The organism is Sinorhizobium sp. FG01 (assembly GCF_002531875.1).
Classification (GTDB): domain Bacteria; phylum Pseudomonadota; class Alphaproteobacteria; order Rhizobiales; family Rhizobiaceae; genus Sinorhizobium; species Sinorhizobium fredii_C.
In genome coordinates this window covers 57,672-113,379 of record NZ_NWTB01000014.1, presented here as the reverse complement: position 1 = coordinate 113,379, position 55,708 = coordinate 57,672, and the positions used below count along the sequence as shown (strand labels likewise).

Here is a 55,708-nt window from a genome sequence, read left to right as displayed (position 1 = left end):
CATAGTTATTGTGCGCGGATCATTCACTGGAACCTGCCGCGTAATCCCGTCGACATTGAACAGCGCGAAGGCAGAGTCCATCGCTTTAAGAATCATGCTGTCCGTCGCAACATTGCTTTCAAGTTCGGCGAGTTCGCACTGAGCGAGGATGGTCGTGTCGCCCCTTGGGAGAACATGTTCGAGGCCGCCCGGCAGCAAGAGATCGCACAGGGTCGCGCCGGCGATATCGTGCCGTTCTGGGTATATCCCGGCGACGAAAAAATTGAGCGCGTTGTGCTCCTCCCCCCGTTTAGTAGAGAGGTCGAGCGCTACGAGAATTTGAAGAAGTCTCTGGCGACCTATCGATTGGCGTTCGGTCAGCCCCGCCAAGATGAGTTGATCAACCTGTTTTCCGCGTTCGGAAACGACGTGATAGCGGAGCTGTCCTACCTGCAAATATCGCTCAAACCACAGCCGAAAAGCGAACGCTCGCCTTATGGCAGACCTATTTCACCCGTCGAATTGCACCATTGAAAGGCACATCATTTTCTTTATTTGTGCAGTCCGATGGGTGCTCCCATTAGACCACTCCCCACGCCCGAAACCTCCCCCTCCCCGTCATCTCGCGCAGGCCGAGCTCCAAAACGATCCGCCGCGCCGCCTGCGGCGTCACCTCCAGCGTCTTTGCCACCGTCCCGGCCGACACCAATGGCTTGGCCATTACCAGTTCGACCAGCTCCGGCAATTTCGAAGACGTCCGCCGCCCCTCCAGTTTTCGCTCGAACATCGTCTTCGCCAATGTCAGCCGGTCATGCTCCTTCATTCCGATCTCGGCCGCCGCGATCAATCCGTGAGCGATGGCGAGCAGTCTTGTCTCGCGGTCGCGGTGCCGGCGCCGATCGACAGGAATGGTTTTCAGACCGAGATTGATGGCGGCGAGATGGGCGCCTGTGGTGATGCCGCAGTCCCGAAGGATTGACGCGGCCAACAGCCGGCCGAGCCATGGCGCGTGCTGAAGGACGGCAAGCTCATTCCAGGCATCGAGAGCAATGATCGCCCGCAGCACCGCCGGCAGGTTTTCGGCCTGGCGCAACACGCCGCGCCATTCGTCGAGCCGGGCATCCTCGTCCCAGTCGAGATCGTAGATCATCGGATCTTTTTCCGCACGGCTATCCGCTGCGCGGTTGCCGTCGGCTCGGCCGGGACGTTTCGCGTTCTCGATGGCTGCCTCCGATCGTGCCAGCACCGCATCAATGGCGGCATAGTCGACGCCGGGCAGATTTTCCGCGTCGTCATCGTACCCTTCCCCTTCCGGATCCACCGGGACCGCGCGCGGGGTGGTGATAGCCGCCTCCGCCGCGTCAGTGCTGGCGGCTGTGATCTCCGAAGTCTGTCGCAGGGTGCGAACGCCGTCGGGCGATAAGGCCCATTCGGGCGAATGACCAGCAATGCGCCGGCGGGTGCGCAGAACGTCGCGGGCGATTGTCAATTCGTGGGTGGGCGTGCGAACGTCGCGCGTGGCGTCGTGAAGGACGAGGTCTTCGAGATGGACAAGTTCGCCGTCGATCCACAGCGAGGCGCAGGCCTCGGCGAAATTTTGCCGTTCGAGGAAGCCCGAACCGACCGGCGAGCGGGCGATGCGTTCGTCAAGACGCGTGAGGGCGATACCGGCGTCAAAAGCCGGCCGCATCAAGGCACTCATACTGATTTTCGCGAGATCGTAAGCCATTGAAATCATGGTAAATGATTTCTTACAGGAACTCTATCTGAATATTAGGGTTCCTCACATGGTATGATTTCCGGTTGGAGGTCTCACCTTCGATAAGTCATGCTTATCGGAAGTGTTACGTACATGCTTGTTGTACGCACTCGGAAGCCATGATATAAGCTGGTCGTGAGCCAATATCGGAGGGTTCGATGCCGCAGACCAGCTACAAGATCAGCGAAGCCCGGAAAAATTTCGCCGAGGTGCTCGAACGCGCCAACCACGGCGAGGAAATCGTCATCATGCGCGGCAACGAAGTGTATGCCCGCATTGGCCCGGCCGACGGCGGCAAGCGCCCGTTCGGCCTGCTGCGCCAGCGTGGCCTGCCCGACGACCTGTTCGGCGCGGTCGATACCGAACAGGCCGCCATCGATGCCGGCGATTGGAATGACGACGTCGGCGTCTGGCAGGGCAAGCCTTCGGATAAAGACAGCCGCTCGTGAAAATTCTGCTCGACAGCCACGCCGTCTACTGGTGGACAATCGGCAGCGACCGGCTTTCCTTGAAGGCTCGGTCGCTGATCGAAGACAAGGCCAACACCATCCTGGTCAGCGCCGTCTCCTTCTATGAACTCGACAACAAGATGCGCCTCAAGAAGCTCGACCTGAAGCCGCAGGAATTGCGGGCCGCCGTCACAGCCAGCGGTTTACAGACGCTGGCGATCAGTGATCTGCATGCCGAACTGGCGGCCAGCTTCGACTGGGACCATCGCGATCCGTGGGACCGTATTCTTGCTGCGCAGGTGCGGCTCGAACATTGCACCTTTGTGTCGCTCGACAGCGCCTTCGACGCGGTGTTGCATGAACGGATCTGGTAAAGGGCAACAGCGGTGAAGATTTGCGTCGAAATTGCCGAGGCAGCGGAGCGACTTGACGAATTGATCGACCTTGCCCTGCGCGATGATGAGGTTGTCATCTGTCGGGACGGGAATCCCTTTGCCGTCATCGTGGCAATTCCAAGAGCGGGCCACGGCACGATCGATGACTTTCTGGCGCTGGCAGCCGCGGGTCGCCCGACGATCTGTGACCAGACCTCAAACCACGACGAATTCTATGACGAGACCGGACTGCCAAAATGAGCAAGCCGTCGTCACCTTCGATCGAAAAACGCGCCGAGGGACTCGACACGATCGCCGCGGTGCTGCCGATCGGACGGCGCAATAAACTAGCCGAACTGCTGACCGACCAGGATGTCGAAACGCTCCGCCATCTGGTCAATGCGGGCATGGGCGAGAATACGTTGCGGGCACTGACCTCCGACCTCGCCTATCTCGAAGCCTGGTCGCTGGCGGCCGTCGGCAGCCCCCTCCCCTGGCCGGCGCCGGAGGCGCTGCTGCTGAAATTCGTCGCCCATCATCTATGGGATCCGGCGAAGCGGGAGGGTGATCCCGATCACGGCATGCCGGATGATGTCGACCGGGCCTTGCGGGACGGCGGCTTTCTCCGGTCGACCGGACCGCACGCCCCGGACACCGTACGGCGACGGCTAGCCAACTGGTCGACACTGACCAAGTGGCGCGGTCTCGATGGCGCTTTCGCCTCCCCTGCCCTCAGGTCGGCCATCCGACTCGCGGTGCGCGCCGTGCCGCGGCCACGCCGCCGCAAGAGCGCCAAGGCGGTGACCGGCGATGTGCTGGCCAAACTGCTGACGACCTGCGGCTCGGAAAGTCTGCGCGACATTCGGGATCGGGCTATCCTGATGGTCGCCTTCGCGTCGGGCGGTCGCCGGCGCAGTGAAGTCGCTGGCCTGCGCAAGGCGCAACTGACGACGGAGGCGCCGGTAAAGGGCGAGGATGAAGTCCCCCTGCCCTCGCTGTCCATCCATCTCGGGCGCACCAAGAATTCCGGCGCAGGCCAGGATGAGGTCGTCTATCTCACCGGCCGGCCCGTGGAAGCGTTGACCGCCTGGCTCGCGGCCGCGAAGATCGACGGCGGCAGTGTGTTTCGGGCGATCGATCGCTGGGGCAATGTTTCCAAGCGGGCGCTCGATCCGAAGGCGGTCAACGATATCGTCAAGCAACGGGCGGAACTGGCTGGGCTGGACCCGGCGGAATTTTCCGCCCACGGACTGCGATCCGGATATCTGACGGAGGCCGCCAATCGCGGAGTCTCCCTCCCCGAAGCCATGGAACAGTCAAGGCATCGGTCGGTCCAGCAGGCATCGAGCTACTACAACAACGCGGACCGCCGAAGCGGCCGCGCTGCTCGTCTTATCTAGCTTACTCGGAAATCCGCCGATCGGCCCAGATTAACGCCATTGCCGAGTCAACATCAACGATGGCTGCGAGAACGAACGTCCCCATACCCTCTAAAGGCCTTTCATATCTCGCACGTTGGCCAGTCCCGTTCCTGCGAGCCCCCTCATCGTGTCGGCTTTCAAAAGCAACTGGTCGAACTTCAGGCCCGTCTCCTTTGCGATCTCCTCGAGCGATACTTGGTATTTCTTGAAGCGGCCTGGCCGTGGATAATGGCAAGATAACTCCCCGCCGCGAAACAATGCGATCGATCAGGTTCCACCTTGATATTATACGTGGACGTCACGCAGCACCTTTCGCTTGGCGCCCGATCCACTCTTATGAAATCAGCCACTTAGCCTGTTGTCTGCAGACAACAAGGCTTTTTGAAAGGCTTCGTCGCGGTGACATGTCAGCAAGGTTCGTTCGCTCGGTCATGCACTCCTCGCCTGCCCCCCACGACTGCGTAGCGAGGCCATCAACATCGACCCCAAGGCAAATTCCCCCCTTTTCGCACGGGATGTCAGGTCGCGAAGGTAGCCACCCGCCGAATTGATATGCCCTGCCCGTTCGAGGATACACGCCATCGTCGCAGCCGCGTTTTCGGGTCCCATCGTGTCGCAAGCATCCTGGTAAGCGGAGGGACTGACCCCAAGCATTGATCGCACCACGACGGCCGCGGTCATCAGCTCCCGCCAGGTACTAATTGAGCCGCCTGGCCCATATGCGTCGATTTCCGGGCACGCTCGAAGTACCAATCCCAACGGGAAAGTTTTCAGCTCCTCGCTCCGTCGTTCGTTGTTCTGGCTCGGTGGTGCCCCCTGCTCTTTTCCAGAGCTAGGTTCAAGTTCACAGATGGATTCGGTTTTTGAATTCTGTTTGTGACGCTCATTGTGAGCATCATTGGTGCTAATATCTTGGTGATTCTTCTGCAGTTCCAATCGGTTGACGATTTCCTCCCGAAGCAGGACGAGTTCCTCAAGGATCGACTCGAGATCCACCATTGTCGGAGACCGCGGAATGCGTCCGACGCAGGCCACATACATTTCCTCGATGGCTTCCCAGTCACCCCAAACGCCCTCCTCAATCGCCGCCGTGATGATCTTTCGGACATCCCGGCGGCAGATGGTAAGATCCTCCTTGGCCCTGCGGAACGCAGCACGGTCTGCCACAACCTGCTGTGCCAGGCCGGCGAGCTCTTCTGACCGCATTAGAAGGGGCGAAAGATCAAAGCCAAACGCAGCTTCGATCTCCCCAGCCCGGTCTTTACGGGCGTAACGCTTTCCATTGGCGCTGTCTTTGCGGATGATTAGCCCCGCCTCTACCAGAAGCGCTATGTGCCGGCGCAAAGTAGCTCCAGCGATTCCATGGGCCCGAAGCGTTAGTTGGGCGTTTGACGGAAAGACGATCAACGACGAGCCTTGCCGAAGTTCATTCTCGGGAAAGAAGCTCAACAATGCGTCAAGCACCGCAAGGCTTCTGTCCTGGAGCCCCAAGGGCTCGCGTGCCTCGGATACGTCTCGAAACACTTTCCATTTCTCGACCGACTTTTCAGCCTTGATTTCAGTGACAGCAATCTGTCTCCTCACCAAGGCAAGCGTCATCGGTCGCCGCCCGAAAGGCGCCGTCACATGTCCACTCTGCATTTTCCTTCACCTATCCAATAGGCAAAAGAAATCCGCTCACCGAAACGGCGCCAAAGACTCTTGACTGCGATTCATGGAAATGCGATTCTCAGGCTGCTTAGACCAATGAGAGAGGCTTCCACGACGGCGTCGTTCGGGGGCCTTTTTCTTTTGCTACTTCCTTCCTCAATTATCCTTCAGACGATGGATTAACTTTCTTAAAGCTCTCATAGAGACCAGGAAGCTGCTCCATCACGAAGACGGCGAATGCCTCATCACGATCCCTGCTGATTTGAATCTTGCAATGCTTCGCCGAGACCGAAAGCTTCGCGATTTCTGCGCCAGCGGTAGACCTTGCGACCGCGGGAGTAACACGTGGCACCGACTCGCTTTTGTCCGCCTTTTTCAGGGCGCGAACCACAGCCGTAAAGCGATCATCCGAATCCTTGTGGCCGAATGACTTCTCTTCGGTTGCTTTGCGCGCCTTCGATTCAGACCGGGAGACCTTCAGGAGGTCTGCGAGCTCCTGCCACCGCCCGCGGCCGATCTTCGGTGCGCGTCCGATCGCCGTGACAATCCACTCTGGTATTGCCTGAGCCACTGCGATGAGCTTTGAAACTTCTGCCCTATCCACCGATAATGCAGATTGGATCAAGGGGCGTTGAAATCCGGCCGCTTCAAGTTTGTTCGCAAACGTCGCGCGCTCGATAAAGCTAAGATCCTCGCGCGCGGAGTTCTCGATCCCTTGTGCTACGACAAGTCGGTCGTCGTCCAGGTTACGAACATATGCCTTGACCGAAATACCAAGCTCTGTCGCAACACGCAGCCGGCGATGCCCATAGGCAACCTGATATCGAGATGGTTCAGTGGGGTGCTGGCGGACAAGGATCGGCATCTCTTGTCCATGTTCTTTAATTGATGCCTTGAGCGCCTCGATTGCCGCCACATCCTGATCCCAGAAGCGATCGGCGAATGGCGACGGGTCGACGGAGAGCGGATCCAGGTCGAGGGGGAGGGCGCCTTCCGCGATGCGCTGCTTGAGCTCCTCGTAGTCGCGCTCGACTTCCGAAAAAGTATCCTTCAACGATCGGACTGCTCCCGATGCTACGCGCTGAACAGGCACACGGGTTTCGCTCGACTGGACCTCATCATTCCCTGCGGCAAAGAGAGATCGGATCGATTGGGTGCGCTTGCTCATAGCCTGCTCCTATCCATCGGTTCAACGTCGGGACCTGCGGTCGGCCGCTTGTTGTCTGCAGACAACAAGCTAAGATGTTGATTTCTCTTGACAGACCCCATCATTGCCTGCCCCAGACTCCGTTGACGAGTTCGATGGCCTCCAGATTCACTGCGTTAATGGATTCCATTGCCCGGTCATAAGTCGAACGCCCAACTGCGCCGCGCGAGAGCTCAAAAAGCGACTGCTTAGTGAGACCCGCGTTGGCAATTGCAGTGGACTTCCAGGCCGATGCGTTCATCACATCTGTCCCGAAAACGTCGCGTAGCAACGCAACGATCTCTTGCTCCGGGACATCGCGCGGGTCGTGCCTGGTGATGAGGAACCGGAGAAAATCGTAATCGAGTCGTCCGCCCGCTTCTTCGATGACGGCTACCAGATCTGACGTCATCAGAAGGAACTGACTCATGGAGGCGACATCCACCATCTGCGGATGGACCGTCACAATCATGCCGGTGGCTGCGTTGAGAGCGCCCATAGTCAAGAAACCGAGCTGGGGAGGGCAGTCTATGATGACGACGTCGAAATCCCGCTCGACCTGATCAATTGCCCCGGCGACTCGTCTAAAGAAGAGATCTTCCGGACGTCCGCGGTTCTGGAGCATGTGCCTCGGGGTCTGGTGCTCGAACTCCATCAGCTCGAGATTTCCTGGAACGATGCTGATCCCGGTAAAATATGTCGGCCGAACGACCTCCTTCATGGTCACTCGTTGGTCGTCGTAACGGATCGCACCGTAGAGCGTGGTGTTTTCGGCAACGTCGAATTCCGGCTGGTAACCGAACATTGCAGAAAGCGACGCCTGGGGATCAAGGTCGATCGCAAGAACGCGATAGCCTTGCAAAGCAAGCCCTTGCGCTAAATAAACCGCGGTCGTTGTCTTGGCAGAACCGCCCTTAAAATTGGCGACGCTTATAATCTGAAGCTTTTCACCATCGCGCCGGCGCGGCCAAAATCTGCTCGCCTCTTTCGGTCTTGCTCCGGCTAGATATTGGCGAAGCTCGTTGATCTGTTCCAACGTGTAGGATCGCCGCCCGGCGTTTCCAAGATCTGGCGACGGGCCCAGGCCATCGAGGGATAGCTGTCGCAAATAGCCATCCGAAACACCAACGATATCGGCGACCTCACCGGAGGTAAAGGAACGTAGGGATTTTTGAGCCATGGGAGGAAAGGCTCGTTCCCCTACAGCCCGCAACCTGGCAGACAGTGCTTCCGCGCGCTGTGTGATGTGCGCGGAAGTCGATGCTAGATTGATTTGTCTGTCAATCACGTTCACTTTGGCCCCAGTTTCAGACGGTTTCTTGGCGTAAGACGCGCTATTTCCGTCTCATGATAACGCACGATTCTGCGAGTCTCGCAAGAGAAATAGGGTTAACAAAACCTTAACGAGACTACTTCCCTTCGCAACGCATTACGGTCACTCGCCGGCTTTCTCCTGCAAATTCAGATCTTTGGCGCGTTGGACGAAAACTCTGATCACGATGCGTTCTACTGTGAATCCTACAAGGTGGCACTGTCTACGCCACTCGGAATTCAAGCCGTTTCATCCCCCTTGAGGATGATTTCGTCCTACGACTCACCTCAAACGACCTTGTAGGATCCTACAACTACCGCTCGATTCTGATCCGTGCTGATTTCCCCGCCGACCAACATCGACGGAGAAATTCATGCAGATTCTCGCGATTTCCCAACCGCGAAATGTCCACGAAGCTCAGCTTCTCCACCGCCACCATCAGCTACGTGCACGCGTTTTCTCCGAGCGCCTGGGCTGGGAGGTCAACGTTGTCGACGGTCAAGAGGCGGACGCGTTCGACGCTCTTAAGCCGACCTACATCCTCGCAGTCTCCGACCGCGGCCAAGTGGCGGGATGCGCAAGGCTGCTTCCGGCCATTGGCCCGACAATGGTGGCTGACGTCTTTGACTCGCTGCTTCCGAATGGACATCTGAACGCGCACTCCGCGATGATCGAGAGTTCCCGCTTCTGCGTCGACACGATCCTCGGGGAGGGCAGGGGAGACGGCACGATGCACGAGGCAACGCTGACCATGTTTGCGGGCATCATCGAGTGGTGCTTGGTGAATGGCATCACCGAAATCGTCACCGTTACTGACCTGCGATTCGAGCGGATCCTCGCGCGCGTCGGCTGGCCCCTACAGCGGCTGGCGGAGCCGAAGAGGATCGGAGTGACGATGGCCGTGGCCGGCATCCTGCCGGCGAATATCGACACATTCCTGCGGCTTCGGCCTGCCGACTACCGTTCCGAACTCAGCACCGTCAGCCAAGCAGCGTAAGGAAGAAAAGCCGTGAACCAGCTTCGCTCTCATCCTCGACTTGTCCGCAAACTCCAGGAGGCGCTCGGCGATCAGCTTTGCGTCGCGCTGGACGACTCAACGGTCGTCGAAATCATGCTCAATCCTGATGGAAAGCTTTTCATCGAACGGCTCGGCCACGGCGTGGCGCCTGCTGGCGAAATGTCTCCCGCGGCTGCGGAAATGGTGATCGGAACAGTGGCGCATGCTCTGCAATCCGAAGTCGACACCGAACAGCCTATCATCTCCGGAGAGCTGCCGATCGGCGGCCACCGCTTCGAAGGGCTGCTCCCGCCGGTCGTCGCCAAGCCGGCCTTCACCATTCGGCGTCGCGCCTCACGTCTGATCCCGCTCGATGACTATGTGCGCTCCGGCGTGATGACCGCAAACCAGGCCTCGACGATCCGCAGTGCGATTTCAGCGCGGCTCAACATCATCATTTCCGGAGGCACCGGTTCCGGAAAGACGACGCTTGCGAACGCGGTCATCGACGAAATCGTTAAGTCTTCCCCGGAAGACCGTCTCGTCATCCTGGAAGATACCGCCGAGATCCAGTGCGCCGCCGACAACGCCGTTCTTCTTCACACTAGCGATACCGTAGACATAGCGCGGCTGTTGAAGAGCACCATGCGGCTACGTCCAGACCGGATCGTCGTGGGCGAGGTCCGCGACGGCGCCGCACTGACGCTGCTCAAGGCGTGGAACACAGGTCATCCGGGGGGCGTAGCCACCATCCATTCCAATACCGCCATGTCGGCACTTCACCGCCTCGAACAACTGACCGCCGAAGCCAGCCAGCAGCCGATGCACGAGGTGATCGGGGAAGCAGTCGATCTCATCGTCTCGATCGAGCGGACGCCGCGCGGGCGGCGCGTCCGCGACGTCATTCAGGTCGAGCGCTTCGCGGGTGGCCAATACGAAATCGAATCCGACAAGCTTACGGAAGAACAGGAGGCGCGCCATGTGGCGTAGAAACGCAGTCATCGCCGCGACTTTCCTTGCGGCGCCTATCGTTCTCGCTTCGGTCGCGCCGGCGCTTGCAAGCTCTGGCGGCAGTCTTCCCTGGGAAGGACCGCTGCAGCAAATCCAGGAGTCGATCACCGGACCGGTCGCCGGCGCCATTGCTCTTGCAGCGGTCGCGATCGCCGGCGGCATGCTGATCTTCGGGGGCGAGCTGAACGATTTCGCGCGTCGGCTCGTCTATATCGTGCTCGTCGCAGGCATCCTACTTGGCGCCACCAACATCGTCGGCCTGTTTGGAGCCACCGGCGCCTCGATCGGACTGGCGAACGAGCAGGCGACCTCCATCGGGCAAGCTGAGGAAGGGGAGGGGGCTCATGGCTGAGTCCCTGTCCCGGCTGCAGCGCAACCGCATCCATCGCGCGCTGTCGCGTCCGAACCTTCTGATGGGCGCGGACCGGGAACTGGTGCTGATCACCGGTCTTGCCGCCGTCATCCTCATCTTCGTCGTTCTCACGATCTATTCAGCGCTCTTCGGCGTGGCCGTCTGGATCGTCATCGTCGGGCTTCTGAGAATGATGGCAAAGGCGGACCCCCTGATGCGACAGGTCTATATCCGCCATATCTCCTACAAGCATTACTACAAGGCGACCTCCTCGCCGTGGCGCCGGTATTGAGGGGCAGGCATGGTCGCTCTCAAACGCTTCCGGGCCACCGGCCCATCCTTTGCGGATCTCGTCCCCTATGCCGGCCTCGTCGACAATGGCGTGCTCCTGTTGAAAGACGGAAGCTTGATGGCCGGCTGGTATTTTGCCGGCCCGGACTCCGAAAGCGCTACCGACCTGGAGCGCAACGACCTGTCGCGGCAGATCAATACGATCCTGTCGCGGCTTGGATCCGGCTGGATGATCCAGGTCGAGGCGGTTCGTATCCCGACATTCGATTACCCGACCGATGATCGCTGCCACTTCCCTGATCCCGTCACACGCGCGATCGATGCCGAGCGGCGCGCGCATTTCGCGCGCGAGCAGGGACACTTCGAGAGCAAACACGCGCTCGTCCTCAGCTATCGGCCGCTCGAGTCCAAGAAAACCGCTCTCAGCAAATACATTTACTCGGACGAGGAGAGCCGCAAGAAGACCTATGCCGACACGGTCCTCTTCATCTTCACAAACGCTGTGCGCGAGATCGAGCAGTATTTTGCCAACACCCTTTCGATCCGGCGCATGGAGACGCGCGAGGTCGCCGAGAGGGGAGGGGAGCGGGTCGCCCGCTATGACGAGCTGCTGCAGTTCGTCCGCTTCTGCATCACCGGCGAGAACCACCCGATCCGGATGCCGGATGCGCCGATGTATCTCGACTGGATCGCCACGGCCGAACTCGAGCACGGGCTGACGCCGAAGGTCGAGAACCGCTTTCTCGCTGTTGTGGCGATCGATGGATTACCGGCAGAGAGCTGGCCGGGGATCCTCAACAGCCTGGACCTGATGCCACTCACCTATCGTTGGTCTTCGCGCTTCATCTTTCTCGATGCGGAAGAGGCGCGACAGAAACTCGAACGCACCCGAAAGAAGTGGCAGCAAAAGGTGCGCCCGTTCTTCGATCAATTGTTCCAGACGCAGAGTCGGTCGGTCGACCAGGATGCCATGACCATGGTCGCCGAGACCGAAGACGCCATTGCGCAAGCCTCCTCGCAACTTGTCGCATACGGTTACTATACCCCGGTCATCGTCCTGTTTGATCATGACCGGGAGGCACTGCAGGAGAAGGCAGAGGCCATCCGCCGGCTGATCCAGGCGGAAGGTTTCGGAGCGCGGATTGAAACGCTCAACGCCACCGATGCCTATCTCGGCAGCCTTCCGGGTAACTGGTACTGCAATATCCGCGAACCGCTGATCAACACCAGCAATCTTGCCGATCTCGTCCCTTTGAATTCCGTATGGTCAGGGAGCCCGGTGGCGCCGTGCCCGTTCTACCCGCCGAACTCGCCACCACTGATGCAGGTGGCGAGCGGCTCGACGCCATTCCGACTGAACCTCCATGTCGACGATGTTGGCCATACGCTGATTTTCGGCCCAACCGGTTCGGGCAAGTCGACGCTGCTGGCGCTGATTGCAGCGCAATTCCGGCGCTACGAACGCGCCCAGATCTTCGCCTTCGACAAGGGGAACTCGCTCCTTCCCCTGACGCTCGCCGCCCGCGGCGATCACTATGAGATCGGTGGCGACGCTCAAGACGAGGCAAAGGTGCTGGCCTTCTGCCCGCTATCGGACCTTGCGAGCGATGCAGATCGCGCATGGGCAACCGAATGGATCGAAATGCTGGTCGTCCTGCAGGGTGTTACCATCACCCCCGATCATCGCAACGCGATCTCGCGCCAGATCGGATTGATGGCCAGCGCAGCCGGACGGTCGCTGTCGGACTTCGTCAGTGGCGTGCAAATGCGCGAGATCAAGGACGCGCTTCATCACTACACGGTCGACGGCCCGATGGGTCAGCTTCTCGACGCGGAACAGGACGGCCTTTCACTCGGTGCGCTCCAGACCTTCGAGATCGAGCACCTGATGAACATGGGCGAGCGCAATCTCGTGCCCGTGCTGACCTATCTGTTCAGGCGGATCGAGAAGAGGCTTGATGGCTCACCGAGCCTGATCGTCCTCGACGAAGCTTGGCTGATGCTGGGCCATCCGGTTTTCCGAAACAAAATCAGAGAATGGCTGAAGGTCTTACGCAAGGCGAATTGCGCGGTCGTTCTCGCGACACAGTCGATATCGGACGCGGAGCGCTCGGGCATCATCGATGTCCTGAAGGAGTCCTGCCCCACCAAGATTTGCCTCCCCAACGGCGCCGCTCGCGAGCCGGGGACCCGGGAGTTCTACCAGCGGATCGGCTTCAACGAGCGGCAGATCGAGATTGTTTCGAATGCAATCCCCAAGCGGGAATATTACGTCGTCACGCCTGAGGGCCGGAGGCTGTTCGATATGGCACTCGGCCCCGTGGCGCTCAGCTTCGTCGGCGCCTCCGGCAAGGAAGATTTGAAGCGTATCCGCACGCTCAGTTCCGAACACGGCCGCGACTGGCCGATCCACTGGCTTCAAACGAGAGGAGTTCACGATGCCGCATCGCTGCTCAACTTCGAATAGATTGGTCGCTGGTATGGCGGCGGTCGTCATGACGATCGGCGCTGTCATGCCTGCGGACGCCGGCACGGCCACAGGTGCTGCGACCGAATGGACACAGGTCCTCAACAATGGCGAGCTCGTATCGCTTGTTGGCCAATCCGGCGAGCAAATCCAGAACCAACTCACCCAGATCAGCCAGCTCGCGCAACAGATCGAAACGCAGCTGAACATCTACCAGAACCTGCTGCAGAACACCGCTACCCTTCCCTCGCACATGTGGGGGCAGGTTGAGAGCGACCTTAATCAGCTGCGCAGCATCGTTGACCAGGGCCAGAGCATCTCGTTTTCCATGGGCAATGCCGATGACGTGCTGCAGCAGCGCTTCCAAAGCTACTCAAGCCTCAAAACCAACCTGCCAGACAATGCTTCTTTTTCGACGACATATCAGTCCTGGTCGGACACCAACCGGGACACGATCGCCAGCACACTCAAGGCGGCGAGCCTGACCTCCGAGCAGTTCGATAGCGAGGAGGGCACGATGTCCTCACTGCGGTCGATGTCCGAGACCGCCGACGGGCAGATGAAAGCTCTGCAGGTCGGACACGAGATCGCCGCGCAACAAGTCGCGCAGATGCAGAAGCTTCGCGGCCTTGTCTCGCAGCAGATGACGATGATGGGAACCTGGCTGCAGACCGAGCAGACCGACAAGGACCTGGCGCAGGCGCGGCGGGAGAAATTCTTCAACGCCGAGGTCAAGAGCATTCCGGAAGGTCAGAAGATGGAGCCCCGCTGGTGAATCGCGCAGTCGTCATTGCCTTGCTCGTACTTGTTGCCGGTCTCTCGTCTGCTGCAACGGTGCTGGTCATCAACATCAGAGAAAATGGCAAACCTACGCTCACTGAGGAGCAGCGTGCCGTTCGCGAAAAGTTTTTTGGCTCCGACAAGGAGTTGCCGCCGATCAAGGATGGCCAGGAGATGCGTCCAAGATGGTGAAATCTAATCTTGAACGATCATTTCTGATCGCGGGCTTCCTTTGCCTCGTCTTTGCAGCTCCGGCCTTCGCTCAACAGGGACAAGTCCTGACCGAACTGGAAAATCAGGTCTCGACGGCAGCGAAGGGGTGGGAAACCACCATCATGGATGCCGCAAAATCTCTTTTCTGGATCCTGGCGACCATTGAGGTGGGCATTGCAGCCGTCTGGCTGGCGCTTCAGGCCGCATCGCTTGATAGCTGGTTCGCGGAGCTTGTCCGGCGGATCATGTTCATTGGCTTTTTCGCCTTCGTTCTTACTCAAGGGCCGACCTTTGCCCGAGCGGTCGTCGACAGCCTCTTTCAGATTGGCGCCGGCGGCGGGTCGGCGTCGCCTGCCGAAGTGTTCGACGCCGGCATTCGGGTGGCCTCGCAAATGTCGCAGCAAGCGCAATTCGGCGTATTCGAGGATAATGCGCTGGCGATCGCGGCCGTGCTGGCGATGGGTGTCGTCGTCATCTGCTTCTCGCTCGTCGCAGCAATTTTCGTGTCGGTCATGGTGGAGATGTATGTCGGTCTGCTCGCGGGGATGATCATGCTCGGGCTCGGTGGCTCCTCCTTCACGAAGGACTTCGCTGTCCGCTACCTCGTCTACGCTTTCGGCGTCGGCATGAAGCTGATGGCGTTGGTCATGATCGCGAAGATCGGATCCGAGGTCCTCATGGGTCTGGCAAATGCGCCAACCGCCTCCTCGGACCAGTTCGTGACGACGCTCGCCATCGCCGGGATCTCGGTCGTGGTCTTCATCATCGCCATGTACGTGCCGAACATCATTCAGGGTGTCGTTCAGGGCGCTTCCGTCTCAGGCGGCATGGAAGCAATCCGTCACGGTGGGCAGGCGGCATCCTTCGCGACCGGCGCGGGTTTCCTTGCAGCCGGTGCGGCGGGCGCAGGGTTCACGGCTGGTCAAAGCGCGCGGGCCGCAGGGTCATCCGTTGCAGGTGCCATGCTTCGAGGTTTCGGTGTTGGGATCGGGTCTGCCGGGATCGCCGCAGGCTCGGCCGCCAAGGAGAAGGCCATCGGCTCTCCCGGCGCCTATGCCGGGTCAATCCTCGGTCTTGCCAATTCCAAGCTCGATCAGGCGCGCAGCGGGCACAGCGGACCAAAGCCGCCTCCTGAACGCAAAGACTAACAGCAATCAGAAAGTGATCGATCGATGGCAGCGAACCGCGCCCCCGAAAACCCGTATCTTGCCGCGCGCCAGGAATGGAGCGAGCGATATGGCTCCTATGTCCAGGCAGCCGCCGCATGGCGTATCGTCGGCATTCTCGGTCTGACCATGGCCGTCATCGGCTTTGGCTATTCGATGTATCTCAGCACTCAGGTCAAGCTGGTGCCCTATATCGTCCAGGTCGATAAGCTGGGCACGGCGGTGACCGCGGGCTTCCCCGAACAAATCGAATATGCGGATGTCCGGGTGGTGCGTGCCACACTCGGCAACTTCGTCACCAGCTTCCGTTCGATCACACCGGATGCCGTGGTGCAGAAGCAATATATCGACCGGACCTACGCACTCCTTCGAACATCCGATCCGTCGACCGAGAAGATCAACGCCTGGTTCCGCGGCAATTCCCCCTTCGAGAAGGCGAAATCGTCGACGGTCGCCATCGAGGTCAACAACATCGTGGCGCTGTCGAACCAGACCTATCAGATCGACTGGACTGAATACGAACGGGACCGGAAGGGCAAGGAAACCGGCACCCGCCGCTTCCGCGGGATCGCGACGGTGACACTCACCGCGCCGCAGGACGAGGCGACCATCCGCCTCAATCCGATCGGTCTCTACGTCCGGGATTTCGACTGGACGGCACAGCTTTAAGGGCAGGGGATTTTCAATGCACAGAACAGGATTGATCGCAGCGGCCGGCTGCCTGGCCGGACTCGTCTTTGTCGGCGGCGCTGAGGCGCAAAGCATGACGAACAACGAGGTGAAAGGGACGAACATCTCCAGGAAGTGGCGTGGGACGTCAGGACTGGTGACGACCGGCCCCGATGGCAAGGTCATCTTCCTCTTTGGCGAAACGCAGCCGTCCGTCGTCTGCTCGCCCCTGCAGGTCTGCGATATCGAATTGCAAGGCGGCGAGATTGTCCGCGATGTGCTTGTCGGTGACACGGTACGTTGGAAGGTGGAACCGGCGACCTCGGGCGCCACCGGCGGGCAGGCGATCCACCTCATCGTCAAGCCCTCGGAACCCGGGCTCGTCACCTCGATGGTGGTCACGACATCGCGCCGCACCTATCACATCCAGCTCAAGTCACATCCGAGCCAGTATATGGCCCGCGTCGGCTTCGAATATCCGGAGGACGTCTCGACCAAACTCGCTGATATCAACTCCCGGCTGGAAACCGGCGGCATTCCCGGGACGGCACCTGACAAACTGAACTTCTCCTACTCGGTGAGCGGGAGCGCGTCGTGGAAGCCGAAGCGTGTCTATTCCGACGGTGTGAAAACATACATTCAATTCTCGAAATCAGTCTCGAGCCAGGATGCGCCGGTGCTCTTCGTCGTCTCTGGCGGCCAGAACCGCATCGTCAATTACCGGATGAAGAACGACATGATGATCGTCGACTATGCGGTCGACAAGGCGATCCTCGTCTCCGGTGTCGGATGGCGCCAGCAGAAAATCACCATCCGGCGGGGAGGCTGAACCAATGAGCAAGCTTCTCGTTATCATCATCACCGCCACGCTGCTTTCAGGCTGCCAAACGGCCGAGGACGGATTGACCACCAGTTCCACCCCGGTCGCCGTCACCGGCCCCGCCGCAAGCGCCATTGCCGGCGACATGGCGAGCCGGCTCGCCGAGCAGATCGGTCCGGCAGGCACGACGACGCTCAAAATGGAAAAGGATGCGTCCGAATTTGGAACCGCACTCGAGGCGGCGCTGAGGGGTTGGGGCTATACGGTCATTACCGACGGCAAGGTTGGCAAGGACATCAAACCGGTCGAGCTCGCTTACTCGATCGATGCCGCCGACGGGCAGGTGCTCGCACGGCTTTCGACGCCGTCGATCGCCCTTGGCCGGGCCTACACCGCGACCTCCGCCGGCGCCACGCCGGCAAGCCCGCTCTCGATCATGCAGCGCAACTGAGGGGAAGCGGGTATGGTCCAATCTCTCCAGCTCGGCGCCTCCAACCAGGCCGACGATCAGAAGGGCATGCGCCGTCTCAATCGGTTGCCGATCATCATCGCCATCGTCATCATCGCGCTGTTCGTCGGCGTGGTCGTGATCGGACTGTCGTGGCGCGGGCTGCCGTTCAATCGCGGCAATGACATCGATAGTGCTTCGAATACACCGGCAACCAATTTCGGTGACCAGCTCAAGCGCGGCGTCACCGACGGCATTATCGGCGAGCCGGTTGAGCGCGAAGCGTTTCAGCCGACGCCTGCCGTCGAACAGAAGGTCGAGAAGGAAACTCCTGTTGTCGACCGCCGGCCGACCGAAAGGGAAGAACGGCGGCCGCGGCTCGAATCGGAAGAGGAATGGAAGGCCCGCCTGAAGCGGGAGCAGGATGAGCAATATATCCGCGAGGCCCAACGCCAGCGTATGGCCCGGCTGCAGGCGCGCGCCACGGCTTTGGACTCGCCGTTGAAGGTGGATATTTCCGATGTCGAGAAAGCCGACAACAACTCCACGGACGCGGGCCGGCAGACGACGACTGCGGCAGCCAACAATGCGTCGGACCTCTACGCCGCCGCCATGAAATCAGGCCTCATGGGGCAGAACGTCGATCCCAACGCCCAGACCTCGAAGGAGGACTTCTTCAACCAGGACATCAAGGACCTCGGCTATCTACCGAACAAGGTCGTGCCGCAGATGTCGCCCTACGAGCTGAAGCGCGGCTCGGTCATACCGGCCACGTTGATCACCGGTCTCAATTCCGACCTTCCGGGACGGATCACCGCGCAAGTCAGCCAGAACGTCTATGACAGCGCCACCGGCTATCGGTTGCTGATCCCGCAGGGCTCAAAGCTGTTTGGCCGCTACGACTCCAAGGTGTCGTTCGGCCAAGAGCGCGTCCTCGTCGTCTGGACCGACCTCATCTTTCCGAACGGATCGACCCTGCAGATCGGCGGCATGGCCGGCACGGATGCCGAAGGCTATGGCGGTTTCAAGGACAAGGTCGATCGCCATCTCTGGCGCACCTGGAGTTCGGCGGCGCTCGTCGCGCTGATCGGAACCGGCATCGACATGTCGATGCCGGAGAGTTCGACGCTTGCGACGCAGGACACGGCGTCCGATGCGGCCAGACGGAATTTCGCGGAAAGCTTCGGCCGCGTCGCCGAGGAGACGATCTCGAAGAACCTGAATGTGCAGCCGACAATCCAGATCCGCCCCGGCTACAAGTTCAATGTGCTCGTCGACCAGGACATCATTTTTCCGTCGGCTTACCGCAAAAACTAAAGGAAACGCCAAGTCCGCAGGAGGTGCAAATCTGCGAGTTGCGATGGTTGAAGAAATGGGGCCTGATGGTCCTGCTCAACGCCAGATAAGGATAGACAATGACAGAAATGGATTTTGGCGATTTGCCGGATGACGACCCGGACCTTCTCGAAAACACCGCCTTGCCGAAGCAGTTCGTCTCGCGCCTTCGAAAGGCGTTTTTCACCCGGCTTTCGGATTTCGACGACATGGACGATATCCAGATGCTACGCGAACCGGGAATAAACTGGCGTATCATCAAAGCCGTCAGATCCGAGCGGGCGCGTATCGACGCCAGGTGATCTTGCACCTTGAAAGGCGCTCGCGGTTAGGATTTGGGGCTCCGCGTGTGCAACCGGGCCAGGCCTTTTGTCGCGTTCCTTTCGGTAAATAGCGCTCGCGTCAGAACAGGGTTTCCATGGCCAATCGTTCCTTGGCCCGCAAAAACTTTTCTTGATTTGTCATCTTTTTCAGGCAGTGAGCCTTGAAAGCTTCCCCTTTATGGGTAGTGCTATCGTACACGGCACGAGGGATTGCTTTGCATCAACCCAGCACTCTCGGTTGCGTCGCTATCGGCAGTTGGCAATCACCGGGCCTTTCCGGTGCCAAACTGCGATGCCCATCATCCAGCGTCTCGGCTGGCAAATAAAGGACCGCGTTACGGGTCAATAACATAGGAGAAGCGTTCGTGGACGGAGAATTTCGCTCGCTCGTTGATATGCTGGAAGTCGCGCAAGACGAGGCCATGATCAAGGGAGCCCTCAGGCAGTTCACGCGTTCCTGCGGATACGAACGATTTGCCTACTTCGAAAAAGAAGGCGCCCAGATCAGGACATTCAACTCCTATCCCAAACCATGGGAGGGTGTTTACCTCTCGGCCGATTATTCCAGCATCGATCCCGTGGTGACGGAAGCGAAGCGCAAACGGGACGTTTTCTTCTGGACCGCGGAGGATTGGCCGGCCCGCGGTTTTTCACCGCTCAGAAAGTTTCGCGACGAGGCGATCGACCACGGGATCCGCTGCGGAATGACAATCCCCGTGGAAGGGGGTTACGGTTCGTCGATGATGCTGACCTTTGCGTCCTCCGAAAGAGAAGTGGACGTCCCGGCCGCCTTCGACGCGAGGAGAGCAATCCAATTGGTGATGATGGTCCATTATCGATTGAAGATGATTGCTGCCAAACCCGCCATCAATCCAAACCAGGCGCTGTCGCCACGCGAGATGCAATGCCTGACATGGGCGATGAAAGGAAAAAACACACTCGAAACTGCCGCTGTGACTGGCATCAATTCGAGAACGGTGCAGCACTATCTTGATAAGGCCCGTGCCAAACTGGGTGCTGAATCAGTGCCGCAGCTTGTGGGAATCGCGAAGGATCGCGGGTTGCTAAGCTCTAATTAGCATCGTCCGATGGCACGTCGGGGATGTAGCCAAGGGCGTCGATGATCTGGGACAGCTCTTCCTGCTGCGCCTCGGATTTCTTCTGACGGGCAATGTATTCGTCCTGCAGGGTTGCCAGCACGTCGCTGGAAACCGAGGGATCGCCGCTCGCACGAGTCCACTCCTCGTAGACAGCCTCATCCGCGGCGAGCAGCCGGCGGTGTTCGTGTATTGCCGACACCGCCAATTCCTCCAACGCTTCCTTCGGCATCGAAGAGAACTGCGGATCCCGCTCGCTCCTTTCGGTCCTAGAGGACTCTGCATCGTTCGTCCGTTTTTCCTCGAAACTCATTCCTTCACCACTCGAACGATGCTTTGGTGCCGCATCAGGCGGCCCGCGCTACACACTATCATACGACCAACATTGAAAGTCAGTCGAAGAACGATTGCCGTCAATATCATAGGTCATGTCGAATCGGAACTATAGTTCCTAGAACAATAGTTCCGATTCAGGTTCCGCTCACGTCATGGATCTCAACGAGGTCATGGCGGTCAACTTGCGTCGAATACGTCATGGCAAGAAACTGACGCAGGAGGAACTGGCGCATCGCACGGGCCTGAGTACGCGCCATATCAGTGCCATCGAGCGCGCCGAGATGTCGGCAACCCTTACTGTCCTCGGCCAGATTTCCGACGCGCTGGGTGTCGAGCCTGCCGAGCTTGTGACCAAATCGAACTGATCTGCAAAGTGCGCGCCGACTGGAATTTTAGGGTTTGAAGGCGGTTTCCGATTCGAAGGAACGCGTATCGACCAGTTGGGCAGCTTGACCACTGAGATCACTGGTCAAAGCTTTACATGAGCGTCCGGCCGCATTATATATTCTCCTCAAGGAGAATGATTATGACCAGCACATCACACGCATACACGCCCGCCGAGGCGGCGGCTGTCAGCGAGATCGCTGTGAAGTCGGTGCACAATGCGATTGACAAGCGCATCATCGAGACTCATCTCGTTGGTAGCAGGGGTCGAGCGCTCACCGATGAGGATCTGCTTCGGTTGAAGCTCTGGTACGGCGTCGGATCGATCTTGTCTGCCGAGCGCCGCAAACGCCTATTCGATACGATCGACCAGAACCCTGATGCCGAAACCGTGAGAGCAGACGACTATCTTATTATCGACGTTGCGCGGGCACGAGAACAACTGGCCGCGCGGGCCGAGGCGCTTCGAGAAGCCGAACGAATGATTGAAAGCGTGAAAGGGGTCGTGGGTGGCGAGCCGGTTTTCAAGCGAACCCGTGTTCCCGTGCGAACCATTGCCGCGATGAAGAGCCAAGGCGCAAGTACAGGGGAAATCGTCGAGGGCTATCCTGCGGTCACCGAGCGCATGGTGGAACTTGCCGAGATCTGGGCTGCAGCCCATCCCGCCAGGGGACGTCCACGGAAGCTTTCGGAGCAGGGCCTGAAGGTGAAATCCGTGAAGCGCCTGCGACTTCGGAACGAGAACGTCTCCAAACCCTCTGGCTCGACCTCGTGAAGTTTCTTATCGATGAATGCCTTCACACGTCCCTCGTGGCCGTGGCGCAAGCGCACGGCCACGACTGTTTCCATGTGAATTGGTTGGGACTGAGCGGCGAAACCGACTGGGATCTGATGCCTCGGATCGTCGAGGAGGATTTCACGTTCGTAACGAACAATGCCCGAGATTTTCGGAAGCTCTACGCAAAAGAGGAATTGCATGCGGGCCTGGTGATCATCGTCCCGCAGGTGCTTCCTGCGCTGCAGCGAGAACTGTTTGCCCTCATCCTGCAGGATTTGGCCGAGGCACGGGATATGGTCAACGAAGTCATCGAAGTGACCCTCGATGGAGAGGAAGCGGTTCTCACGCGCTATTCGCTTCCGGAGGCTTAGCAACCTTCATTTGGCATCATTTGCCCCCAATCCTCGACAGGTCGATCCGCATTTCCGCTGACCCGACGCTTTCGCCTTTCTCGATGCTTTCAGCGTCTGTATCCGGAGGCGGTACGTCGACGGTGGCCTTGTCCTGGTGTGCAGGCAACACGTTGTCGATCGTGACGCTTTTCCCAGGATCTTCCGCCTGGAAAACGCTCACCCCCTCGAACTCTCCGGTCTTCCAGGCATAGACCGCATCGTCGAAGATCTGCGGGAAGACATCGTCGCTCTTCGGATTGCCGTACCACTTGGCGACAATCCGCAAGACCTGGGCAAACATGGACGTTCCCTTGCGAAGGTTTTCGCAGGGGTCGACGAGATCGGGCTTCAGATCAGCCGCGTCCTTCACACCAACGCCAGCCGGAAACTGCGTCAGGCCGACACGCACGACGGTCTGACCGACATACTGCCGGATGATTGCCATTGCTTCATCCGGCGACGTCGCCTTCGGAACGAGGATCAACCGGCCACCCGATTTAACAGTGACGGCAAGTGGATCATTCGCGCCCGCAGCAGTCACGAACTGCTCGACGATCGCGGGCTTCAAAGAGGGGTCGGCGCATTGTTGGATCAGGGCGGCATCGAGCATAAGGGCTCCTTTGCACTCATATGTTGAGGGAAAGAATGACGGGTTTGTCGAACAGCCGCGCCCAGGCTTGTGTGCTCGCGTGCTGGATGGCCACGATAGACGTCCCCTTGGTCCACCAGCCGTTGCCGACGGCAATGACAACGTCCGGATCGTGGAGCATGGAGTGGAGAATGGGCCAGACGATCAGCTGCTCGTAGCAGATCAGGGGTGCCGCCCGACTGTCGGCAACGGTCACGACGGGGTTGGCGAAGAAGTGCGCCCGTGCGCCGCCGCTCTCACCAAGCAAGGGACGCCACGGTTGCCACATCGAGCCTGGCACCGGCATGCGCTCGCGATAAAGGAGCCAAGCTCCGTCGCCGGATATCGCGATCAGTACATTGTCGTATCCACCCGCATCGACAACTGCCGCGCCGGCGATAACGGAAATGTCAGTGCCCTGCAGAGATTTTACCCAGAGCCGTTCGACGGTCGGTGTCCAGAAACCCAGAGAGCTTTCGGGAAGAACAATCGAGCGGGCGCCGCCCGATGCCCGATCCGTCACCGTGGCAATCAGATCACGGTAACGCTGCAAGCTGGTGTCACGCCCCAACGATGCGCCCATTTCGAGATCGACCCCTTGCCAACCTTCGGGTAGCGTCGGCTCGTTCCAGGTTGCGGCGGACCAAATCCAAAAGCCTGCCAGGACGAGCGCGACAGCTGGCCACATGTGGGTTACGAGGCCCATGAGGCCGGCTGTCGCGGCAATCAGCCCCCACCATCCCCATCCTGGAAACAGCACGCCCGCGGCAGTGATCGGATGAGCCCAACCGGTGATGCCGAATGGCGGAATGGCCATCAGAGCCGCCGCCAGGAGATAGTGAAACGGACGAGCTCTCGCCTTTTTCGTCCAGAGGACAATATGCACGATAACGAAGCCAGTGGACGCACAGAGCCAAAGCAATAATCCCGGCCAGAGGTCCGAGGAATAGAAGGTCGCAACGCCCTGCGGTAACCCCCGAGACGCAGCCAGGAAATAGCCGGCCGAGACAACCGCGGCCGTCCGCCTCGTTCGCGCAAGCGCCCAGAGCGCCGGAAACGCGAGCGCGAACGGAAGAAGCAGGACGTGGCCACTCCATCCCACCGTCCCAGCGACGGTTGAGACTGCAATCAATGCGGTTGGCTGGAGCTGCTCACGGCGCATAGGTGAGCACCGATTGCGCCAGACCGAGGATACCGGACGCGGGCAGGGGGCCGAAATAGCGGGAGTCATAGGAGCTCCTGAACGGTGAGTGGAGAAACACGCTTTCGTCAGGTACGACGCCGCCGGGATAGGGCTTCATCGGCCGACCCTTGCCATCCCACTGTGCCAGCCTGGAAAAGGGAATCTTTCGCCCGTCGACCGTCACATGGGCGCCGATTTCGACACTCTGGCCGGCGATGGCAATGACCGTTTTGATGAGCGGCGCGGCGCCGCCTGGGCAAGTTCCGGAATGGAGATAACCACGCTCTCTCGCCTCCATCATTGCTACCGTTTGCGGAACGCAAATGAAGACAAGGTCTCCGGCAGCAGCCGGGCGATCGAGCGCCACGATGCGCCAGAGGCCGAGCGGTTCACTCGGTGTCAGGTTGATGCGGTAGCCGCCGATAGCCGCGACAGCAGCAATGCCGCCAACGATGGATGCCGCCAAGGCCACCAGCACGACTGCATGCGCCCTTTGGGCGCGTCGCCTCCCGAACGCAAACACGGTTATCTTCATTTGAGCGAGAGCCCCTGGCTCTTCGTCTGGCGCAGGGTCTCCGCCTGTTTCAACGCCTCGGTCGTGCGCTCATGCGCAGCCAGCTGCTGCGCGGTCCGCATTAAATTCCATGCGGACTGCACCTCGGCCTTCTGCCCGGGCGTCATCCCCGCGGTGACGGTGTTGAAGGTCTGTCCGTTGGCTTCTTTTGCTGCGAGAGGCAGGAAGGTCCGCTCGCCGAAACGCTCCGATACCGCCTTGGCGAAACCTTCCAGTTCCGCCTTCACCATTTTGTCGGCAAGCGCATATTCGAGGCCGGCCGGCAGGTCGTTCCGGTCGATCGCATCGCGAACGCGTTCCAATGTTTGTTTTGCATTGGGCGACAGCGCCGGAATGTCGATCGAGACCTTCAAGCGGACAGCACGTTCCTCGAGCTCGTATTTGCGTTCCGCTTCAGCCCGCTGACGGAGATAGCGCTCCAAGTTGCGGGCCAACGCCGGGGCATTGGTCAGTGCCTTTTCGCGCTCCTGCCTGTCGGTGCGGCTGGTAAGGATCCCGGTCTTGCCCTTGAGCGCGCCGAAGTGTTCTGGCTCCGATCCGAGCTTGGCCAACGTGGATTTCGCGACGCTCTCGTCCTTCAGCATTCCATCGACATTGACTGCCTTGAACGCGCTTTCCGGCTGGGCGTAAACGAGGTGGAAGCGGGTCGAGACCTCCTCCCATTGCTTCTTCAATCCTGGATCGGCGGCGACCTTGTCCTCGATCGCCTGATCGACCGATTTGGCGAAGGTTGTGATGCCCGAGACCATCGGCTTTGCCTCCTTGGTGCTGTTTTGGGTTGGGGACTGCGCGGCGCCGCGGACAAGCCCGAGCCTGCCGGCAACGGCGGCAAGGCGGACACCGAGGTTGGCAAGTTTTTGCTTCTGACCGACGAGCCATTCCAGCCGGTCGCGAACCAGGGTGCGCGCGACGTTGACGAGATGCAGACCGCGGGCTTCGGCAAAGCGAAGCGCCTCGCGGTAGAAGGCGCTTCTCTCGTAATCGAGAGTCGTTTCCTTCGCGTTCCTTCGCGACAGGATCGGGATCAACCCGCCATTCTTCGCGAAGGATCTGCGGCCGTAATAGACGGCCAGGTCCTCACGATGACGGGTCATGGCGACATAGGTGAGATGGCGATCGAGCGAAAGGGAAGCGAGCACCTTGACCTTGTCAACCGTCGCGCCCTGGCTCTTATGGATGGTCGTGGCATAGCCGTGGTCGAGGTTGTTGTAGAAGCGCTGTTCTACCAGCACGTGGCGGGCATTCTCCCCATCGCCGATCAGCGCGGTGATGCGCCCCGGTCCCACTTCCACGACCTTCGCCAGCATGCCGTTCTTGACGCCGAGCGATCCCTCGTTCTTCAGGAACACGATCTGGTCGCCGACGGCGAAGTTGCGTTCACCGTCGGCGGTCTTGAAGATGGTTCCCTGATCGAGGATCCCGCGTTCGATGAGTTTGATGCGCGCCATCTGGTTCAGCATGCGCACGTCCCGGCGCAGATGAGCCAGGATCAGCGACGTCTTTGCCGGATCATAGTCGCGGTCCCAGGCAGCGATCAGGTTGTCGACCGCGTCTGCCTTCAGGTCCGAGCCTATCACCTTGCCGTGGGCGCGGTAGGCATCGACCGCCTGGCCGACTTTGCCGCGCGCCAGATCGAGCGAGGCATCGCGCATCCATTGCTGGCGCTGGCGATAGATGGTCTCGAGTTCTGCATAGCCGATGCGATCGGCAATCGCGCGGAAGGCGGCACCTGCCTCGATCGGTTGGAGCTGCTCGGGATCGCCGACGAGAACGAGCTTGGCGCCGGCCTTCGTCACCGCTTCGACGAACAGCGCCATCTGCCGCGACGACACCATGCCGGCCTCGTCGAGAACGAACACCGTCTTGCCATCGAGCTGATCTCGGCCTTGGTTCCAACGAAGCTCCCACGACGCAAGTGTGCGAGAGATGATGCCGGCTTCCTTTTCCAGGCCCTCGGCCGCCTTGCCGGCAAGTGCCGCGCCGACCACCCGATAGCCGGCCGCTTCCCAGGCCTCTCGCGCCGCCTTCATCATCGTCGTCTTGCCGGCGCCGGCTCGACCGATCACGGCGGCGATCCGCTCAGGTCCCGCCACATGATCGATCGCCGTTTTCTGCTCGTCCGACAAACGCTCATGACGCGCAAATGTCGCCGCCAGCACGGCCTCGCGAACGCCATGCGAAGAGCGCTGAGACAGCCAGATGGCGCGATTGGCCATCTCTGCCTCGAGGCGGATCATGTCGCGCGTCGTGTACTTCGCCGGCTCCCGGATACCGCTGGCAAGGTCGATCCGCTCGCGCTCGATGCGGAAGGTTTCGGGGCAGAGCAAGATCCGAACCATGAGGTTTTGGAACAGCACCGCGTCGTCGACGTAGCGGTGCAGGATCTTCGCCACGTCGCGCTCGTCAAACACGCTCTTCTCGCGCATGATCAAAGCGAGGACGAGTTCAGGATTCCGGTCGATGCGCTTGGCGTTTTCGCTCCGCCTCGCCTCCTGCAATTCCAGACGTTCGAGCTCCAGCGGCTTTGAAGCGCCATCGGCTTTCCGCTCGATCGCCTTGGTGCCGACGCCGAGATGGATGGTCGGCTCGAGATCGATCCCTTGCTTCTCGAAGGAGCGGCCATCGACGCGAATGTCGAGCCCGGCAAGCGCCAGATGCCGGTTCTGGCAGGCAAACCAGCCGTCGCGAAACGCGTTGAAATCGTCGATGCTTCCGGCCCAGAGCTCATAGACGATCTTGCCGGCATCGTTGCGGATCGGATTGCCGTCTGGTCCTGTTACCGGGACCTTCTTGGCGCCAAAACCATCCGCGGTCAGCGGGCGCAAGGTCGTCATCAGATGAACATGCGGATTGCCGGGCGCATCATGGTAGACCCAGTCGGCCACCATGCCCTTCGCCGTGATGTGATGCTCGACGAAATCCCGCATCAGGGCAATGTTCTGCTCGGCGGTTAGCTCGATCGGCAAGGTGATCGTAACGTCCTTGGCAAGCTGCGCGTCCGAGCGTTTCTCGAAGGCCTCGACCTTGTTCCAGAAGGCTTCGGAGGCACCTGAGACCGAGCGGTCCGCGATCATCGCGCGCAGCCATTCCGGCGCATCGGCGGGAACAACGAACTCTTCGTGGAGCAGGCCTTGCTTGCGGGTGTAGTCGATCGTGCGCGCCTCACGCTCGTAGTCCATCTTGGCGCAGTGGCGGTAGGCCGCCGACAGGACGGCGCTGCGGCCTGAGCCGCGGGCGACGACGCTGACGGAGAAATGGGGGACGGCCACGGCGGAACTCTTTCCCGGTTGCGAACGAAATCAATGGGTTCGTCGAGAGCGGCAGCCCCGCCAGGGGCCTCAAGCAAGGGCGTCGCGTTAGCGACGTATAATTGCGCCCTTCGGATCCGCTCCTTCGGAACGGCCGGGATCATTCACCAAAGCTCGCGCTTTGGCGATTGTAGGATTCACAGTAGTGCGTTCCGCACTCACCTCCCTAAAACTGGGTTCAAAAGACACGCTTTCTAACCCAAGGGAGACAACCGGAATGAAGAAGCCATCCTCGAAAATCCGCGACGAAATCGCCAAGCTCCAGGAGCAGCTTAAGGCCGCCGAGACCCGTGAGGCAGAGCGTATCGGCCGGATCGCCCTCAAGGCAGGTCTTGGCGAGATCGAGGTCGACGAGGCGGAGCTGCAGGCGGCCTTCGAGGATCTGGCCAAACGGTTTCGCGGAGGAAAGGCAGCTACGACCGGAGGGAAGAAGGGAGGCAACGCCGGCGAAAGCAGCGCATCGTCCACGCAGGACGCGGCTGGCGCGGCTGCGGGCGGGACTCTTGAGGCTTGAGCGGATGGCGCGCACGACAACATCCGACGCCCGCAAGAAAGACACGCGGGAGAAAATCGAGCTTGGCGGCCTGATCGTCAAAGCGGGTCTTCGCTACGAGAAGCGGGCACTTCTGTTGGGGGCGCTGATCGATTTGAGCGAGCGCTTGAAAAGTGACGACACAGAACGCTCACGGCTGATGGCGATTGGCGCCGAGGCGTTTGGCAAGAGCGATGAATAGGCTTGTTCTTCTCATCGCGCCTGTCGCGCTGATGGTCCTGGCCACGATCGGATTGACCGGAATCGAACACTGGCTGTCCGGCTTTGGAAAGACGGAAGCTGCTCGTCAGACGCTCGGCCGTGCCGGTATCGCGCTGCCCTATGTGGCCGCGGCGCTCATCGGCATTGTCTTCCTGTTCGCGAGCGCCGGCGCGATCAGGATCAAGACGGCAGGATGGGGCGTCGTTGCCGGCGGTATAGCGACGATCATCGTCGCCATCGTTCGCGAAGCAATCAGGTTGTCGGCGTTCCCAGAACAGATTCCGGCCGGCAGGTCGATCCTCTCCTATGTCGATCCTGCGACGCTGATCGGAGCGGGGGCGGCAACGATGTCTGCCTGCTTTGCCCTACGTGTCGCGCTCGTCGGCAACGCGACCTTCGCCAGCGCTGAGCCCAAACGCATACGCGGCAAGCGCGCTCTCCATGGCGAGGCCGACTGGATGAAGATGCAGGAGGCGGCGAACCTGTTTTCTGACGCCGGCGGCATCGTGGTCGGCGAGCGATATCGTGTCGACAAGGACAGCACCGCAGCGCGCTCGTTTCGGGCCGACGACCCGGACACATGGGGCGCCGGCGGCAAGTCGCCGCTGCTCTGCTTCGACGGATCCTTCGGTTCGTCGCATGGCATCGTGTTCGCCGGTTCCGGCGGTTTCAAGACGACATCGGTGACGATACCCACCGCCTTGAAATGGGCCGGCTCGCTGATCGTTCTCGACCCATCGAACGAAGTAGCGCCGATGGTCTCGGCCCACCGGACGAGCGCGCACCGGGATCTGTTTGTCCTCGACCCCAAGAACCCGGAAACCGGCTTCAACGCGCTTGACTGGATCGGGCAATTCGGTGGCACCAAGGAAGAGGATATCGCCTCCGTCGCCTCATGGATCATGAGCGATAGCGGCGGCACACGCGGTGTGCGCGATGATTTCTTCCGGGCTTCGGCATTGCAATTGTTGACGGCGATGATTGCCGACGTTTGTCTCTCCGGTCATACGGAGAAGGAAAGCCAGACGCTTCGCCAGGTTCGCGCCAATCTCTCCGAGCCGGAACCGCAGTTGCGCCAACGCCTGCAGGAGATCTACGACAATTCGGAGTCGGATTTCGTGAAGGAGAATGTCGCAGCCTTCGTGAACATGACGCCCGAAACCTTCTCCGGCGTCTACGCCAATGCGATCAAGGAAACGCACTGGCTGTCCTATCCGAACTATGCCGCGCTGGTTTCGGGCAAGACGTTTTCGACGAACGATCTAGCCGACGGAAACACCGACATTTTTATTAACATCGATCTCAAAACTCTGGAGACGCATGCGGGGCTCGCACGCGTCATCATCGGCTCGTTTCTCAACGGCATTTACAATCGTGACGGCTCGATGAAGGGCAGGACTCTTTTCCTTCTCGATGAGGTGGCGCGGCTCGGCTTTATGCGGATCCTGGAAACTGCGAGAGATGCCGGCCGCAAGTATGGCATCACCCTTGTCATGATCTACCAGTCCATCGGGCAGATGCGGGAAACCTATGGCGGGCGCGACGCCGCCAGCAAATGGTTCGAGAGCGCGAGTTGGATCAGTTTCGCGGCCATCAACGATCCCGAAACCGCAGACTACATCTCGCGCCGCTGCGGCATGACGACGGTCGAGATCGACCAGGTCAGCCGCAGTTTTCAGGCGAAGGGATCCTCGCGCACGCGATCGAAACAGCTGGCAGCGCGGGCGCTGATCCAGCCTCATGAAGTTCTTCGCATGCGAGCTGACGAGCAGATCGTGTTCACCGCTGGCAACGCGCCGCTCAGATGCGGCCGCGCAATCTGGTTCCGGCGCGACGACATGAAGGCCTGCGTCGGAACGAACAGGTTTCACAGGCTCGACGACACGGCTGAAACCCAGCCGATCGAGCCGGCGCGAAGTGCAACGAGCAAGGCCGATCCGCGACAATGAAGAGTATCGGAGAAATCAGCATAGCGACGTCCCAACGGGCGGGATTTCGGGAATTCTCGTCGTGCGAGAGCGGGAAACTGCGCAGCCGCAGGAGCCTCAACATAGTGGCCGCAGGGGAGGCGGGACCGACTGCGCCCCGCGCCTCGCACACCGCATGGAGGCACCTTGTCCGTAAACGCAGATGAAACCGAGTCCGAGATAGGTTGAGGAAGGCAGGAGAGGAGCGGGCAAGTGGCGAAATCGAATGTGGTTCCGTTCAGGAGGCCGCGGAAATCCGGCGGCAAGATCGATCGCCGTAGCCCGCAGGGAAAACCTCGAACGGGACAGAACGGTCCGCGCAAATCACTGATGGCAGTCATCTCAGCTATCGTCGTTGCTGCGGCAGGCTGGCTTGCCTTCGGCGGCGCCGGCAACCTCCCCGGACTGCCGGCTGTGGCCAAGACACCGGTAGCGGACTCATCGTCGGCCGCGTTTTCAATCTGCAGCGACGGCCGTCATGTGAATTGCGTCGTCGACGGTGATACATTCTGGTTCCAAGGCGAAAAAATCCGCATTGCGGATATCGATACACCTGAGCTCAGCCCGCCTCGCTGCGAAGCGGAACGGGTCAAAGGAGAGGCGGCGAAAGCACGCCTGCTGGCGCTCCTCAATGCCGGCGCGTTTTCGCTTTCGGCGGGCTTGCGTGACGAAGACAAGTATGGCCGCAAGCTCCGGACCGTAACGCGATCAGGCCGCTCGCTCGGAGACACTCTCATCAACGAGGGCCTTGCCAGGCGCTGGGACGGTGCAAGACACGGATGGTGCGGCTGAGGACCCGCGAGAGGATCGTTGCCGGATGGCCGAAACCACCCGGCGGGTTCGGGGAGCGTAAGCGAGTAGAGCCGTGCGCCGAAGGCGTCTCGCCCAAGCCTGTCACTCGCGTTTCATCACAGATCTGAATCAATCCATACCGACCGATTCATAAGTGTCGTTGGACGGGATTCCCGAGATCAGGGATTCTGACCTCATGATCGCGCAGCCCTATCACCTCTATGTCGAACGCTCGGACGCCTCCAAGAACATGGCCCGCTATTACGCCATGTCGATCGAACCGAACCTGTTCGGGGATATCTGCCTGCTTCGAAAGTGGGGCCGGATTGGAACCAAAGGGCAGGTGATGGTCCATCATTTCGGACGGGAAGAACAAGCCGTCGAACTGTTTCTCGATGTGCTCCGACAAAAGCGAAAACGCGGTTACCGCCCCCGTGCCTCCATGGCGAGTTGAGAAAGGCCCACCGAAGCGGGCCGTAAGGGCGCCTCATCGGCGCCGGTTCCAATCGGTCTCGAAGGATAGTTCAATCTCGACGAAGAACGGGATCTTGAGGCCAAGCTTCAGGCCGAGCTTGCCCTTGCGGAAGAAGTGGCTGATCACCTTGCCGAGAGTCCGGAGCCGGCGGCCGGTGGCGGCGAGGAATTGGGCGAGTTGTTGCATGATGGATCTCCCTTCGAATTGCGGTCATCGCGGGGTGAGAGCGCAGACCGGAAAGGAGGGATGCACCTAGCAAGGCCGAAACGGATGTGGAGGACCTGGCGGCGGCTGAATGTTGATCGGCGAGGAGCCGCAGCGCGGCGGGGAAAATTCTGGCGGCGCCAGGTTGCGTCCCGACGAACGGGCTGCAACATCCCCGATGACAAATGACGGCAGGTCGAAAGAAAGAGCTCAGCTGGTCGTACTCGCCATCATCGCGATGGTCTCATCGGCATCTCAACGAAGGGCCGCTCGCCGCCCTCCGGATGGTCGAGCCCGCCGCAGGATCGGTTATGATCCTCCGCACCTGATGTAGCTGACACGGAAGGCACTTACCGCGATACCGGTTTCCCGTGTGATATCCTTGATGATCGGCGCGAGTGAGCCGAGTTCGTCATCGGTGAGCGCAATCAGTTCTGGATAGTCGATGTCGACGCCGGTATAGTCCGCCGTCAAAGCGCTGGACCAATCGCCGCCGTTGATGCGGTATTCGTGCGTGTCGAAATCGATGTCGAGATCGTCCATCAAGTTGATGGTAAAGCGTCCGAAGATCTCGGTTTCACCGTCCAGCCGGTACGCGGCATATTCGTCGTCGCCGGCAAGAACGCTCCGCTCCAATGCCATGATGGTCCGGATGCGACCGGCCGCCGCCTCCAGTCCCTCGAGCAGGCGATCGAGGAGAGTTCGCGAGAATTCGCTGTCGCAGCCGAAGCGGTTCGCCAGGATGACGAGCCGGAAACCGCAAAGCTTGGTATAGAGCGCAAGGTTCTGGTCAGATGTCATTGTGTGATCTCCTTCATCTTGATGACGGAGATCGGCCACTCCGTGGCAAAGAGGGGTCAAGGACCGCGGCACGCGGCTCGCAAGCGGGGGAACCGATTTTTTCGGGAAGCGACAGCGGCGGAAAAATTGGGGGAGACCGCGCCGTCCTTGACGCCGGATTTGCTGGAGTAAACTGGGACGTCAGAGAGAGAAGAGACCCACGGCCGCGCAGGGGGCGTGACCGTATCCGGCGCGAGCCGGCAGGAGTGTCGAGGGGTGAAACCCCTTACAGCCGGGAGGCCGGTGGATCCGGCCGACAGGCTCATGTTCCAGCAGAATGGGAGCCGCCTCAGAAAGGCGGCTCGGCTTCGATGATGCCGCCTTGTTCGGCAAGCGCCACGGCCAGATCAGCCTGGGCGAGCTGAAGCTCCGCTTCGACCTGGCGCCGCTCGACGGCGTCGCAGGCGTTCCTCAATTCGCGGCGCAGCTCCTCGATGTGCTGTTCGATGGTCATCGTCTCATCTCCTTGAGTTCGTGAAAGACGAGACGGCGGGGCGGGAAGAAGTGACGGGGTCAAGGAGCGCGCAAGCGACCGGCGGAGCCGGCGAGTGGGGGAGCCGATTTTGTTGGAGCGCAGGGAACCGTAGCGGAGGCAAAATTGGGGGAAACCGCTCGTCCTCGAGCCCGGCATTTCCTCCCGGCACGATAGCATCCACTGAGCAGACATATTCCGGTTCCGTATCGCACCGAAAAAGCCGGCGGCAGGCTCAATGCCTGCAGCCGGCTTGTCTTTGTGGCCGGTTGGCCCCGCCTCGGCGGCGGGGCCTGTCCGGGCCTCAGTCCCGGTTGGGCCGGGACCAGATCAACTGGTAGCCGTCCTCGCCCTCGACCTCGGTGAGCGTTGCGTAGATCGGAGCGGGGAAGCTCGGGTCGTCGAGCTTGACCGAGAGGTAGTCGCGGTCCTGCTCGGAGCGCTTCTGCCAGGCGGCACCCAGTTCGACATTGCCCGCGTAGATGCGGAAGTGCGGGCCCTTGTCGGAGGGGTTTTCGACGCGGGCGATGCGGGCCTTGACGTTGAGGGCGAGCGTGCGGATCGAGCCGTTGAAGCCGGTTTCGGAGGTGGTGAAGGTGCCGATGGTTGCCATTGTCCTATTCCTTTGCTGTTTCGGGCCGCGCCTATCGCGGCCTCGATGGCTGTCGCAAGGATCGGGGACGATCGGACCGCACCCCCGGGGTCCCCGTTGCGCCTGCGCAATGGGGTGGCTCGTAGGGCCGGAATGGAATGGAGGGCGGCCAGGAGAAGCTTTGTTGTTCCGCGAGGAATGGGCGCACCGCGCTCAGGGGAAGAAAGTTTCGGAAGGCCGTTGCGGGAGGACGATCGAGGCGAAGCCGGTTTTCGATCAGACATGCCTCATCGAGCCCGCGAAGGACGTGGCCTGGCTCAGTGGCGGAAGGTATATGGCGATGGCAACTGCGCCCCCGACTGCCTGCCGGGTCGTGCAACGGCGGGACTGTCGCCTTGCCACATGTCAAAATCAAACGCCGGGAACACCCGAACAAGGGCGTTGCGTTGGCCGTTCTTCGGGCTATCGTCGTCTCGCGAATCGTCGCCTGGAGGATCTATGCGTCAGCAGCCAAAGCCGTTTATCGTCGAAATCAAGCCGTCCCGGAAGCTCAAGCCGACCGACCGGAAAACTTCGATCTGGGGCAAACTGGACCTTACGGCTGATCCTGACACGCTCTCCGCGTTGAAGCCTGAACAGGTGCCGGCCGCTGGCGAGACCAACGACCGACGCTGATGGTCCTCAGGCAGCGAGCCGCTCGCCAGCGGTTTCGGGCTGCAGGCCATGCAGGAAACTTACGGCCCGCTGCGCATGCGCCGCCGCCTGGAAGATCGCCCGTCTGTCGTCGGTCAGGACCTTGAGCCAGGAGCCAAGGTACGAGGCGTGATCGGGGCGGGGCTCGAGCTCGGGAGCAATGCCGAGATCGGCGCAAAGAAAGCAGCTGCCGAGTTCGGCAATCAGTTCCTCTCGCGCTCGCTCGGTTTTGTCCTTGGCATAGCGGCTGAGATCGCGGCCGAGGCGATACGCCGGCGCCGTGAAGTGCGTGACCTCGTGACTCAAGATCGCATAGTAGCTTGCCGCATCCTTGAAGCTCTCAAACGGCGGCATCTGGATGATGTCGGCGGCCGGCGCATAGAAGGCCTGGTTCCCACCGTGGCGGATCACAGCACCGGTGTTGCGAAAGAACCGGTCGGCATGCTCGATGCGCTCGACGGGATCGAGAACCGGAGCCGGCTGGTGACGATACTGGTCGGGAAGTCCGTCGATCTGTTCGACGTTGAAGACACTGTAGGCCTTCAGGAAGGGGATTTCCCGCTCCACCTCGCCGCCGTTTCCGTCGGTTTCTGACTTGGTGAAACGGCTGGCGAAGACGACCGTGGCACCCGTCTCGCCCTTGCGGACGGCAGCACCCAGTTCGAGGGCCTGCTTGAACGTCATCCACGTGGATGACGTATATCCCCGGGCGCTGCCCTCCGCCCAGAGAAGCAGCACGTTGACGCCCGAATATGGCTGCCCGTTATGACGCAGCGGCCGGGTAATACGGCCGGTCGTGTTCTCGGCGTTCCATGGCTTCATCCACGGCCGCACGCCCTTCGCCAGATCCTCAAGAATTCTGTCAGTGATGCGGGTATAAAGATCAACCCGTTGTTTCTCCGTATTGCTCATCTTCAAGCCTCCGTTTTGAGGCCGCGCCCGTCGCGGCCCGTTGCGGAGGGCAGAAGGCAGGAGCCGATCAGCCGGCGGATGCACCGGAACGGCCGGAACTTCAGTGGAGGACGGCGGAGCCGTTGTATCTGCCGGCAGCTCCTGCAGACCCGACGAACGGAACGGGCCGCGACGGGCGTGCATCTGTCCTGATTTCCGTTTCCCTGGTGACCGCGTCAGCGACACGAAAACTGGCCGGCTCCGTCAGGGAACCGGCCGTTTTCGCGTTTGTGGAAGGGCGGGGCCGAAGCCCCGCCGGCACGGCCTAGTCGAAGGCCGATATCTGCGCTTCGGCAGCCTTGCGGCCCAGCGAGTGACCCGGCTGCTCGACCGGCCGGTCGAAAGGCTTCCAGGTCTCACCGATCACCTCGGCATAGGCTGCGACGGCGCCTTCGGCCGCCATTCTGAGCGAATGGGCCTGTATGCCCATGTCGGCGGCGAATTCGCGCTTGCGCTGGGCGGCGCTGTCATAGCCGACGGGGCCGTCGAGGTCCTCGTCGCGAGCATCGTTGGCGGCCTTTGCGGTGGCATCGCGCGCCTCGGTGACAGCGCGGCTGTAGAACTGCCCGGCGCCGTGGGCCGAGCCGACGAAGGCGCCGACGATGCGCTGCAGGTGGATCTGCATGGCCTTGTCGCCAAGTCCGTCGCCGAGTGCATCGGCGGTCTCGATGACGAACCGTTCATGCAGGTCGCGGATGCCGTCGCTGTCGATGACCGCCGTGCCGAAACTCTCGGCGATCTTCAGCGCCTGGCTGGCGTCCGGGCATGTCAGCCGGACCATTTCGACGGTGGCGCCCTTGCGCAGTTGCACGACGCGGGCGGGTTGGCGAGAGGAGGGTGCGGGCTTGGCCATGATCAGTTCCTTTCGAGGTCGTCCGAACGGGCTCCGGCCCCATGCCGGCTTGCTCTTCGGTGCGGTCATCCCGAACCGGCGGAAGACGGGCGCTTCAGGGTCCGGCCCTGCCTGGACGAGCGGAGCCGGTTTGCGGGCGAGGAGGGCAAACTGCCCTCGAAGAGCACGCGAGCCTGCTCCGTGAAGGACGGCGGGGTCCGGCCGCCCCGCGGCGCGACAGCGGCCTTGAAGCGCATGGCCGCCGGTTCAGACCGCAGCAAAACCGAAGGGCGATCCGGCAGGGGAGGAATCATGACGGCCTCGAACGAAACGACAGGCGTTGCCGCCTATCTGAGCTCTTCCGGCTCGCTGACGTCGAACGCTCGCCTATCGCTTGGCCGGCTTGGGTAACCGGTAGGATTGCAGCCAGGTCGGACCGTGCGAGTTGCGAAGTCTGCGAAGCAGACTGCCGTCATCATGCGGCGGCCCGCCCATCCAGGCGTTGTTGAGGGTCGATTTCCAGCGCCGTCCATGCCTGGCGGCATGGGCCTGAAGTGCTGCTTCCTGTTCCGGCGTCAAAGGCGGCAGGGCTTCGCGCGCGAGACGAACGGCGCGCATTTTTGGTCTGGGATCCGTCCGTGCTTCCCTTAGAGCGATCAGCCGCCTGAGTTCCGCGACACCGGCATTGAGGCAGGCTTCGCCTTCGAGGTGATGGTACTGCCGCCAGAAAGCGGTTCGCTCCTCAGGTGATGCACCGATGCCTGCTCTTCGCTCCAGGTCTCCGATCGTGCTCATGGCTTCCTGCCTCCACGACCGGTGTTTGCGACGACTTTGCCATCGGAACCGGCTCGCGCCCGCAGTGCCGCGATTGCCGCATCCTGTCGGGCAAGTTTTCTCGAAAGCGCATCGATTTCCGGCTGGCGCTCGGCGGTGACCGCTGCCAGATTGGCCCGGTAGCGTTCGAGGAAGGCGCCTGGCTCCGGCGCCTTGCCGCGACGATATCCGGAGTGACGGCGACCAAGCTGGGGAATGATCGCGGTCATGCGCCGCGTGATCTGCCGGTCGATCAAATCGAGCTGGTGCTGGGTCTGCCGTCGCGCCGATTCCATTCTGGTAAACTGTGCGGCGCGTTGCTCGGAATTGGACATTACGCCGCCCTCCCGCGCCAAGCGGCGAAACCCGAGAGACCCTCATATATGGCATGCCGCGTCTGATCGATGACGAAGCCGAAGCGGCCGACCGCATACTCGTCGCTCGGCACCAGAAAGCGGCGCTCATGCGCATACTCGCCTCGCCTGCCGCCGATGGTGGCGATCATTTCGGTCATACCAGGGTGATGGTCCGAACGAAGTGCCGCGGTGACGATCCAATCGCCGGCATGCTCCCGTGCGAACGCCTGGGCGTCCCTCTCGTAAGACTCGGCCGGAGCGAGCGATCGACCGAAGATCGTTTCCCAGGCATCCGGCCAGCTGTCGCGGATCGTCTTGTCGGCGCACTTGCGCTCATAGGTCGTGAACAGGTCGGGAAAGGTCAGCGCAACGATTGCCCAGGCGGCATCCTCTTCATACCAGCCGCCATCTGTCCTGAGCATCGGGTGGACTTTGGCATTGCGGGCGTCGGAAAGCCTGAAGCCGCCATGCCCCGCCGTCGTATGGCAGACAATTCCGTCTGCGTAGACGGTGGCGACCTGCGACGGACCCCATGGCGTGCTGCAGGTCACCCGGACGGTCTCGCGGGATAGGAGCCGCAGTTCGCGGCTGTGCCCGGCCTGTTCGATCATGCGGTTGCGGAAAGCGGCTTCGCTCTCGACAGAGCCGTGGTGCGAATAGAAATCATCGCGCTTCAGTTCAGCAAGCGGCCGGGACACGCGCCAGGCGCTGGCAAGAAAATACTGCCCATCCCGGGCGGGAACCAACGCGAAGACGAGATCGCCCACGCGCGCGACAGCCATGCCGTCGGCGCTTCTGCCGAACTCCACCCCTGACGCGTCAGGGGCGGAGACTTCGGAGGATTGCGAGGGAAGTACAGTCATGCCGCAGTCCTCCCCTCGATATGATCGGCGGCGACCTCGTCGGCAGTCACCTCCTCGAGAACGGCATGCGGATATCCATGCCGGGTGAGCCATTCCGCGGCCGCCTGCCGATTGTCCGCCAGTTGGACGAGTTCTGCATTGGCGCCGGGGCGATCGAAGACGCGAACGGATCCAAGGGCGGGACGCTCGACGACTTTGAATGTCAGGCCGCTGTCGAGCGAAAAGGTCCGGTGGATACGGACGGTGATGATGCCATTTGCGCCGAGATCGCCTTCATGCAGCGTGAAACACGGTGACAGGCTGGTGTTGCCGACGCCGCGCTTTCCTTCCTTGCGGATCAGCCGGCCCTGGCTATTGCGTGTGTGCCAAGCGGACAGTTTCTTCCTGTGGCGCTCGGGCGGTCGTGGGCTACCATCCGACCAGGCGACGATGGAGCCGATCGAGGCGAGGTCATAAATCAGAGACGCGGACATCGCATCCTCCTTCAAGTTTTTGCGGGTGGTGGAAACGAAACCGCCGCCGGCAGAACCGGCGGCGGAAGATCACGCGGAGAAGGATGGGGCGGCGGCTATTCCGCCGCGATGCCGTAGGCGGTTTCCTCCTCGTCGGAGGCGGCATCAATCACCGGGTCGGCGGCGGGATCGTCATGCCCCGTCTCCGTTGGATCGCGCTCGTCGACATCGAAGCTCTCGCCCTCAGCACCGTCACTGTCGTCGCCGGCGAGATCGTCGGCGTGCTTCATGAGATCTGCGATGTCCTTCGGGTCAGGCGCAAACAGCGCCGCCGGAAGGACGAAGGCAGCATCGGCCGCGAAGTGATCGACGAGTGCTGCACGGGTTTCGCGGACCCGTGCCCGCGGGACGAGATTGACCGACTTGGCGGCGGCTTCCAGCGCCTGACGCGACAGGCACAAGAGGAAATCCTCGGTCCCCATGTTTGGAAGGAAACCGTCCGCGCCGACTGCCTCACCGGCGATGCGCGAGACGACGCCACTGTTCGACATGCCGCGCCGGCATGAGAGCACGTCGATGAGAACGGAGCGGGCGGCGACACGCACGCTGTCCATGTCGAACGACAAGCGTCCCTCTGCGGAATAGAGGCGCGCGACATGACGCTGGAAACGCTTCGACCCGAAGACGGGGTCGTTGGCGCCGGAATCGACCCGAACATTGGTGCCAGCAAAGGCCATGACCAGGAGCGCCATCAGCATGTCGTCCTCGATCGGCGCGCGGGCGAGCGCCTCATGCAGCGCATCGGTACGGAAATCACCGATCATGTCCTGGCCCTTTTGGGTGACCTCGGGCCTGGTCTTCCCGATGGCATCAGTGTCGTCGTCGGCCTGCGTCGAAGCGCCACCGGCGGGACCGGATCGCCCATCGGTTTTCCTGGGCTCCGGCATCCGATAGTGGACGCTCTGCACCTTGCCGTCGCGATCGAGATACATCGCGGTGCAATCGCCCTTGGCCGGCTTGCCGTACACGCGTTCGGCCTTCTTCGGCAGGTCCGGCTGGCCCCAATTGTTGACCTCGACGATGGCGCCCTTCTTCGGAAGGTTGCTCGCCATCCACTCCTGCTGGGCGCCGAGAAAGGCTTCGACATTGGTGGTGTAGCGATTGTCCTGATCGGCCGGGCCGAACAGGTCCTCGGCCCACTCGATGCCATAGGCTTGACGGAGATCGTCGCCAAAACTCGCGTCGCGGGCAAACAGGCGGGTTTTCGAGAGGCCGTTGGCGATCTGCCACCAGGCTGCCGTATCGCCCTTCTTCGGCTTGTGGGCTTTCCAGACCTCTTTCTGCTCCTCGGACGGTGCCGCCGCGATCGTCCTCAGCTGCTGCTCGTTCGGCATGTCCCCCTTCGCCATCTGGTCGAGCATGGAAGGCAGCACGTTGGCAAGCAGACGGAGCTTGCGGATCTGGCGGACGGGAAGGGCAAGCGCCACGGCGATCGCCTCCTCGGTCCAGCCAAGCGCGACCAGCCGCTCGATGCCTCTCCATTGATCGATGGGATTGAGCGGCTCGCGCGCGATGTTCTCGACCATCGAGCGCATGGCGCCGTTGTCATTGGCCGCCTCAACGACGATCACGTCGATTTCCTCGAAACCGGCGGCGATAGCCATGCGGGTGCGCCGGTGACCGGCTTCGATGATGTAACCGTTGCCGCCGGCTTCCGGGAAAATGACCGGCGGCTGGATCACGCCGACGGCCTTGATCGTCGCCAATAGCAGGGCGTCGGCCTGCGGCGTCGACTTTGACTGGCGCGTGTTGTCGGGGTTGTCCTTCAGCGCACGCGGATCGACCTTCATCAGTTGCATGGGATGCTCCTTCTCGGGGATTGGACACGGCCCGCTGCCGGTCCTTCTCGCGTCTTCATCTTTCCGAAGACACTTCCCGGACCGCGGAGCGGGCGGCCGGGTGCAACTGCGGCCGAGCATCGCTGCCGCGAAGGACGAGCGGGGCTGACAGCCCTGCGAAGGACGAGTGGTCGGGATGAGGAGGCGGCAGTTGAGCGTCAGCGGCGACCGGCGGACTGCTCTGCGACCGGTTCATCTTCCTTCTTTTTTCTCTTTTACTTGCCTCTCATGTCGGCGGCTGACGCGCCAGCCTGCAAAACGCATCGGCTTGCAAGCGACTGGATGTCGATCGGGATGAGATGGGAGACAAAAAAATGGGCCAGCGGAAACCGCGGCCCATGAAGTGTGAAGGTCAAAAAACCTCCAGAGGGGAACAGCTGCTGCGGCGGAACTGGGAGGAAAGCCGCCATGTGCATCAGCTGCGTGCACTATGCTCGATTCTTGACCACTTGGAAAACACTTTTTGTGCACTGCAGCTATGTGGATGCTGCAGTGCTTCCAAAACCAGAGCGGACGGAGGTCCGGCATGGCATCGGGGCTCAGGCCGCTTCCGAGGCGGATAAGCTCTTCTCGCGTGCCACGGCTGCCAATGCCTCATCGACGTCCCGTAGCTGCCGGCGCTTGTCGGCGAGTTCTTCGGAAAACGCAAACAGGCCGCCCTCGCGCGAGCGGTAGGAGACGAGACGCCGCTGAGCGTCATGAAGACGATGGCGATAGCGTTCCCGCTCCTCGTCAAAACCGTCGAGCGCGTGCTCGAGGCGGGAGATGGCGCCGAGAGGCGTCACGGTCACCGCCAGATCGATCTCGTAATCGGCACCGGTGCGCTGGAGGAGGGTTGTGTAGCGATATCCATCGCCCCTGCCGAACCGCTCGCCCGAATAGACGAGATCAAAGCCCCCGATCGAGGCGAGGACGCCCTCGTCTTCCTGCTGGAGCTGAACGAGAGTGAGGATTTCCTTCATCAAGGCGCGACCGGCGGCTTTCCGTTCGTTAAAAGCCTCGCCGACGACGGTCATGGCAAAGGCGTCGGTCGCAGTCGGAACGAGGCGCTCGATATCCTTGCCGATTTCCGAAATCCGCCGCTCCGAGATCTCGATATCGCGTTCGGCGTCGCGGATCTGCCGGCGCACGGCATATTGATCGTCGTCATGGGCGGCGCGCAGCCGTTCGAGACGAGCAATGTCTGCCTCGAGCCCCGCCTTCTGCATCAGGCGCTCGTCACCGCTGGCTATGGCCTTGGCCATGGCGAACTGATTGGCTGCCCCTTCGCCGAGATCTTCCAGCCGGCGGATCGAAGTATCGCCAGAGAGTGCCGCGGCGATGAAGCGGGCCTTGCGTTCGTTGTTCTGCCACATCGAGGCGTCGAGCGAGCCCTGGGTGGCGTAGGCGAAAATATCGACTTCGTCATGCTGGTTGCCCTGACGCACGATCCGGCCCTCGCGCTGTTCGATCTGCGAGGGCAGCCACGGGACGTCGAGGTGATGCAGCGCCTTGAGGCGAAGCTGGGCGTTGACGCCGGTCCCCATTGTTTCGGACGAGCCGATCAGGAAGCGAACCTTGCCGGCGCGGACGTCGGCGAACAGGCGCTGCTTGGCCTCGGTCTTCTTGAAGTCCTGCATGAAGGCGATTTCGGATGCCGGAACACCCATGCGCACGAGTTCGTCCCTGATCCAGCGGTAGGCGGAAAAACCTCTGCTCTTCTCGACATTGATGGTGCCGAGATCGGAGAAGATCATCTGCGCCGCACCCGGGAGCTCGAAGGGCTTGCCGTCGGGGCGCAGATAGGTGCCTTGCGAGGTCTCTTGCCAGATGCGGAAGGCGTTCTGGACCAGCAGATTGAGCTTGTTGTCCGGCTCGTTGTCATTGTCCGCGTCGACCAGGCGGAGATCGATGGCGGCATGGCGCCCGTCGGTGATGACGGAAAGCAGGATATCGTCGCCGGGCTGCGCCGGCCCCTCGCGCATCTCGATCGCCTTGATACGGGCGTCTAGGACCGTCTGGTAATTCTTGAAGGCCTGGGTCGGCTTGGCCGTCAGGATCTGCCGGCGGCCGGTGGAGATTGCAGGCACCTTGACGTATCCGCGGAGGTCCTCGGGCATCACCACGTCGGCGAAGGAGCGGAACATGGCGATCAATTCCGGCACGTTGACGAAGGAAGCAAAGCGGCTGACCGGCTTGTATTTGCCTGACGGCTGGATCTCCAGTTCCGTCGTCGTGTCACCAAAGGTCGAGGCCCAGGCGTCGAATTCATGCAGGCCGCGTTCAGCCAGTGCGGCGTGGCCGAGCAGGCGTTGGACCGAGAACATCTCGCCAAGCGTATTGGTGATCGGCGTGCCGGAGGCGAGAACCAAAGCCCGGCCAGGGTTCTTCGTCTCGATAAAACGGGACTTGACGTAGAGGTCCCAGGCGCGCTGCGAACCGTTCGGATCGATGCCTTTCAGGGTCGACATGTTGGTGGCGAAGGAAAGCTTGCGGAATTCCTGCGCCTCATCGACGACAATCTGGTCGACGCCGATTTCCGAGATCGTCAGCAGATCATCCTTGCGGGTGGAAAGCGCCTCCAAGCGTTCCTTCAGGCCTTCCTTGAGCCGCTCGAGCCGCTTGCGCGAGACACGGTCCTCGCTGTCGACCTTGGTGAGCAATTCCTCGAAGAGCTCCAACTCGTTCTGGATCATCTGCTGTTCAAACGCCGATGGCACGGCGATGAACCGGAATGCCGAGTGGGTGATGATGATTGCATCCCAAGTCGCCGTTGCCGCGCGCGACAGGAAACGAGCGCGCTTGTCCTTGGTGAAGTTGGTCTCGTCGGCGACGAGAATGCGAGCGTTCGGGTAGAGCGCGAGAAACTCACGCGCCGCCTGCGCCAGGCAATGGCCCGGAACCACCAGCATCGCCTTGGCAATCAGCCCGAGCCGGCGCTGTTCCATGATCGCCGCCGCCATCGTCATTGTCTTGCCCGCACCGACGGCGTGCGCGAGATAGGTCGATCCCGACGAGATGATACGCCAGATGCCGCGCTTCTGGTGCCCATAAAGAACAAAGGCGCCAGAGGCGCCAGGAAGATTGAGATGCGAGCCATCGAACTTTCGAGGCGCGATATTGTTGAAGCGATCGTTATAGACCCGCGCCAGACGGTCGGTACGATCAGGGTCGGTCCACACCCAATTCTGGAAGGCCGTCTTGATCTTCTGCAGCTTGTCGCGAGCGGCTTCGGTATCGACGGCATTCAGCACGCGCCGCTCGCCGTCTGCATCCTTGAAGACGTCGAAGATCTGCGGCACCCGGCTGTTCAGCGCATCGGCGAGCAGCTCGCCGGCGTGGCGTCGGTCGGTGCCCCATTCGGATGTGCCGGCAGCCGTCCATCCAAGCTGTCGCGCCTCGACGGTCCATGAGCCGAGTTCCGGCATGTGATGGATCCTGATCTCCGCACCCATCGTCTCGTGCGCGAAGTCGACGATATCAGCAGCCGGGATCCAGGGTGCACCCAGCCGGGCGGTGATATCCGACGGGCGAAGGTCGGCGGGCTGCACCGCCTGAAGCGCGCGGACATTGCGCTCATACGCGCGATCGAGCTCGGTCGCAGCTGCCGCGGCAGCAAGTTTTGTGCGCACGGCGCCGGAGAGATAGGCGTCCGAGGTTAGCCAGGAACCATCGGCCGGATCGCGAAAGATTGCGTCACCGAGCGCATCGAGAACCGCGTCGGTGTCGCAATGTAAAAGCTCGGCGATATGATCGAGGTCGATGCGCCCGCGCTCGTTGAGGACGACGGCCAAGGCATCGGCGGCGGAGGTGATGACCGGCGGGGAAGGGGGCGCGATGACTCGTTCCGAGAAAATCGGCCCGGGCCTGGCGGTGTCGGTTTCGAGGTTATAATCCTCGATCGAGGCGACCAGCCAGCAATCGGGGTCATCGCGGAAGGGCATAAGGTTCGGCTGGCGATGGGTTTCACGAACCTCACCCGTCGTCTCGTCCTCGATGATCGAGACGGTGGTGTGGTTGATCGGACCGAAATCGCGCACGAAGTTCGACCAGGCGATGCGCAGCCGAACTTGGCAGTCGCGCCACGGCCCGTCCAGTTCCTGGGCTTTCAGGACCTCACGCAGGGCGTCGCGTATCGGGATCAGTTTGCGAATGATCCGGACATGCTTTTCCGAAATTCCCTCAGTGCTGCGTGCCTTGCGCACCTGCACCGCGACGGGCTCGCCATCGACGACCTGCATGAGGCCGTGCCTGACATCGACAAAATAGCTGCCTTCGCGCACTTTGGCGTTGTCGGGGCGGAGATTGACGATCTCGGCAAGTTCGTCCTCCAGATCGATGTCGATGGCGGTCGGCTCGCCGTCATAAATGCCTTCCGGAAGAAGCGCGACGGCTGCCGTCAGCGCCGCTTCGAGCTCCTCGCCGGCGCGTGGCCAGCACGTATAGGTCTCCCCGAAGGGACCGGAGGTCAGGGCATGATCGCCGAGCACGAACTCTGGATGCTGCGCGAACCAATGGTTCACGCGGATCACCCCCTCGTCCTCGACAGCCGGCCGGACGTCCTCCAGGTCGAGCCACGAAACGTCGCCTTCCGGCTCGCCTGCTTTGCGCTTGCGGAAGAAAAGAATGTCGACCACGACGTCGGTACCGGCGTCGCGCCGAAAACTGCCTTCGGGCAATCGGATCGCGGCGATCAGGTCTGCGGACTTGGCAATGTGTTCGCGGGCAGTACGATCGGCCTTGTCCATGGTGCCGGCGCTGGTGACGAAAGCGGCCAGGGCGCCCGGTTTCAGGAGATCGATCGATCGGGCGATGAAGTAATCGTGCAGCCGAAGGCCTAGCGAACGATATTGCCGGTCGGAACGAACCGTGCGATCGGAGAAGGGCGGATTGCCGATGGCAAGATCGTAGATCGCATTGAGGTCCGTGCGCGCGAAATCCCCGTTGATGATGCGCGCCTTCGGCTGCAGTAGTCGCGCGATGCGGACCGTGACGGGATCGAGCTCGATGCCGGTGACGTAGCTTAGTTCGCGATACTGTTTTGGCATCAGCGCCGGAAACAGGCCTGTTCCGATACCGGGCTCCAACACCCGGCCGCCGCGCCAGCCGAGACGTTGAATGCCCATCCAGATTGCTCGAATGACCAATTCGGGGGTGAAATGGGCATATTGGGTGCAACGGGCGAGCGAAGCGTATTCGCCCTCGCTGACCGCTGTTTCCAGCGAGTTGCCGAGATCGTCCCAGCCTGTGCGGAAGTCGGTTTCCCCCGGCCGCCGGAACATGCCATTCGCAAGCTCGCTGGCGCCGAAACCAGTGAAGCGGATCAGCCTTGCCTGCGCGGCGGGGGTCGCCGGCAGGTTCATCTTCTCGATTTCGTTGGCGGTGAGGATCGCCGCAACGTTGATGCGTGCCCGCTCCTTCCAGGTCGCGGCGAGCTCGCGGTCGCCATCGTCGAGATAGAAGTTGGCGCGCTGCCCTTGCTTTCGCGGGACCGGCCGGTTGGTCACCGGCAGAGCCCGCGCCGGCGCAGGAGAGGGCGGGGTCGGGTCGGGCTCGTCGTCGTTGGCGGCAAAACCGCCGAACGCTGTGACGCCAAGACCAAGTCCCGATGACAGAGCGCTGCTGCCGAACATATCGAGGGTGAAGGGATCGGTGCTCATCGAAAGCTCCTTGTGAGCGAGCGTCATCGATCCGCCGCAAGCGACAGTCGAAGAACGCGAATGGGTGGCCGCCTGCATGGGCTGCGCGGCGATCGTGGCCGAGCGCGATCGCTTCGCGCCCAGATGCAAACGGAAGCTCTCAAGCCGCAATCGGCGAGCGGAGGTGGCGCAGTTGTACTGGCAGCTTGGCGGCGATCTCGTCCTCGCTGAGGCCTTCCAGCAGCTTCAGAAACGTGCCGCCTTTACCGTCGTATAACATCACGGTGCGTTTGCCGCGCGAGGCCTCCGGCCAGCGCTCGCCCGCATAGCCGCGATAATCGTCCGCCGTAATGCTCCAGACATGCTCGAGGCGTTCCTCGCGCGTCATGGGCCGGACCGGGCGGCTCTCGCGCTCGATAATCGCAAGGCGCATGGTCTCGACGGACGACTGATCGGCAAGGTCGCAATAGCCGTGGAAATAGCGGATCGCCTCGTCGATCCGAAGCGCGAAGAACACTGACGTCACCGAGCCGGTCAGGAACTCGTGCATTGCGAACATCGAACCGCTGATCCAGAGCGGCGGCAGGATTTCGAACATGTAGTCGTGCTCGGCCTCGCCGATCTCGAACCATTCGCCGGCATAGAGCGGCATTGCGTCCTCTTCCCAGCGGTTGGGCCGTTGGAGATGACGGTCGAACATGCGGAACATCTGCGGTCGGCTTGCAACGCCCTGGAAGACTTTTCGGATTGCGGGAGAGGGGTTCATCTGCAGCTCCTTCGGAGGTTTTGGACCGAAGCGCGGCACTGTCCTATCGACCTTGCCTTCCTCTTCAGTCCTTCATGACCCCTTGGCTGCCGCCGGCATCGCGACCGTCAGGGTCAAGGGCCGGCTCCGCCGGGCGAAGCCTCCCTTGACGCGGACCGCGCGCATGCGGCACGCCTCCTCCTTCCGTCCTTTCCCTCTTTTCCCTTTCCCTGATCTTCAAGGACTCGTTCCAATCCTCCTCGGGCGGCCGAAGTCGCGTCCAGTCGCAGCCGACATCATCGGCAAGCGTCCGCAGCCGTTCGGCAAACATGTCGCCCTGCGGATTGGCGTCCGTCGCCGCAACCAACTGGACGCCAGGCTTCATAGCCAACTCCCGCAAGGCTGCCTCCGTGGTCGGCGACCATCCACCGCCAGTGCTGAGATAAAGCGTGCCCTCTCGCAAACCTTCGATCGCTGCGAGGCTCATGGCATCGATCGCGGCTTCCGTGACGGCCAGGCGCGAAGCGCTGTCCGAACCAAAGCGGAAAAGAACCTTGGTTCCCCCGGATGCAAAACCTCGGTATTGCGGTCCGCGCGCTTCCCAGCCGGTCAAAACCCCGACCTTATCCCGGTGCGCCGCCCACATGCTGCCTTGCGGACCTTCGCGCAGAAGGTCGCCCTTGACGGTCGCTCGCAGCACGTTCGCTGGAACGCAGCGCTCGCCATTGAGATATCGCCATGACGCGGAACCCGGCCAGGGACGGCGGCGGGGCTGCCAACGAGCGGTAAGAGAGAGGTCGCATCTCTCGCCATCCCTTGCGGGCTGCCACTCCGGCTCCGTGATCTGAAACCCGACCAGAGCCGCGACCCGTTCTGCACCTTCGGGAAAACCGACCCGATCGAGATGCTCGACGAGCCGGAACACATCGCCTTTCGCGTCGGACAGGGGATCGAACCACCCACGCCCTTCATAGGTGACGATAATGATCTCGCCGCCGCGGCGGAACTTGACTGCCCGTCGCGTGCTTTCCTTCGCGTCTATTGCAAAACCGGCATGCTCAAGCACTGCCGCACAACTGACCTGATCGCGCAGCGCTTCAATCTCTCTTCTCTTCATTTTTCATTCCGATCGCCCAGCGATCGGCCTCCATAATCCTTCCTTGCCCGTCGGTTCACCGACGCCTTTCGGCAGGCCCCGAAGAGCAAAGACCGCAAGGGCGCGGCTGGCAATTGTCGGATCATGCAAGCTGACATCGGACGCGGCGAAGCCCCCCTTGCGGCCTGCCGCTCGCAAGGGGCACCCACGCGGCGCCGGCTCAATGAGCCGGCCATGGCATGTACTCGTGCACGATCGCCAGATCGTCGTCGGCGTCGATCTCGTCAGAAGGAAGGACGCCGTATTCTCCGTCGACCTCGAAGAGGGTGACCGGGACCATCAGGTCACGGGAAAGCTGGAGGGCGTGGGACTGTGCGAGAGAGAGATCGTGCGACATTTGAGAGGCTCCTACGGGAGCGGGCCAATTCCCGCTCGATGGCTCCTCAAAAGGCACGGGGTCCCGGCGCGATCACCGCGAGGCGAAGCCGACGCGGCCGCAGCTTGCTAGCGGACCCTTTATGGGTTGATCGTGGAAGATCCGGAACCGGGCCAGGACGCCATCACAGACAAGCGGGATTGGCTTGCTTCCGTTTGGGCCACCGTTTGACGCACGATTTTCGAGCTCGTGCCAGGTCGTCGCTGCCCGCAGGCCGATTACTCGTGTCTTCGATTTAGCGGGTCAGGTGTTGGCTGAGCGAAGGACTCTGCGTCGCCGCGTGACCGAATGTCGCGTCAGCTTCAGTCGTGGCACCGCCTAAGTTGCGATGAGTCGTGCCTTTCGCGGTTTGCGGAATCCGACCCTGCAAGCGAGAGCGATGGTGCCCGGAGACCGAATGCATAGTTCGCCGCCGACCCAATCTGTCCGCTAAATTTGATTCCCGGATGGCCGCGAAAGCGGGTGTCCACCCTCGGGCGGCACACGGAGGACTGTTGCCGGATTTCTATCGCGGCGCGTTTCACATCAATAACCGAGCGGCACTCTGGATTGGCTTCCCCTTAAGCTCGGCATCACTTGATCACGCTCAGAAGCGATGACACTATTGAAGCCTATCACGGGTTCCCTCAGACAACTCCTTGAGGATCAGCGCGCAAGACGTCGCACCAGCATCCAGCACGCCGAGCGATCGTTCGCCCAGCCTGCTGGCTCGGCCGATCCGCGCGATCAAGTTCACCGTCGAATCGCGGCCACTTTCGGCTGCCGCAACGAGGAGTTCCAATGCCTCGTCGAAGGATTTTCCTTCTGATGTCGCATTGTCAAAAGCTTCAACAGCAGGCACCAACGTGTCAAGCAATGTCTTGTCGCCGACTTTGGCCGAACCAATTTGTTGAATACCCGTCAAGCCAGCATGCAGCATTCGGCTGAACGTCTTGTTGTCGATCTGGTCGACCTGATCGATCTGCTGGGCAAACTCGGTGAACATCACACCGTAAAGCGGACCCATAGATCCGCCGATCTCGGTCATCAGGACTGTTCCGAGGGTCTCAAGCGCTTTTGCGAGCGATAGCTCCTTGCCGCGTATCCGGTCGGCCACTAAACCGAAACCTTTCGCCATATTTATTCCGTGATCGCCGTCGCCAATCTTGCCGTCGATCTCGCTGAGGTAGGCGCGGTTATCGATGATCGCTCTTGCCATGGAGACTACGATTTCTCCGGCTGCCGCGTTATTCATTTTTTGCATTGTTCCCTCCTTAAAGTGTCGCCGCGCAGCGAACCTCGACCTCCAGTAGCGACTTTAGCTCTTCATCGAGCGCCATGACGGTCAAAGTCGCTCCAACCATCTCAAGAGACGTGAAGTAGTTACCAACATACGCTTTGTGGATCCTGAGGCCGCGGCCGGAGATTTCCTCCTCGACTGTGTCGAAGAGAATGTAAAGTTCGTTCAGCGGTGTCGCGCCAAGGCCAGATACCAGTACGGCCACTTCTGTCCCCGAGCCGAGATCATGATCATCCAGCACGATCTGGCACATATCCTTGGCGACCTCTGATGCGCTCTTGAGCGCTTCTACTCGCACGCCCGGCTCGCCGTGATGGCCGATACCGACTTCAATGGTGCCAGGCTCGATCTGGAAGTTCGGATGTCCGACCGCTGGAAGAGTGCACGGCCCCAATCCGACACCGACCGAGCGGCAATTGTCGATGGCCTTCTGCGCTGCGTCACGAACCTCGGATAGGCTGGCGCCCATCGACGCTTTCGCTCCGCCGACCTTCCACATGAAGATCTCTCCGGCAACGCCTCGGCGCTTCTCCCGCTCCTCGGCGGAGGCGGAGCACACGTCATCGTTCGCAACCACCGTGGCAACCTCGATGCCGTCCTTCGCGGCGAGTTTCATCGCCATTTTCACGTTCATGTTGTCTCCGGCATAATTTCCGTAGAGGACAACGACGCCGTTTCCACCATTCGCTTCGCGTATGGCATCATGAAAGCTCTTTGCCGTTGGCGACGAAAACAGCTCGCCGACCGCGACCGCGTCGAGCATGTTGCGGCCTATATAGCCAATGAAGGCAGGCTCGTGTCCGGAGCCACCTCCAGTTACGACACCCACTTTTCCTTGCGCGGGCCGGTCAATCGCCGTCACCACGCGTTGGTTTTCGGCGAGGCGCACGATGTCTCGGTGTGCCTTCACAAAGCCCTTGATGGTATCTTCCACGACCTCATCGCGGTTGTTTACAAAACGTTGCACTGCGTCCTCCTCCAGACACGGTCATTGATTGTGGTTGAGCGCTCGCTGGACGACCTTGAGCGACCGAGCCAGCGAGTCCTCGATCGTTGACAGCGGCACGGGATCTTGGCGGCGAACGGGCTGCGCCTGCCGATTGCGATGCAGTCTCAAGGGAAGTTCAATACTGACCGGGAGGCTGTCGAGCTTTGCGATTGCAGCCAGGAGGCGCTCGCACCCGACCTTGCCGTCGCCGATATCGCAGAAAAACCAACCTTCGTCGGTTTCACGGACATCCTTGATATGGGCGTGCGCCGATTCCGGCAGCGCCAGGATTCCATCACCTGCGAGATCGTCCATGTCCGGTCGATGGGACGCCGTGTTTGCAGCGTCGTAATTTAGCTTTAGAAAGGGCGATCCGAATTCCTCAACAAGAGAAATACCGTCCCGCGCGGTGTTGATCAGGCTATCGCTGCCGTCTCCTGGGTTTTCCAGGCCAACGATGATATCAAAGGCTTCCGCTCTTCTCAGTATGGTTTCGACGTTGCGACGGAATGTTGCCTCTCTTTGTCGGGCGGCCGCGTTGGTCGCAATAACCTTGGCTCCAATCGCCGCGGCGAATGCCATGCGGCCCGTGAACACTTCGACCGAATCTTCCAAACCGAGGTCGATGTGCGACGACATTGCATGACACAAGAGCCCCGAAGACCTAAGCGCGCTGCGCCAACTGGTCATCTCGGAAGGTGTGAAGGCGGTCTCATCGAAGGGTTCTGTATATCCAACGATAAAGGCCGGCTCGAAATGCGTGAACCCGAGGGTTGCCGCGCTCTCCAGTGCGGCCTCTCTGCTATGCCCGTCGTACGGCGCGCCGGACACGGAGATCACCCGTTCAGCCATGCATTCCTCCCTTAGCAAAGAACGGCGCAAAGGCCGTTCCGAAGGGCAAAGTGTTAAAAACGCTTCATCCGGACAAGCGAATTCCATCGGTCAATGCATGAATGCATCTCAACAGCTGCATCATTTGCGTTAAATTTCCTCATGGAATATAGAGGAAGGGCGTCCTCCAGCGTACTGAATGTCTCAAGTAGGAAAAGTGGCGAGGCACGCATAAACGGGAGGAGGGGTGATGAGCGCGTTGGAGTTTCCTTCGCTGCGATCGCTACAGGTGTTGGAAGCTGTCGCACGTCTTGGATCTTTTGGAAAAGCCGCCGAGGAACTGAGCATCAGCCCCTCGGCCGTGAGCCATCAAATGGCCGCGCTGGATTCGGAGCTCGGAATTGCTTTATTTCATCGCTCCGGGCGTTCAATCATGCTGACTGACGCGGGAAGGGCTTACGCTGAAGAGATCAGCGCCTCCTTTCGAAGGATCGAGAGCGCCACGCGCAATTTCACGAAGAAGGGCAAAAGTGACATTCTGAATATCCATTCGGTTGTCAGTCTCGCTTCGCAGTGGCTCATGCCTCGCCTCGCCCGGTTTAGCGCCCGCTATCCGGAGATCGATCTTCGACTGCACGCTTCTGGTGACCCGGCCGAGCTCAGGACCGGCAACGTCGATATAGACATCCGCTACGGAACGCAGCCCGTGGAGGTTGGCATCGCCGTCGAGCCCTTCCCGCCCGAGCCAATAGTGGTCCTGTGCGCCCCATCGTTGGTCGAGGGCGCAAACGGAATACGCTCACCGCAGGATCTCGCCAGATTTCCGCTCATCCACTCCGAAGTGAACCTCTATCGCTGGCAGGATTGGGCCGACGACCACGGTGTGAGGCTCAACATGGATCGGGGGCTGCGTTTCGATAGATCTTTCATGTCCATCAATGCGGCCGCGGATGGACTTGGCGTTTGCCTGGAAAGCCTCATACTCGTCCGGCAAGATCTGAAAAGCGGGAGGCTCGTTGCGCCGTTTGGCCTGGAAGGCCCCAGCATCAATTGCCATAGTCTCGTGTACTTACGGTCCAGGGCAAGAACGCCAAAGATCGCTCTGTTCAAACGTTGGATCGAAGAGACCCTGGCTGGCGACGCGGTTTCTGCGAGTGAGATCGACGTCGGCGGGAGGTGAGTTATGCGCAATCAGGGTCGGTGATGCGCGACTGGTGGATCAGACGCGCATCCCCGACGTCAGGCAGTGGTTTAGCCGAAGAATTTCCCGAGTTCGTTCGCTATGAATTCGGGAGCTTCTTCCGCAACCCAGTGACCCGAGCCCGGGATCAATCCGCCTCGAACGTCACTTGCCACCCGCTGCAGTGATTCCATCGTCTCCATGCCGCGGCCAAAACCACTGTCTCCGCCCAGGGCGAGGACCGGCATTTCGAGCTTGCCATCCCTCTCGAGGAATAACTCGTTGTCTTTGACGTCGGTTGGAAAGCCCCGATAATAGGCGAGAAGTGTGCGCAGGCCACCCGGTTTCAGGTAGGTACGGAAATACTCATTCTTGTCTTCCTGAGATAGCACGTTTGCCCGGCTGCCGTAATTGTCAAACAACCATTCCAGATAGATATGCTCGCGACCGCCGAACATCGCTTCCGGCAAATCCGGCGTCCTGAAGAAAGGGTGGTGCCAACGGCGGCCGCCTTGCGACATGTCCGCTCCATCGCCAGGAATGGTAACGTCCAGGATCGCGAGCTTGCTAACAGCCCCCCGGTGCTGCGCGGCCAGGGCAAACGCCACCGGGCCGCCCCAGTCGTGTCCCACAAGATTGAAGCGATCGATCTTCAGATGTTCAGAAAGAAGCTCCCACACGTCCTCGGCAATCGTTTTCTTGTCGTACCCATCGGCGGGCCGGGAAGTGTCGCCGAGGCCCCGCAGGTCCGGCGCGATGATCGCGTACTTGTCCGCGAGGAAGGGGATCACGTGCCGCCATTCGTGCGAACTCTGCGGCACCCCGTGAAGGAGAACCAGCGGCTCACCGGATCCTGCGGTCAGGTAGTGCATGGTGATGCCGGACAGTCGCGCGTAATTGCTTTTGATCTCGGCACTCACTTCTTTGCCTCCTTCTGGCCCGCGGTCATTCCCCGATACGCACGAATGACCTGACTGTCATCTGCCGAGCCTGACCCCTGCCCAGACGCGGCAAGGAAGAACTGATGCGCAACGGAGGCGAGCGGCAGGGCGGCCCTGGCAGAGGAGCCAGCGGCAAGCACGATACCGAGATCTTTCACAAAGATGTCTACCGCGCTCGTTACCTCAGGGTCTTCCAGAAGCATCCGCTGGCCACGATCGTTGAGCATCCAGCTGGCGGCCGCCGAGCCGGACACGATCTCGAGTACCGTTGAGGTGTCGAGGCCAGCCCTTTCGGCGAGCGACAGCGCCTCAGCCGCTGCCGCCAAGTGTACGCCGCACAGCAACTGGTTGACTGCTTTGGCAACCGATGCCTGGCCAGGCCGCTCTCCGAGATAATAGATCTTGGAGCCGAGCACGTCGAAAAGATTGCGGCTCATCTCATAGGTTTGCCTGTCGCCAGCCACCATGATGGAGAGCGACGCGTCGCGCGCTCCGGCGACGCCGCCGGAAACAGGCGCATCCAGAAACCGGTGACCGCGAGCAATAACGGCCTCGGCGAGCTGTTCAACCTCGCCGGGAGGGCATGTTGACATCAAGATGACCACGCTGGCCTTGGCTGAATTTGCCAGGGCGCCCCGTTCGAAGAGGGCTTGGTGCGCCTGGTCGATGTTGACTACCATCAACATCAAGACGTCGGTCTCGCTGGCCGCTTCTGTAGCGTCTGGATAGGCAGTCCCGCCACTGTCAGCGAAGCTTCTTAGAGCATTCTCCGAGATGTCAAACCCCTTGACCCTGAAGCCGCTTTTTAGGAGATGCGACGCCATCGGCAATCCCATCGAGCCGAGACCGATAAAACCGATTGTCGGTTTTCCCGGTCCTCGTGCCGGGCTCGGCTTTGTTTCTAAAGCTTGGTGCAATTCCGGTCTCCTCCGCGATACTGGCACGTCATAGGCCGGCACATCCCACCGGAGTGCCATGCTCGCATGCAAAGCGGTTAGCATGGCGGCTTCCTCCACATCAAAAGAGTTTGCGCAAAAAACATGTGACCTGGATTCATGTTGCCTGGCGCGTGCAGAAAAACTTTGTCTCCATCGCGGGTCACGCCGAACTCGCCTGAGTTCAACTCACCATTGGCCGGAGGCAATTCATTTGCGGACGTTTGGCGCAAGCGCCTAATTTACGTCCAGCCGCACAGTGGGAGGCTTCCGGCTTCAGCGACATCAGTCCAAGGTCTAAGCAACCTGCAAGAAACTGAGGACGCTTACGAGGAGAGCGCCTGCGCTGGAGGCTCCTAAAAACATCGACATGGATCAACACGGTTAGAGGAGGAACCAATGATCACAATGAATCGCCGTACCCTTATTATGAGTTCCGTGGCGATGACCGCCGCGCTTGCGGCACCGCGCATCATGCGTGCGAGTTCGCCTGAATTCTCGTTTAAATTCGCCAACATCATGCCGGTTGATCATCCGCTCAACACGCGGATGACCGAGGCTTCCGACAAGATCAGCCAGCAGACAGACGGCCGCGTGAGCATTCAAGTGTTCCCCGCGAGCCAGCTCGGCACCGATGCTGATATGCTCAGCCAGCTTCGATCAGGTGGCCTGGACCTTCTTGCGCAGACAGGCCTCATCGCAGCGACACTCGTCCCGCCGGCGGCCATCACCGGTGTAGGATTTGCCTACCCCGACTACGCGCAGGTGTGGAAGTCGGTGGATGGTGAGCTCGGCCGGAGCATCCGGACGGCTTTTGAGAAGGTCAACCTGATCGCCTTCGAGAAGATGTGGGACAACGGCTTTCGGCAGACGACCTCGATCGGGAAACCGATCAAGTCGCCCGAGGACCTCAAGGGCTTCAAGATCCGCGTCCCTCCTGCGCCGCTCTGGACATCGCTTTTCAAGTCTCTCGGCGCCGCGCCGACGTCGATTCCATGGGGCGAAACTTATTCCGCACTCCAG

The 55,708-nt window shown here is 60.9% G+C and carries 59 protein-coding genes (2 of these 59 only partly in view); 30 read left to right on the top strand and 29 right to left on the bottom strand.

Annotated elements, in window-relative coordinates:
• Positions 1-513, top strand: the end of a protein-coding gene (locus tag CO656_RS22660) for a helicase-related protein (RefSeq protein ID WP_097527218.1). The gene continues 2,631 nt to the left of window position 1, outside the view; only the last 513 of its 3,144 coding nucleotides appear in the window; its start codon lies off the left edge, out of view; its stop codon occupies positions 511-513.
• 46 nt (positions 514-559) lie between these two features.
• Here the strand turns inward: CO656_RS22660 and CO656_RS22655 are convergent, their stop codons facing one another.
• Positions 560-1,717 (bottom strand): RHE_PE00001 family protein, encoded by a 1,158-nt coding sequence (locus CO656_RS22655; protein WP_097527217.1) that lies wholly within the window; start codon positions 1,715-1,717, stop codon positions 560-562.
• Between the two features lie 179 nt (positions 1,718-1,896).
• Between CO656_RS22655 and CO656_RS22650 the strand changes: the two genes are divergently transcribed.
• Genes CO656_RS22650 through CO656_RS22635 form a run of 4 tightly spaced genes read left to right on the top strand, consistent with a single transcriptional unit; the run spans position 1,897 to position 3,961 of the window.
• The gene (locus CO656_RS22650; protein WP_097527216.1) at positions 1,897-2,187 is read left to right on the top strand and encodes a type II toxin-antitoxin system prevent-host-death family antitoxin; all 291 of its coding nucleotides are present in this window, start codon (positions 1,897-1,899) and stop codon (positions 2,185-2,187) included.
• On the top strand, positions 2,184-2,561 hold the full coding sequence (locus CO656_RS22645; RefSeq protein ID WP_097527215.1) for a type II toxin-antitoxin system VapC family toxin: 378 nt from the start codon (positions 2,184-2,186) through the stop codon (positions 2,559-2,561). The genes CO656_RS22650 and CO656_RS22645 overlap by 4 nt, the downstream gene beginning before the upstream one ends.
• Positions 2,562-2,621: 60 nt before the next feature.
• Entirely contained in the window at positions 2,622-2,822 is a 201-nt protein-coding gene (locus CO656_RS22640; protein WP_337441763.1) for a prevent-host-death family protein, read from the top strand.
• Positions 2,819-3,961, top strand: a complete 1,143-nt coding sequence (locus CO656_RS22635; RefSeq protein WP_097527213.1) for a site-specific integrase — start codon at positions 2,819-2,821, stop codon at positions 3,959-3,961. The genes CO656_RS22640 and CO656_RS22635 overlap by 4 nt, the downstream gene beginning before the upstream one ends.
• Before the next feature lie 450 nt (positions 3,962-4,411).
• Here the strand turns inward: CO656_RS22635 and repC are convergent, their stop codons facing one another.
• The 3 genes from repC to repA all read right to left on the bottom strand — a co-directional run bounded on the left by repC (position 4,412) and on the right by repA (position 8,112).
• A complete protein-coding gene (repC, locus tag CO656_RS22625; RefSeq protein ID WP_097527211.1) occupies positions 4,412-5,623 on the bottom strand; it encodes a plasmid replication protein RepC in 1,212 nt (403 codons plus the stop codon).
• 169 nt (positions 5,624-5,792) lie between these two features.
• Positions 5,793-6,800 carry a plasmid partitioning protein RepB gene (gene repB, locus CO656_RS22620; protein WP_097527210.1) on the bottom strand — a complete coding sequence of 336 codons (1,008 nt, stop codon included), beginning with the start codon at positions 6,798-6,800 and terminating at the stop codon, positions 5,793-5,795.
• A gap of 100 nt (positions 6,801-6,900) precedes the next feature.
• Positions 6,901-8,112, bottom strand: coding sequence for a plasmid partitioning protein RepA (repA, locus tag CO656_RS22615; protein ID WP_097527209.1), 1,212 nt, complete (start codon positions 8,110-8,112; stop codon positions 6,901-6,903).
• Positions 8,113-8,503: 391 nt separating this feature from the next.
• Here repA and CO656_RS22610 point away from each other — a divergent pair, with 391 nt between their 5' ends.
• The 14 genes from CO656_RS22610 (at position 8,504) to CO656_RS22545 (ending at position 20,081) form a co-directional block, all read left to right on the top strand.
• A complete protein-coding gene (locus CO656_RS22610; RefSeq protein ID WP_097527208.1) occupies positions 8,504-9,127 on the top strand; it encodes an acyl-homoserine-lactone synthase in 624 nt (207 codons plus the stop codon).
• 12 nt (positions 9,128-9,139) lie between these two features.
• Positions 9,140-10,117: a P-type conjugative transfer ATPase TrbB gene (gene trbB / locus CO656_RS22605; protein ID WP_097527207.1), complete on the top strand. Its 978-nt coding sequence runs from the start codon at positions 9,140-9,142 to the stop codon at positions 10,115-10,117.
• Positions 10,107-10,490 carry a TrbC/VirB2 family protein gene (locus CO656_RS22600; RefSeq protein WP_097527206.1) on the top strand — a complete coding sequence of 128 codons (384 nt, stop codon included), beginning with the start codon at positions 10,107-10,109 and terminating at the stop codon, positions 10,488-10,490. Before trbB ends, CO656_RS22600 begins: the two co-directional genes overlap by 11 nt.
• Positions 10,483-10,782 (top strand): conjugal transfer protein TrbD, encoded by a 300-nt coding sequence (locus tag CO656_RS22595; protein WP_097527205.1) that lies wholly within the window; start codon positions 10,483-10,485, stop codon positions 10,780-10,782. The genes CO656_RS22600 and CO656_RS22595 overlap by 8 nt, the downstream gene beginning before the upstream one ends.
• A gap of 9 nt (positions 10,783-10,791) precedes the next feature.
• Positions 10,792-13,248, top strand: a complete 2,457-nt coding sequence (locus CO656_RS22590; RefSeq protein ID WP_097527204.1) for a conjugal transfer protein TrbE — start codon at positions 10,792-10,794, stop codon at positions 13,246-13,248.
• Positions 13,220-14,023 carry a P-type conjugative transfer protein TrbJ gene (trbJ, locus tag CO656_RS22585; RefSeq protein WP_097527203.1) on the top strand — a complete coding sequence of 268 codons (804 nt, stop codon included), beginning with the start codon at positions 13,220-13,222 and terminating at the stop codon, positions 14,021-14,023. Before CO656_RS22590 ends, trbJ begins: the two co-directional genes overlap by 29 nt.
• The gene (gene trbK, locus CO656_RS22580; protein ID WP_097527202.1) at positions 14,020-14,220 is read left to right on the top strand and encodes an entry exclusion protein TrbK; all 201 of its coding nucleotides are present in this window, start codon (positions 14,020-14,022) and stop codon (positions 14,218-14,220) included. Before trbJ ends, trbK begins: the two co-directional genes overlap by 4 nt.
• A complete protein-coding gene (gene trbL / locus CO656_RS22575) occupies positions 14,214-15,389 on the top strand; it encodes a P-type conjugative transfer protein TrbL (protein WP_097527201.1) in 1,176 nt (391 codons plus the stop codon). Before trbK ends, trbL begins: the two co-directional genes overlap by 7 nt.
• Positions 15,390-15,413: 24 nt before the next feature.
• Positions 15,414-16,076 carry a conjugal transfer protein TrbF gene (locus CO656_RS22570; protein ID WP_097527200.1) on the top strand — a complete coding sequence of 221 codons (663 nt, stop codon included), beginning with the start codon at positions 15,414-15,416 and terminating at the stop codon, positions 16,074-16,076.
• Between the two features lie 16 nt (positions 16,077-16,092).
• Complete coding sequence (gene trbG / locus CO656_RS22565; RefSeq protein WP_097527199.1) at positions 16,093-16,905, top strand: P-type conjugative transfer protein TrbG; 813 nt, start codon at positions 16,093-16,095, stop codon at positions 16,903-16,905.
• Between the two features lie 4 nt (positions 16,906-16,909).
• Positions 16,910-17,347, top strand: a complete 438-nt coding sequence (gene trbH, locus CO656_RS22560) for a conjugal transfer protein TrbH (RefSeq protein ID WP_097527198.1) — start codon at positions 16,910-16,912, stop codon at positions 17,345-17,347.
• 12 nt (positions 17,348-17,359) lie between these two features.
• Positions 17,360-18,661 carry an IncP-type conjugal transfer protein TrbI gene (trbI, locus tag CO656_RS22555; protein WP_097527197.1) on the top strand — a complete coding sequence of 434 codons (1,302 nt, stop codon included), beginning with the start codon at positions 17,360-17,362 and terminating at the stop codon, positions 18,659-18,661.
• A gap of 98 nt (positions 18,662-18,759) precedes the next feature.
• Positions 18,760-18,981, top strand: coding sequence for a hypothetical protein (locus CO656_RS22550; protein WP_103452579.1), 222 nt, complete (start codon positions 18,760-18,762; stop codon positions 18,979-18,981).
• A gap of 386 nt (positions 18,982-19,367) precedes the next feature.
• Positions 19,368-20,081: an autoinducer binding domain-containing protein gene (locus CO656_RS22545; RefSeq protein ID WP_176536662.1), complete on the top strand. Its 714-nt coding sequence runs from the start codon at positions 19,368-19,370 to the stop codon at positions 20,079-20,081.
• Here the strand turns inward: CO656_RS22545 and CO656_RS22540 are convergent.
• Positions 20,074-20,412 (bottom strand): transcriptional repressor TraM, encoded by a 339-nt coding sequence (locus tag CO656_RS22540; protein ID WP_097527195.1) that lies wholly within the window; start codon positions 20,410-20,412, stop codon positions 20,074-20,076. The two genes, CO656_RS22545 and CO656_RS22540, sit on opposite strands and share 8 nt — an antisense overlap.
• Before the next feature lie 175 nt (positions 20,413-20,587).
• Here CO656_RS22540 and CO656_RS22535 point away from each other — a divergent pair, with 175 nt between their 5' ends.
• From CO656_RS22535 to CO656_RS22525, 3 genes are all read left to right on the top strand, one after another.
• A complete protein-coding gene (locus CO656_RS22535; RefSeq protein ID WP_097527194.1) occupies positions 20,588-20,800 on the top strand; it encodes a helix-turn-helix transcriptional regulator in 213 nt (70 codons plus the stop codon).
• A 161-nt stretch (positions 20,801-20,961) separates the two neighbouring features.
• The gene (locus tag CO656_RS22530; protein WP_097527193.1) at positions 20,962-21,594 is read left to right on the top strand and encodes a DUF433 domain-containing protein; all 633 of its coding nucleotides are present in this window, start codon (positions 20,962-20,964) and stop codon (positions 21,592-21,594) included.
• Positions 21,591-21,968 carry a DUF5615 family PIN-like protein gene (locus CO656_RS22525; RefSeq protein ID WP_097527192.1) on the top strand — a complete coding sequence of 126 codons (378 nt, stop codon included), beginning with the start codon at positions 21,591-21,593 and terminating at the stop codon, positions 21,966-21,968. The genes CO656_RS22530 and CO656_RS22525 overlap by 4 nt, the downstream gene beginning before the upstream one ends.
• Before the next feature lie 16 nt (positions 21,969-21,984).
• On the opposite strand, the gene CO656_RS22520 is transcribed toward CO656_RS22525, so the two are convergent.
• The 4 genes from CO656_RS22520 to traA are packed head-to-tail and all read right to left on the bottom strand — an operon-like array spanning position 21,985 to position 27,643.
• The gene (locus CO656_RS22520; protein ID WP_097527191.1) at positions 21,985-22,599 is read right to left on the bottom strand and encodes a TraH family protein; all 615 of its coding nucleotides are present in this window, start codon (positions 22,597-22,599) and stop codon (positions 21,985-21,987) included.
• A gap of 16 nt (positions 22,600-22,615) precedes the next feature.
• Positions 22,616-23,779 (bottom strand): conjugal transfer protein TraB, encoded by a 1,164-nt coding sequence (locus CO656_RS22515; RefSeq protein ID WP_097527190.1) that lies wholly within the window; start codon positions 23,777-23,779, stop codon positions 22,616-22,618.
• A complete protein-coding gene (traF, locus tag CO656_RS22510; protein WP_097527189.1) occupies positions 23,769-24,335 on the bottom strand; it encodes a conjugative transfer signal peptidase TraF in 567 nt (188 codons plus the stop codon). Before traF ends, CO656_RS22515 begins: the two co-directional genes overlap by 11 nt.
• A complete protein-coding gene (gene traA / locus CO656_RS22505) occupies positions 24,332-27,643 on the bottom strand; it encodes a Ti-type conjugative transfer relaxase TraA (protein WP_097527188.1) in 3,312 nt (1,103 codons plus the stop codon). The genes traF and traA overlap by 4 nt, the downstream gene beginning before the upstream one ends.
• 256 nt (positions 27,644-27,899) lie before the next feature.
• Between traA and traC the strand changes: the two genes are divergently transcribed.
• The 5 genes from traC to CO656_RS22480 all read left to right on the top strand — a co-directional run bounded on the left by traC (position 27,900) and on the right by CO656_RS22480 (position 31,649).
• Entirely contained in the window at positions 27,900-28,196 is a 297-nt protein-coding gene (gene traC / locus CO656_RS22500) for a conjugal transfer protein TraC (protein WP_097527187.1), read from the top strand.
• Between the two features lie 4 nt (positions 28,197-28,200).
• Complete coding sequence (locus tag CO656_RS22495; RefSeq protein WP_097527186.1) at positions 28,201-28,416, top strand: type IV conjugative transfer system coupling protein TraD; 216 nt, start codon at positions 28,201-28,203, stop codon at positions 28,414-28,416.
• Positions 28,409-30,385 (top strand): Ti-type conjugative transfer system protein TraG, encoded by a 1,977-nt coding sequence (gene traG, locus CO656_RS22490; protein WP_097527185.1) that lies wholly within the window; start codon positions 28,409-28,411, stop codon positions 30,383-30,385. The genes CO656_RS22495 and traG overlap by 8 nt, the downstream gene beginning before the upstream one ends.
• A gap of 231 nt (positions 30,386-30,616) precedes the next feature.
• Positions 30,617-31,195 carry a thermonuclease family protein gene (locus CO656_RS22485; protein WP_097527184.1) on the top strand — a complete coding sequence of 193 codons (579 nt, stop codon included), beginning with the start codon at positions 30,617-30,619 and terminating at the stop codon, positions 31,193-31,195.
• A gap of 196 nt (positions 31,196-31,391) precedes the next feature.
• On the top strand, positions 31,392-31,649 hold the full coding sequence (locus CO656_RS22480) for a WGR domain-containing protein (protein WP_097527183.1): 258 nt from the start codon (positions 31,392-31,394) through the stop codon (positions 31,647-31,649).
• 33 nt (positions 31,650-31,682) lie between these two features.
• Here the strand turns inward: CO656_RS22480 and CO656_RS30320 are convergent, their stop codons facing one another.
• The 4 genes from CO656_RS30320 to CO656_RS22455 all read right to left on the bottom strand — a co-directional run bounded on the left by CO656_RS30320 (position 31,683) and on the right by CO656_RS22455 (position 33,799).
• Positions 31,683-31,856 carry a hypothetical protein gene (locus tag CO656_RS30320; RefSeq protein ID WP_176536663.1) on the bottom strand — a complete coding sequence of 58 codons (174 nt, stop codon included), beginning with the start codon at positions 31,854-31,856 and terminating at the stop codon, positions 31,683-31,685.
• A gap of 327 nt (positions 31,857-32,183) precedes the next feature.
• Complete coding sequence (locus tag CO656_RS22470) at positions 32,184-32,675, bottom strand: hypothetical protein (protein ID WP_097527181.1); 492 nt, start codon at positions 32,673-32,675, stop codon at positions 32,184-32,186.
• A gap of 328 nt (positions 32,676-33,003) precedes the next feature.
• Positions 33,004-33,168: a hypothetical protein gene (locus tag CO656_RS30315; protein ID WP_176536664.1), complete on the bottom strand. Its 165-nt coding sequence runs from the start codon at positions 33,166-33,168 to the stop codon at positions 33,004-33,006.
• 322 nt (positions 33,169-33,490) lie between these two features.
• Positions 33,491-33,799, bottom strand: a complete 309-nt coding sequence (locus tag CO656_RS22455) for a DUF736 domain-containing protein (RefSeq protein ID WP_011427400.1) — start codon at positions 33,797-33,799, stop codon at positions 33,491-33,493.
• A 477-nt stretch (positions 33,800-34,276) separates the two neighbouring features.
• On the opposite strand from CO656_RS22455, the gene CO656_RS30310 reads away from it, so the two are divergent.
• The gene (locus CO656_RS30310; protein ID WP_176536665.1) at positions 34,277-34,453 is read left to right on the top strand and encodes a hypothetical protein; all 177 of its coding nucleotides are present in this window, start codon (positions 34,277-34,279) and stop codon (positions 34,451-34,453) included.
• Positions 34,454-34,459: 6 nt separating this feature from the next.
• On the opposite strand, the gene CO656_RS22445 is transcribed toward CO656_RS30310, so the two are convergent.
• From CO656_RS22445 to CO656_RS22375, 14 genes are all read right to left on the bottom strand, one after another.
• Positions 34,460-35,383, bottom strand: a complete 924-nt coding sequence (locus CO656_RS22445; protein ID WP_097527179.1) for a zincin-like metallopeptidase domain-containing protein — start codon at positions 35,381-35,383, stop codon at positions 34,460-34,462.
• A 304-nt stretch (positions 35,384-35,687) separates the two neighbouring features.
• The gene (locus CO656_RS22440) at positions 35,688-36,275 is read right to left on the bottom strand and encodes a hypothetical protein (protein ID WP_097527178.1); all 588 of its coding nucleotides are present in this window, start codon (positions 36,273-36,275) and stop codon (positions 35,688-35,690) included.
• 366 nt (positions 36,276-36,641) lie between these two features.
• Positions 36,642-37,049, bottom strand: coding sequence for a hypothetical protein (locus CO656_RS22430; protein ID WP_097527176.1), 408 nt, complete (start codon positions 37,047-37,049; stop codon positions 36,642-36,644).
• Positions 37,046-37,402 carry a hypothetical protein gene (locus tag CO656_RS22425; RefSeq protein WP_097527175.1) on the bottom strand — a complete coding sequence of 119 codons (357 nt, stop codon included), beginning with the start codon at positions 37,400-37,402 and terminating at the stop codon, positions 37,046-37,048. The genes CO656_RS22430 and CO656_RS22425 overlap by 4 nt, the downstream gene beginning before the upstream one ends.
• Positions 37,402-38,286, bottom strand: a complete 885-nt coding sequence (locus CO656_RS22420; protein WP_097527174.1) for a hypothetical protein — start codon at positions 38,284-38,286, stop codon at positions 37,402-37,404. Before CO656_RS22420 ends, CO656_RS22425 begins: the two co-directional genes overlap by 1 nt.
• Positions 38,283-38,759 carry a hypothetical protein gene (locus CO656_RS22415; protein ID WP_097527173.1) on the bottom strand — a complete coding sequence of 159 codons (477 nt, stop codon included), beginning with the start codon at positions 38,757-38,759 and terminating at the stop codon, positions 38,283-38,285. The genes CO656_RS22420 and CO656_RS22415 overlap by 4 nt, the downstream gene beginning before the upstream one ends.
• Positions 38,760-38,854: 95 nt before the next feature.
• The gene (locus CO656_RS22410) at positions 38,855-40,597 is read right to left on the bottom strand and encodes a ParB/RepB/Spo0J family partition protein (RefSeq protein ID WP_097527172.1); all 1,743 of its coding nucleotides are present in this window, start codon (positions 40,595-40,597) and stop codon (positions 38,855-38,857) included.
• 578 nt (positions 40,598-41,175) lie between these two features.
• Positions 41,176-46,275, bottom strand: a complete 5,100-nt coding sequence (locus CO656_RS22400; protein WP_097527236.1) for a DEAD/DEAH box helicase family protein — start codon at positions 46,273-46,275, stop codon at positions 41,176-41,178.
• Positions 46,276-46,414: 139 nt separating this feature from the next.
• Positions 46,415-47,020 carry a DUF1419 domain-containing protein gene (locus CO656_RS22395; protein WP_097527235.1) on the bottom strand — a complete coding sequence of 202 codons (606 nt, stop codon included), beginning with the start codon at positions 47,018-47,020 and terminating at the stop codon, positions 46,415-46,417.
• 64 nt (positions 47,021-47,084) lie between these two features.
• A complete protein-coding gene (locus CO656_RS22390; protein WP_176536666.1) occupies positions 47,085-48,116 on the bottom strand; it encodes a DUF3991 and toprim domain-containing protein in 1,032 nt (343 codons plus the stop codon).
• Between the two features lie 199 nt (positions 48,117-48,315).
• The gene (locus CO656_RS30305) at positions 48,316-48,492 is read right to left on the bottom strand and encodes a hypothetical protein (protein WP_176536667.1); all 177 of its coding nucleotides are present in this window, start codon (positions 48,490-48,492) and stop codon (positions 48,316-48,318) included.
• A gap of 640 nt (positions 48,493-49,132) precedes the next feature.
• A complete protein-coding gene (gene dhaL, locus CO656_RS22385; RefSeq protein ID WP_097527171.1) occupies positions 49,133-49,774 on the bottom strand; it encodes a dihydroxyacetone kinase subunit DhaL in 642 nt (213 codons plus the stop codon).
• Positions 49,775-49,784: 10 nt separating this feature from the next.
• Positions 49,785-50,777, bottom strand: coding sequence for a dihydroxyacetone kinase subunit DhaK (locus CO656_RS22380; protein ID WP_097527170.1), 993 nt, complete (start codon positions 50,775-50,777; stop codon positions 49,785-49,787).
• A 21-nt stretch (positions 50,778-50,798) separates the two neighbouring features.
• The gene (locus tag CO656_RS22375; protein ID WP_097527169.1) at positions 50,799-51,650 is read right to left on the bottom strand and encodes a sugar phosphate isomerase/epimerase family protein; all 852 of its coding nucleotides are present in this window, start codon (positions 51,648-51,650) and stop codon (positions 50,799-50,801) included.
• Positions 51,651-51,879: 229 nt separating this feature from the next.
• On the opposite strand from CO656_RS22375, the gene CO656_RS22370 reads away from it, so the two are divergent.
• A complete protein-coding gene (locus tag CO656_RS22370; RefSeq protein WP_004130046.1) occupies positions 51,880-52,809 on the top strand; it encodes a LysR substrate-binding domain-containing protein in 930 nt (309 codons plus the stop codon).
• A 71-nt stretch (positions 52,810-52,880) separates the two neighbouring features.
• Here the strand turns inward: CO656_RS22370 and CO656_RS22365 are convergent, their stop codons facing one another.
• Together CO656_RS22365 and CO656_RS22360 are read right to left on the bottom strand one after the other, a co-directional pair.
• On the bottom strand, positions 52,881-53,729 hold the full coding sequence (locus CO656_RS22365; RefSeq protein ID WP_004130049.1) for an alpha/beta fold hydrolase: 849 nt from the start codon (positions 53,727-53,729) through the stop codon (positions 52,881-52,883).
• The gene (locus tag CO656_RS22360; protein WP_234819561.1) at positions 53,726-54,586 is read right to left on the bottom strand and encodes an NAD(P)-dependent oxidoreductase; all 861 of its coding nucleotides are present in this window, start codon (positions 54,584-54,586) and stop codon (positions 53,726-53,728) included. The genes CO656_RS22365 and CO656_RS22360 overlap by 4 nt, the downstream gene beginning before the upstream one ends.
• Before the next feature lie 498 nt (positions 54,587-55,084).
• Here CO656_RS22360 and CO656_RS22355 point away from each other — a divergent pair, with 498 nt between their 5' ends.
• Positions 55,085-55,708, top strand: the 5' portion of a protein-coding gene (locus tag CO656_RS22355) for a TRAP transporter substrate-binding protein (RefSeq protein WP_097527168.1). The gene runs 393 nt beyond the window's last position; the window shows 624 of its 1,017 coding nt (coding positions 1-624); the start codon lies at positions 55,085-55,087; its stop codon lies beyond the right edge, outside the window.

What these genes read in the sequence shown, in the direction of transcription:
- CO656_RS22540 (WP_097527195.1), bottom strand. Translation starts at nt 20,412, where the DNA reads ATGAGTTTCGAGGAAAAACGGACGAACGATGCAGAGTCCTCTAGGACC.
- CO656_RS22590 (WP_097527204.1), top strand. Translation starts at nt 10,792, where the DNA reads ATGGTCGCTCTCAAACGCTTCCGGGCCACCGGCCCATCCTTTGCGGAT.
- CO656_RS22445 (WP_097527179.1), bottom strand. Translation starts at nt 35,383, where the DNA reads ATGAGCAATACGGAGAAACAACGGGTTGATCTTTATACCCGCATCACT.
- CO656_RS30305 (WP_176536667.1), bottom strand. Translation starts at nt 48,492, where the DNA reads ATGTCGCACGATCTCTCTCTCGCACAGTCCCACGCCCTCCAGCTTTCC.
- CO656_RS22400 (WP_097527236.1), bottom strand. Translation starts at nt 46,275, where the DNA reads ATGAGCACCGATCCCTTCACCCTCGATATGTTCGGCAGCAGCGCTCTG.
- CO656_RS22440 (WP_097527178.1), bottom strand. Translation starts at nt 36,275, where the DNA reads ATGGCCAAGCCCGCACCCTCCTCTCGCCAACCCGCCCGCGTCGTGCAA.
- CO656_RS22455 (WP_011427400.1), bottom strand. Translation starts at nt 33,799, where the DNA reads ATGGCAACCATCGGCACCTTCACCACCTCCGAAACCGGCTTCAACGGC.
- CO656_RS22470 (WP_097527181.1), bottom strand. Translation starts at nt 32,675, where the DNA reads ATGACATCTGACCAGAACCTTGCGCTCTATACCAAGCTTTGCGGTTTC.
- CO656_RS22600 (WP_097527206.1), top strand. Translation starts at nt 10,107, where the DNA reads ATGTGGCGTAGAAACGCAGTCATCGCCGCGACTTTCCTTGCGGCGCCT.
- trbI (WP_097527197.1), top strand. Translation starts at nt 17,360, where the DNA reads ATGGTCCAATCTCTCCAGCTCGGCGCCTCCAACCAGGCCGACGATCAG.
- trbH (WP_097527198.1), top strand. Translation starts at nt 16,910, where the DNA reads ATGAGCAAGCTTCTCGTTATCATCATCACCGCCACGCTGCTTTCAGGC.
- CO656_RS22550 (WP_103452579.1), top strand. Translation starts at nt 18,760, where the DNA reads ATGACAGAAATGGATTTTGGCGATTTGCCGGATGACGACCCGGACCTT.
- CO656_RS30310 (WP_176536665.1), top strand. Translation starts at nt 34,277, where the DNA reads ATGCGTCAGCAGCCAAAGCCGTTTATCGTCGAAATCAAGCCGTCCCGG.
- traG (WP_097527185.1), top strand. Translation starts at nt 28,409, where the DNA reads ATGAATAGGCTTGTTCTTCTCATCGCGCCTGTCGCGCTGATGGTCCTG.
- CO656_RS22360 (WP_234819561.1), bottom strand. Translation starts at nt 54,586, where the DNA reads ATGGGATTGCCGATGGCGTCGCATCTCCTAAAAAGCGGCTTCAGGGTC.
- CO656_RS22650 (WP_097527216.1), top strand. Translation starts at nt 1,897, where the DNA reads ATGCCGCAGACCAGCTACAAGATCAGCGAAGCCCGGAAAAATTTCGCC.
- CO656_RS22480 (WP_097527183.1), top strand. Translation starts at nt 31,392, where the DNA reads ATGATCGCGCAGCCCTATCACCTCTATGTCGAACGCTCGGACGCCTCC.
- repB (WP_097527210.1), bottom strand. Translation starts at nt 6,800, where the DNA reads ATGAGCAAGCGCACCCAATCGATCCGATCTCTCTTTGCCGCAGGGAAT.
- CO656_RS22570 (WP_097527200.1), top strand. Translation starts at nt 15,414, where the DNA reads ATGGCAGCGAACCGCGCCCCCGAAAACCCGTATCTTGCCGCGCGCCAG.
- CO656_RS22595 (WP_097527205.1), top strand. Translation starts at nt 10,483, where the DNA reads ATGGCTGAGTCCCTGTCCCGGCTGCAGCGCAACCGCATCCATCGCGCG.
- CO656_RS22520 (WP_097527191.1), bottom strand. Translation starts at nt 22,599, where the DNA reads ATGCTCGATGCCGCCCTGATCCAACAATGCGCCGACCCCTCTTTGAAG.
- CO656_RS22530 (WP_097527193.1), top strand. Translation starts at nt 20,962, where the DNA reads ATGACCAGCACATCACACGCATACACGCCCGCCGAGGCGGCGGCTGTC.
- trbJ (WP_097527203.1), top strand. Translation starts at nt 13,220, where the DNA reads ATGCCGCATCGCTGCTCAACTTCGAATAGATTGGTCGCTGGTATGGCG.
- CO656_RS22430 (WP_097527176.1), bottom strand. Translation starts at nt 37,049, where the DNA reads ATGAGCACGATCGGAGACCTGGAGCGAAGAGCAGGCATCGGTGCATCA.
- dhaL (WP_097527171.1), bottom strand. Translation starts at nt 49,774, where the DNA reads ATGCAAAAAATGAATAACGCGGCAGCCGGAGAAATCGTAGTCTCCATG.
- CO656_RS30320 (WP_176536663.1), bottom strand. Translation starts at nt 31,856, where the DNA reads ATGCAACAACTCGCCCAATTCCTCGCCGCCACCGGCCGCCGGCTCCGG.
- CO656_RS22395 (WP_097527235.1), bottom strand. Translation starts at nt 47,020, where the DNA reads ATGAACCCCTCTCCCGCAATCCGAAAAGTCTTCCAGGGCGTTGCAAGC.
- CO656_RS22515 (WP_097527190.1), bottom strand. Translation starts at nt 23,779, where the DNA reads ATGCGCCGTGAGCAGCTCCAGCCAACCGCATTGATTGCAGTCTCAACC.
- CO656_RS30315 (WP_176536664.1), bottom strand. Translation starts at nt 33,168, where the DNA reads ATGACCATCGAACAGCACATCGAGGAGCTGCGCCGCGAATTGAGGAAC.
- CO656_RS22495 (WP_097527186.1), top strand. Translation starts at nt 28,201, where the DNA reads ATGGCGCGCACGACAACATCCGACGCCCGCAAGAAAGACACGCGGGAG.
- CO656_RS22390 (WP_176536666.1), bottom strand. Translation starts at nt 48,116, where the DNA reads ATGAAGAGAAGAGAGATTGAAGCGCTGCGCGATCAGGTCAGTTGTGCG.
- CO656_RS22535 (WP_097527194.1), top strand. Translation starts at nt 20,588, where the DNA reads ATGGATCTCAACGAGGTCATGGCGGTCAACTTGCGTCGAATACGTCAT.
- CO656_RS22420 (WP_097527174.1), bottom strand. Translation starts at nt 38,286, where the DNA reads ATGACTGTACTTCCCTCGCAATCCTCCGAAGTCTCCGCCCCTGACGCG.
- CO656_RS22610 (WP_097527208.1), top strand. Translation starts at nt 8,504, where the DNA reads ATGCAGATTCTCGCGATTTCCCAACCGCGAAATGTCCACGAAGCTCAG.
- trbL (WP_097527201.1), top strand. Translation starts at nt 14,214, where the DNA reads ATGGTGAAATCTAATCTTGAACGATCATTTCTGATCGCGGGCTTCCTT.
- CO656_RS22425 (WP_097527175.1), bottom strand. Translation starts at nt 37,402, where the DNA reads ATGTCCAATTCCGAGCAACGCGCCGCACAGTTTACCAGAATGGAATCG.
- traC (WP_097527187.1), top strand. Translation starts at nt 27,900, where the DNA reads ATGAAGAAGCCATCCTCGAAAATCCGCGACGAAATCGCCAAGCTCCAG.
- trbG (WP_097527199.1), top strand. Translation starts at nt 16,093, where the DNA reads ATGCACAGAACAGGATTGATCGCAGCGGCCGGCTGCCTGGCCGGACTC.
- CO656_RS22415 (WP_097527173.1), bottom strand. Translation starts at nt 38,759, where the DNA reads ATGTCCGCGTCTCTGATTTATGACCTCGCCTCGATCGGCTCCATCGTC.
- CO656_RS22410 (WP_097527172.1), bottom strand. Translation starts at nt 40,597, where the DNA reads ATGCAACTGATGAAGGTCGATCCGCGTGCGCTGAAGGACAACCCCGAC.
- CO656_RS22635 (WP_097527213.1), top strand. Translation starts at nt 2,819, where the DNA reads ATGAGCAAGCCGTCGTCACCTTCGATCGAAAAACGCGCCGAGGGACTC.
- traF (WP_097527189.1), bottom strand. Translation starts at nt 24,335, where the DNA reads ATGAAGATAACCGTGTTTGCGTTCGGGAGGCGACGCGCCCAAAGGGCG.
- CO656_RS22655 (WP_097527217.1), bottom strand. Translation starts at nt 1,717, where the DNA reads ATGATTTCAATGGCTTACGATCTCGCGAAAATCAGTATGAGTGCCTTG.
- repC (WP_097527211.1), bottom strand. Translation starts at nt 5,623, where the DNA reads ATGCAGAGTGGACATGTGACGGCGCCTTTCGGGCGGCGACCGATGACG.
- CO656_RS22370 (WP_004130046.1), top strand. Translation starts at nt 51,880, where the DNA reads ATGAGCGCGTTGGAGTTTCCTTCGCTGCGATCGCTACAGGTGTTGGAA.
- CO656_RS22375 (WP_097527169.1), bottom strand. Translation starts at nt 51,650, where the DNA reads ATGGCTGAACGGGTGATCTCCGTGTCCGGCGCGCCGTACGACGGGCAT.